Genomic DNA, 57671 nt, shown 5'->3' with positions numbered 1-57671 from the left:
GAACCGAAGATTCCGTCTATCATAATCTCCAGCACTTCCAGGTTAATGATGACGAAGCCCACATAGATAAAAAAATGCATTATGGCTGCTACCGGGCGCTTAACCATTTTTGTTTGCCCAAGCGCTACTTTGGCCATTATTTTCCAGCGGGTTGCCGACTCGTCGCTGCGGTCAACATCCTTGCCCAACAATATATTGCGCCTTATTTTGCCTGCGTTTTTGGCAAACAGGTAAATGGCGGCCCCTAAAATGATGATAAATATAGCCTGTGCAATCATTATGCGTGCATAGTATTTTTATTCAAAGTTAGCTGAATTGTTGAAACGGCAAAATGTTACTTGTTATTTAAGATCGGCGTCAATTTTTAATTTTAAATCCACCACTGCCTGTTTTGCGTTAGCTATCCTGTTATTTATTGGCGCGGTGCTGCCATCAACGTTAATGTCGGTCATTTTGCTCAAGGCATCGGTATACCATTTTGCCCATACATCAATTTTATGTGTTTCGGCATCGGCAGATAATCCTTCTTTAATAGCCTGCGCGCTTAAAGCATATTCGTCATTTATCCTGTCGGTCGCGTTTTTTTGCAGCTCGCCAATTAGCATTAACGTAGTTGGTTCATCTGCCGCGGTTAGTGTGTATGCTGTCGCTAACGCGCTTATACCCACATTTTTCATTTCCTGTGCCGAAACCATATTTAACCGGTCGGCATCAGTATGGTAAAATACATCGGTAAAATGCCACATTAATAAACCGGGAATTTTGGCCTGCAAAAATGGGGTATGATCGCTGCCGCCTTCAAAAGGATTGCTTTTTACTACCCAGCCATTATCCCGGCCTTGCTGCATGCAGCGGTTAAGCGTTAAATCATTAAAATAATGCGGAAATAAATCTGATTCCTGCAGGGCCCGGCCGCCCCACTCAGTATGTTTATCTTTACCGCGGGTCCAGATAGCCGATGGGTCGGGCATTTTTTCAATCAGGAAACTGCCGCCGGTTTTGCTTACATCCTCGCCCACCATATCCAGGCTCAATCCCCATTTGATGCCTTTTGCCCGCAGGGTATCTGCAGTTATATACCTGCCTGTCGACACAATTTCATCGCCCCATAAAAACGTGATGGTACGCTTAGGGCTGAACTTTTTCTGGGTGATTAGTGTTGCGGTTACCCTTGCCATTTCGGCCAGGGTGCCTACGCCTGTGGCATTATCATTGGCGCCCGGCTCCTGTACGTGGGCGCTAAACACAAAACGCTCATCGGGTTTAACCGAGCCGCGGGCATTAGCTATAATGGTGAGCTCTTTTGAGGGATATATTTGGGCTTCCACATCAACATGTACTTTAACCGGGCCTTTTTGTAATGCCGCTTTAAGCCTTTCTTTAGCTGCATATGACAGCAGGATCCCAAATTTCTGACTCAATGAATCCTGGTACCTGATGCCGCCAAACTGGATAGAATTTACATTTTTTTCGGGCTGCGTATAGGCCGGCATACTATAACCGATTGCGCCGATTGCACCGTTTTTTACCGCAGATGAGTAAAACATGCCCACATTAGCCTCGGCAAAAACAATTTTACCTTTTATTTTTTTACTGTCAATATTTTTCAGATCGGCCCTGTCCACAAAAATAACTTCAGCAGTAATACCACCAGGCGGGGTACTTGCCGAATAAATAGCCAGCATGTTGCGGTTGTTAGTAAAAGTAAGCAACGGCTTTTGCTCTCCCTCGATAGTTACCATGGCGTTTACAGGCTCCCATGCGGGGCGTTGCATTTCGCGGGTTTCAATACGATAGGTTAAGGGGCCATCAGCCTCACCTGTTGCTTCTTTTTTATAGCCGGCCTGCTGTAACGTTTTCTCCACTTCATATATGCTCTCGTTAAAACCCGTATTGCCCGGGAGCCTCCAGCGTTTTTCAACAAATGCTACTGTTTTGTAAGTATTGGCCTCAATAAATGTGCTTCGTAAAAGGGGGTAATAACCATCAATAGTATGTGAACTTTGCGCGTTTGCCACGCTGGCAGATAGTGCAAGCAGCGTTATTAATAACGGTTTAATCATAAGGGCAAGTTAGCGATTGAAGGGTATAAAGCAAAATAGTTGGAGGTTGCGGCAGGGCAAGTTATTTAAACGGACAGGGATAATTGCCCGGAACAAAGCCTTTCAGCTTACCTTTCTATCAATCGCCCGGTAGCTTTAAATGCCATCAATAATTTTATATCACCACTGGGGTCACTTAGATTTTTGTCAAAATAATCATAAGGTAGCCCTCTTTCAATTTTCAGTATTTTAGAATGGGAAGCAATTATGGTTAGCCACGTGCAGCCAAAGGAAGAAAATACATTCCAGAAATAACCTCCGTAAATCGGCGTTTCATCTACGGTTACAACAAACCGTTGTCCGCAACATAAGGGGATGTTTCTGTTCAGCTTTTCCACTTTGCTTTGTGCATTTGTGTCAAGATGTATGCGGTATATCTTACCCCTGTTATAACGCGTGGCAGTGTCGTTTATGATCTCGTACCCGGTAATTTCGTTATCCGTTATAAATGAATGGGTTATCAGTTTAGCTGTTTTGCAATCAAAATAACCGCCGCCGGTTTGCATAGCAGCAGGCTTTTCATCGACCAGGTAAATTTCAATTTTGGGTTTGTGTTGTGCGGATACTAATGATGGTATTAGCGGAAATAGGGTAAAAACTAAAATTCGCCAGGCTGTTGACATTGGTTTTCGGTTATATGCAGTGCTAAGTTACTTGATTTGAATAAGTTTTCAGACAATTTCCAGAATTCATTCTATAGCAGTAACCTCAATATAAATCTCATCCCAAGGCCTTTCACAGTATTCATAAAGTGATAGAGATCAGATTTGTTAATGATTTGCATTACAAGTTGCGCTTTTATTTAAGCTTATTTTTACTTAATAATTCAGGCGATATGAATAACATCCTCGTGCTTACCGATTTTTCTGAAAATGCAAACCACGCAGCCAAAGCAGCCCCGCCGCTTGCCGCGAAATTGCACAGCGACATAATCATTTTTAATTCCTACTACAACCATCCGGTAATACCAGCTTATGCCGGTGGTCCCTTAGCTGTTGATGAGCTTGTTTTTCGGAAGAAAGACAGTACCTCCGGGCTTCATCAGCTTGCCAGGCAATTGGGCCATTTGCACAACGGGCAGGCTAAAGAAGAATTTAAGCCCCAGATTCACACGCAATGTGGCGAAGGCCCGTTAGGAAACAATCTGGCGGCAATTATCAATGAAAAAAAAGTATCGTTCATAGTTATGGGGGGGAGTTTAAACAGCCCGGTTAATCATCTTTTTTTTGGAAGCGATACTATGGATGTAGTTGACCATGCATCATGCCCCGTTGTAATTATTCCCCCAAAAAACACATTGGAAAAGCTAAAGAAGATCACTTTGGCAACCGCATTTGAACCGTTTGATAATTTTGCTATCACCTACCTGTCCAATCTGAGCAAGAAGCTGGGTTTTGAGCTGGAAATTGTACATATATCGGTGTTTGAAAAATATGAGGATCCTGACAAGGAAAAAGCGTTGTTAAGGCATATCAAAAAACTCCAAGATTCGGGTATAGTTTATAAACAGATACGCGGGAAAGATGTGATTGAAAGGCTGAATCATCTTTGTAAAGAGAATGGGTCAGATATGCTGGCGCTGGTTCATTATGAGCATGGTTTTCTTTCTGGTATTTTCAAGAAATCTACAACCGAAAAAGCGCTTGGCCACCATCATATCCCACTGATGGTTATTCCTGCAGACATTCAATAAGTAGTTTGTTTGACGATTGTTTTACCAAAGCCGATTCAAAAGCCCCAAATGACATTAAATAACCTGGATATAAAAGGACTAAGCGGCAAGGAGGTTATAGAGGCACGGAAAAAATATGGCGTCAATAGCCTTACCTATAAAAAAGAAAACGGTTTTATTGATGCCCTAAAAAGTATTGCAAAGGAGCCAATGGTTATTTTATTATTGGTTACGGCGGCTATTTATTTTATCAGCGGTAAAAATGGCGACGGCTTTTTCCTGGCATCGGCCGTTATATTGGTATCGGGCATTTCGTTATACCAGGATTCGCGGAGCAGGAATGCTCTTGATAAGCTTAAAGATTTTTCGCAGCCAACCTGTAAGGTGATAAGAGACGGTGTTATAGTAGAAATAAAAAGCGAAGAGCTGGTTATTGGCGATTGTTTGATTGTCGAAGAGGGCACCTCTGTATCGGCTGATGGCATAATTATACAATCAAATGATTTTTCGGTAAATGAAAGCATCCTTACCGGCGAATCGCTGCCGGTTTATAAAGATAAATCGTCGACAGATAATACAATTTTGCGAGGTACTACGGTGGCTGGTGGGCTTGCCATAGCCAGGGTAACTGCTATTGGTAATAAAACCCGCCTTGGCGCTATTGGCAAAAGCCTGGAAGCAATTAATGAAGAGAAGACCCCGCTCGAAATTCAGATTAATAATTTTGTAAAAAAAATGGTGATTGCAGGCGCCATTGTTTTCGTTATAGTATGGGCCATTAACTACACGCATTCACGTAACCTTACTGATAGCCTGATCAAGGCGCTTACCCTGGCCATGAGCATCCTGCCCGAAGAGATACCTGTCGCCTTTACCTCGTTTATGGCCTTAGGTGCCTGGCGGCTGATGAAAATGGGCATAGTAGTTAAACAAATGAAAACTGTTGAAACGTTGGGCAGCGCATCTGTTATATGCACCGATAAAACCGGTACTATTACCGAAAATAAAATGAGCCTGGCTAAAGTTTTCGCACTCAAATCGGGCAAGGTTACTGATGCAGGGGGCGCATACGATGAAGCCGAACGGGCGCTCATCAGGCTGGCGATGTGGGCCAGCGAGCCTGTACCCTTTGATCCGATGGAAATTGCCTTGCATGAGGCGTATGCAAAAAACACCGCAGCCGATGAAAGGCCCCAATATAAAATGGTTCATGAATATCCGCTGGGTGGCAAGCCGCCCATGATGACGCATTTGTTTGAAAACGACAATAAGGAACGGATTATAGCAGCCAAAGGCGCGCCCGAGGCGATAATGAAGATAGCCGGCCTGGCTGAAACCCAAATACAGCTGTTACAAACTACTATTAACGCGCTTGCATCCGAAGGGTATCGTATCCTGGCTGTGGCAGAGGCCCATTTTGCCGGAAACGATTTTCCTGCTACGCAACAGGAGTTTGAATTTGGGTTTAAAGGTTTGGTGGCTTTTTATGATCCGCCTAAAAAAAATATAAAAGCGATACTTGAAACCTTTTATAAAGCAGGTATAACGGTGAAGATTGTAACCGGAGATAATGCCGCCACCACTGCAGCCATTGCCCGGCAAATAGATTTTAAAGGTGCAGATAAATGCATCAGCGGCGACGAACTGATGGACCTGGATAGCGAGCAGCTTGGGCATACTGTTCAAAAGCTAAACATTTTTACCCGGATGTATCCGGAGGCAAAACTCAGGATTATTAACGCATTAAAATCGCAGCGCGAGATAGTAGCGATGACAGGAGATGGCGTAAACGATGGCCCTGCACTTAAAGCCGCGCACATTGGCATAGCCATGGGCAAAAAGGGAACTGAAATTGCCAGGCAGGCCGCGTCGCTCATATTGCTGGAAGATGATTTATCAAAAATGACGGATGCGGTAGCCATGGGCCGCAGGATTTATACTAACCTTAAAAAAGCAATACAGTATATCATCTCTATCCACATACCCATTATACTAACAGTGTTTATCCCCCTGGCGCTCGGCTGGATATATCCTAACATATTTTCGCCTGTCCATATTATTTTTTTAGAACTGATTATGGGGCCTACCTGTTCAATCATCTACGAAAATGAACCCATGGAAAAAAACACCATGCTGCAGAAACCCCGGCCGTTTACTACTACTTTCTTTAATTGGAAGGAGTTGGCCACCAGCGTTGTGCAGGGGCTAATGATAACCGCCGGAACTTTAGCTACCTATCAATGGGCTGTAAAAGCCGGGTTAAATGAGCCGCAAACCCGAACCATGGTTTTTACCTGCCTTATAGCTGCCAATATATTACTCACGCTGGTAAACCGTTCTTTTTATTATTCGCTTTTTACAACTATAAAGTATAAAAATAATTTGGTGTTGCAGATAATAGGCATAACCATAATTATCACAGGCTTATTGCTTTACATAAAACCTTTATCCCTTTTCTTTGGGTTTGCGTCTTTGAACTTATATCAACTGGCAATTAGCTTTGGAGCCGGATTTTTATCGGTTATCTGGTATGAAATTATTAAGTGGAAAAAGCGGTGCAAAAAACCAATTCAAGTAATAAATCCTCCTCATAACGCATCATGAGCAAATGCGAAATACAGAATGCGAATGCACCCGAAAACAAAGTCTGCAAAAATTATTTTTTTTAGCAGTAGCCAACATCGACGGTATAACCGGCATGTGATTAAGCCGGTTTATCAGGTCAAAAAATACTCCTTGCTTTGGGCTTGCTGTTATGCCGATCATTGATTTTTACTGGCTTGTCGGGTAAATGTGCCCGGTTTATAGCATGAAACTTGTGGCAAAAAAAATACGTAAAAGTAGTTTCGGCACTGCACAAAATCAAAGTGTACGAACCTAATTACACTATTCGTGGTTACAGCCAAACAGATTATTCATTTATGGATTTGCGCCTTTTTAATTACAGGTGTGCCGCTGGCTTGTTTTGCGCAAAACCAAAGCCTGAAGTTTGACCACATCGGCACCGCCGAAGGGTTATCGCAGGTTGACGTGAGCAGCATTATCCAGGATAGCCGCGGGTTTATGTGGATTGGAACCGGGAATGGTCTTAACCGGTACGATGGTTATAAATTCATCAATTACCGTTTCGACCTGGCTAACAACAGTTCGCTAAGCAATAATGTTATCAGTGACCTGGCCGAAGATAAATCCGGAAATATATGGATAGCCACTAAAGGTGGATTGAATAAGTTTGACAGGGCATCCGGACGCTTTATCAGGTACCTGCATAATGACCATGCCCCGGCGAGTTTGGCTACTGATGTGGTTAACCGGCTAAGCTTTGATAGCGCCGGCAATTTGTGGGTAGCAACCCAAAACGGTGGTCTTGATTACCTCGACGTACATTCAAATAAGTTCAGGCATTACACACATTCCGACGTGGATAGTAATAGCCTGAGCAATAACAATGTATATACAGTTTTTACCGACTCGCACCACAACCTTTGGGTAGGAACGGCTGGCGGGTTAAACCTTTACCGGCCGGCAAGTAATAACTTTTCAAGATTTAAATATTCAAATACTGATGCAGGCACGTCAGGCGATCATATCTTCTGCATCTATGAAGATAGAACCGGCAACTTGTACCTTGGTACTATATCCGAAGGGGTTTTTGTATTTAACCCCGCAAAACATACCCTTAGGCATATAAAAAATAAAGATAGCCTGGGCAATAGCACTTCGATTAACACGGTCAATAGCCTGGGCCAGGATGATAACGGCAATATTTGGATAGGGGCCGAGCATGGTGGGCTTAGTTTGCTGGATGCTTCCGGTAATCTTTATAATTACCAGCATGACGATATTGACAATAACAGTATAAACGGTATCTCCATTAATGCCATCTGTAAAGATAAAAACGGCAATATGTGGCTGGGCGCTTTTGGTGGCGGAATAAATCTTTATAAAAAGGCAACTTCGAGCTTTGCACTTTACCATCACAATTCTTCACCATTAAGCCTCTCGAGCAATTTTGTGCTTGACTTGTTCGAAGATCGTGATAAAAATATATGGGTAGGTACCGATGGCGGCGGTCTTGACCTGTTTAACCGGTCAACCGGATCTTTCAGGCATTATAAACAGCCTCCGGCCGGTAAAAACGGTATTACCGGCAATTATGTGCTAACTACAACCCAACACCCCGATGGAAACCTATGGATTGGCACCTGGGGCGATGGATTCAGTATATTTAATCCCAAAACGGGCATATTCAAAAATTTTAAAGTAACCCCCGCTAAACCGGATGGGCCAGGCGGAAATAACATTTACGCCATACTACATACCAAAGATCAAAACACATGGCTGGGGACATTTAATGACGGGCTTGATTTTTATGACCGTAAAACCGGTAAGTTTAAACATTTCAGGTACGATGCGCATAACCCGCAAAGCATCAGCAGCAACCGCATTTATGATTTGTGCGAAGACCGTAACGGCAACTTATGGATTGGCACATATGATAACGGCCTTGATATGTTAGATAATAAAACAGGCGTTTTTACCCATTTCAGGCACCATGATGGCCAAAACAGCCTGAGCGGTAACACGGTCACGGATGTTTTTTTAGATAGCAAGGGTAAATTATGGCTTTGCACTATTAGCGGCCTTAATTTGTTTGACCCGGTTACTAAGCATTTTACGGTTTTTACCAAAAAAGATGGCCTGGCCAGCGATATTATTTATGCAATAAAAGAGGACGGCGCCGGTAATTTTTGGGTAAGTACCAATAACGGCATATCGATGTACAACCCGGTTGCCCGGTTGTTTAAAAATTATACTACCGAAGATGGCTTGCAGGGCGATGACTTTAAACCGCATTCGGCTTTAAAGACAAACAGTGGCGAGATTTTTTTCGGGGGTATCAACGGCTTTAATGCTTTTTACCCGGCACGGATAGCCCGGCCTGCACCATTTTCGCCGGTGGTAGTAACGTCATTGCTTATTTTTAATAAACCAATAAACACCGTAATAGGCGCTGATAATCTAAACGCGCTGAAGCAGGATATAGCTGATACCAGGAGTATTACCCTATCCTACCGGCAATCTGATATCTCGATGGAATATGCTGCCCTCGACTTTGCTTCTGCCGACAGGAAAAAATACGCCTTTATCCTGCAGAATTATGATACCCAGTGGAGTGAAGTCGGGAGCAGGAATACTGCCTCCTACACCAACCTGCCCGCCGGCGAATACTATTTTAAAATAAAGTACCAGAATAGCGCCGGGCAATGGTCGCCGGTGGCAACCGCACTTAAAATTACTATTGTACCGCCATTTTGGTTAACATGGTGGTTTAAATTGCTTGCCGTTATGTTTTTGGCTTCCGCCATTTACGGGCTTTTCAGGTACCGGTTAAGATCTATCAAACTACGGCAACTGGTGTTGGAGCGGCAGGTACAGGAACGTACCGAGCTGTTGGCCAAAATGACGATTGATGAGCATAAAGCACGCATGGAGGCCGAGCAGGCTAACGCTGCTAAAAGCCTTTTTATGGCTACCATGAGTCACGAAATACGCACTCCCATGAACGGTGTAGTAGGCATGGCCATGCTTTTATCTGGTACGCAACTTACCCCCGAGCAGGAAGAGTATACCGAAACCATTAAAAATTGTGGCGATGCGCTGTTATCCGTAATTAACGATATTCTGGATTTTTCGAAAATAGAATCCGGGAAAATGGAGCTGGATGAAAACGATTTCGACCTGAGGAACTGTATTGAGGGTACCCTGGATGTATTTGCAGGCGGTGCGCTTAAACCCAACCTTGAGTTGCTTTACCAGATTGCACCCGATGTTCCGGCAATTGTTTTTGGCGACGAACTGCGCCTGCGGCAAGTACTGCTAAACCTGGTGAGCAATGCCGTTAAGTTTACCGTACAGGGCGAGATTGTTATTAATGTAAGTATGCTGCCCGGGCACAACCAGGATTTTGCTTTATCGTTTAGCGTGCGCGATACCGGGATTGGAATACCAGCCGAAAAATTAGACAAGCTTTTTCAGGCTTTTTCGCAGGTCGACTCGGGTACAACCCGCAAATACGGTGGGAGCGGGCTGGGCCTTACCATTAGCAAACGGCTGATTGAATTGATGGGCGGCGAAATTAAAGTTGAAAGCGAATTTGGGAAAGGTACTACTTTTTGCTTCCATATTAAATCGGCAAAAGGGCATCAAAGCGGTATGGCCGAACATATGGAAAGCCACACCAGCTTGCAAGGAAAAAATATATTGATTGTTGATGATAATGAAGCAAGCCGCGGGGTATTGCAGGCGCAACTTGCACAATGGGAATTTGCTGCAACGGCGATAGCGTCGGGGAGCGAAGCCCTGGAAATATTGGCTGTGAATGATAAGATTGACCTGGTGTTGGCCGATTTTAATATGCCCGAAATGGATGGCTTTCAGATGGCAAGGCATATACGGGCCAGCTACCCCGCTGTGCGCGTGATTTTGCTTGGGCCTGCAAGTCACGAGCAAAATAAAAAAGAACCTGGTCTTTTTAACGCCGTAATAGCCAAACCTGTTAAATATCATGTGCTCTATAGCGCTATTATTAGCCAGTTAAAAAAGGTTGATGTGGCCCACGAACCCCATGTGCGCGGAAACCTGTTCACTGAAGAATTTGCCAGACAATATCCTATAGATATCCTGATAGCAGAAGATAACCTGATTAATCAGAAATTGGCCATGCGGGTCCTCACAAAAATGGGTTATGCGCCTGATGTGGCACCAAATGGGCTGGCAGCTTTGGATTCGCTTACCCGCAAAAAATATGGGCTGATTTTTATGGACGTTCAGATGCCCGAGATGGATGGGCTGGAGGCCACCAGGCGAATCAGGCTGAGAAATGTTCATCAACCTGTTATAGTGGCAATGACGGCCAATGCCATGCCCGAAGACCGTGGGGCATGCCTTGCCGCCGGCATGGATGATTACCTGAGTAAACCTATAAAAGTGGATGAGATACTATCGGCGATAGAAAAATGGTGGAAAAAAACACAGGATTATTAGGGTTAAGTTGAGCGAAGTGAATTAATAACGTGTCCTGATGATGAAAGTGCTTACGCCGCTCTGGTCAAACGTGTCTAAATAGTTGACGGCGAAAAGCTGTTAATTAATAATAGCTAAGGGAATAAGCTTATTGCGCGGGGAAGATATAAGCACCAAACGATACCTTGTTTTTATTGCCTGATACTGGTTAAATGATCCAGGTACCAAAGGGACTTTTATTGAGCCAACAACAGGCACAAATATTGGATGCGCCTAAATTTCGTGATTAGTTTAGTGTTAACCATGTTAAAATATAAAATATTGACTATTAAATATTTATAAAAAAAATATTTTTGAAATGTGTTAAGTTATGTTAACCCAATTAGTCACGTTTGCCCTGTTACGCTGCGGAGTACCTTAAATAGGTATCGTTTAAAGTTTGTTTACTAAGAGGTTTTGAAACAAAGGATTTGACGAACGGATAATTTTTTGATCTTGAAAAGTCCCTGGGATCAATTGACGATGATACGATGTACACATCAACCGTTTTGTTAAACAGTGGAATTAACTCCTTAAAGTGTTTCAGAAATTCCCATCCGTTAAAATCGGGCATATGAAGATCTAAAAATATCAAATCGGGAAGCTTATCGTTAAAACTGCTGTTTTCTCTAAGCGATTCAATTTGCACCCGGGCATCCGAGCTATGTGAAACATGTTGAAAGAGATTGCCGGAGTCAATCATCCGCTGTAAAATCAGGTGTTCAATCGGGTTATCATCAATTATCAAAAGCCGGCACATAATCTTTTCATTTAGCAGTTGGTATGCAATTTAGGTGCCAATTATAAATCGTTCACTTGTTCATTGGTCTTGTCTGGTGGTTATTCGTTGACACACTTGCCGAAAGACTTACGAAGTTTTCAAAACTTCGTAAGTCTGTTACAGTCGACTGCTTTTTGCCCGCTATGCCCGCGTTCCAATGAACCAATGAACCAATGAACCTTTCCACTTTAAATATTATTGTTGTAATTTCGGCGTTTCAGCATATTATATACGGCAGTGCTTAGCATCCTCAAAAAAGAAATAACATCATACCTCAGTTCGTTGGTGGCTTACGTTACCATTGGCGTTTTTTTACTGGTTTTGGGTTTGTTCCTTTGGGTATTTCCTGATTCCAGCATCCTGGATTACGGTTATGCCGGCCTCGACAGCCTGTTTAGTACCGCGCCCTACCTGTTCATGTTCCTGATACCGGCCATCACCATGCGCTCGCTGGCCGAGGAACGTAAAGAAGGAACATTTGAACTGCTTTTTACCCGCCCGTTAAAAGATTGGGAAATTGTGTTGGGTAAATACTTTGCCTGCCTGCTCATTGTACTGTTTGCACTACTGCCTACGCTCATTTATTACTACTCGGTAAGTATACTGGGTACGCCACAAGGCAATATTGATACCGGCGCAGTTATAGGCTCGTACATCGGGTTGTTCTTGTTGGGGGCAGCGTTCGCCGCTATAGGTTTGTTTGCATCGTCTATCACCAAAAATCAAATTATTGCTTTTACCATTGCAGTTTTCCTGTGTTTCTTTTTTTACAGCGGGTTTGATTCCCTGAGCCAGATGCTATCATTGCAAGATCTGGGCCTGCAAAGCCTGGGTATAACCCAGCACTACCAATCGGTAAGCCGTGGTGTGCTGGATACGCGCGATTTGGTTTACTTTTTATTGGTGGCCAGCGCTTTTATATGGCTTACCTTGTTTATACTGATAAAGCAGCGGCAAAAGCAGCTAAATACCACGGTTATGGTTGGTTTAATATCGGCTTTTATATTAATTGGTATTATAGCGCAGTTTGCCTTTACCCGGTTTGATTTTACTACCGAGAAACGCTTTACCATATCGCCCATCAGCAGGAAAATTATAAACGATTTATCAAAACCGGTAAAAATTACGGTTTACCTGCAGGGCAGTGGTTTGCCTGCCGGGATGAAACGCCTGCAAGGTGCCGCCCGCGATATGATAACCGATTTAAAGGCTTATAGCCATGGCAATATCCAATTTGAATTTGTCGATCTGTTATCAACTATCAAAAAACTGCCCGATGATAAGCAAAAAGAAGCTTATGAGGATTATGAATCTAAAGGGGTGGTAGGCCAAAACATCAGCTTTAAAACTGATGATGGCGTATCGCAAAAGTTAATATTCCCCGAGGCTGTTGTAAAATCGGGCGACAAAGAAGTGGTGGTTAACCTGGTACAAACCCGTATCGGATCGTCAGATGAGGAGCAGATCAATATCTCGGTTCAAAACCTGGAGTATGCCTTTACATCGGCCATAAAAAAAGCGGTAAGCGGCGGCAAACCGCAGATTGGTTTTACCGAAGGCCATCATGAGCTTACCGATGTGCAGCTGAATGATGCCATGAAATCGCTGTCGGATGGTTTCGAAGTGGGTAGGTTAAACCTGGCTACCATTCCGTTTAAGGCGTTACAAAACATTAAACTATTGGTTATCCCAAAACCCGACCGTAAATTTACCGAACTGGAGAAGTTTAAGCTCGACCAGTACATTATGCGCGGCGGCAAAGTGCTGTGGACGATTGACCAGGTAAGCGCCGAGCTGGATAGCCTGCGCGGCCACGGCGGCGAGCAAATGTCGTTCCCCAAGCAGCTTAACCTGGATGATCAGCTGTTTCGCTACGGAGTGCGCATCAATTATGATTTGATTGCCGATATGAGCTGTTCGCCCATCCCGGTAAGTACCGGCGAGGTTGGCGGCCAGGCGCAAATCCAGATGCTGCCCTGGTTATATTACCCGCTGTTTATGCCCTATTCTAAACACCCCATAGTAAAAAACCTGGATGCGATACACAGCGAATTTGCCAGCACTATTGATTTGCTGGATACCAAAAACGTTAAAAAAACTATCCTGCTGGCATCATCGCCCTACAATAAAAAGATAAGCGCGCCACATATCCTGTCGTTACAGGCGCTGGAGCAGGAGCCAAACCCTAAAGACTTCCAGGGCACGCCCAAAACGGTTGCCGTATTGCTGGAAGGGAAGTTTGCATCCGATTGGCGCAACCGTCCGTTGCCCGATAGTTTGGGCGAGGCCGTAGCCATTATGCCCGAAAGTGTGCCCACCAAAATGGTAGTGATAAGCGATGGAGACATTTTGAAAAATCAGATAGGCAGCGATGGTTCGCCGTATCCGTTAGGTTACGACCATTACACCCAGCAAAGTTACGGCAACAAAACCCTGCTGCTTAACATTGCCGATTACATGACCGACGATTCGGGCCTTATTGCCCTGCGTACCAAAGAGATTAAGATCCGCCTGCTTAACCGTGCCCGCATCCGCAACGAAAAATTATACTGGCAACTGGTAAATACGGTTGGCCCACTTGCTTTAGTGTTAATATGTGCTATTTTTCAACATTATATCCGCAAGCGGAAGTATGCCCATTAAATTTTATATTTTTGATAGATTAATTAGACCCATATGAGATTTATTGTTTCTACCACAACTTTACTCAAACAACTGCAGGCAGTAAGCGGTGCTTTAAGCAACAGCACTGTTTTGCCTATACTGGAAAACTTTTTGTTCGAGATAAAGGAAGGAAACTTAACCATTTCGGCAACAGACCTGCAAACCAGCATGACCACTTCCTTAACTGTTGAAGCTAAGGAGAATGGCCGTATTGCCATACCATCGCGTATTTTGTTAGAGACCTTAAAATCGTTACCGGAGCAGCCGGTGGCTTTTTCGGTTGATGACCAAACTTTTGCTATCGAAATAAACGCCGGTGATGGTAAATACAAACTAAGCGGCGAGAATGGTGAAGATTTTCCGAAGATCCCTGTTGTCGAAAACGCATCGTCAGTAAACCTGCCGGCATCTGTTTTGGCCGAGGCTATTAATAAAACCATCTTCGCGGTAAGTAACGATGAACTGCGCCCCGCCATGACGGGCGTTTACTGCCAGTTAAGCACACAGCACCTTACTTTTGTAGCTACCGATGCCCACAAGCTGGTACGTTACCGCCGTAAGGACGCCAAAGCTGCAAGCACTACCGCGTTTATATTGCCTAAAAAAGCGCTAACGCTACTAAAATCGGCATTGCCAAACGATGATGTAAACGTATCTGTGGAGTATAACTCAACCAGCGCGTTTTTTAAATTTAACCATATTAACCTTGTTTGTAGGTTAATAGATGAGCGTTATCCTGATTACGAGGCTGTTATTCCTCAGAATAATCCTAATAAATTAACTATCGACAGGCTTACCTTTCTGGGCTCGTTAAACCGTGTGGCTATTTATGCCAACAAAACAACCCACCAGGTAAGGCTTAAAATAAATGGCAGCGAGTTAAACATATCATCAGAAGATATTGACTTTGCAAACGAGGCTCACGAGCGTTTAACCTGCCAGTATGAAGGTGATGACATGGAAATTGGCTTTAACGCAAGATTTTTAATAGAAATGTTGAAGAATTTAAGTTGCGAAGAAGTATCTTTGGAGATGTCGACTCCAAACCGCGCCGGCTTACTGCTGCCACAGGGTGGTGATGAAAATGAAGATGTGCTGATGCTGGTTATGCCGGTGATGCTCAATAGCTATGCTTAAGTGTAAACTTAAATTATAAATCCAAAAACAGAGTCCGGCTTTAAAAACCGGACTTTTTTGTTCGGCACGGATAACAAATGTTTCGGGCGGGAGTTATTAGTGATGGGAATGTAAAAGGGGGGAGTATAGAGGCGAAGACTCACCCCGACGAGGCTCCGCCCGTCTGCCCCTCTCTCCGACTTCGTCGCATAGAGGGGCGAAAAAAAAGAAAATTGGGGTTTACTCTCTTTGCGGCTTTAGCCGGAGAGAGGGTCGGCCAGCGTAGCGTAGCCGGGGTGAGTTGTAGCCGGCGTTCAAACGAATATGTGTGTAAACTACAACACGTCATGACTCGATACGAGGTATCTGTGAACTTTTGTCATACATGACTGATAGATCCTTCGTACCTCAGGATGACGGGAAAATTGGATATATCATGTTACCCCGGCTCTTCCGGTTAAAAAAAGGCCGCAGGCACATGAAAAGAATATTGATAAAACTTAAGACTTACTACTTAAGACTTTTGACGTAACTATGAATACCAGGATAAAGGTTTTGTTTTTTATTGCGGCAGCAGGCGCCTGCTGGGCATCCTGTAAAAAGAGCAACGATGCTCCTGCCAGTACGTCAACGGTTACGGCTTTTGTTGACGTGGTAAATGTATCAAGCGCCAATGTTAATTTTTATATAAACGGTACGCGTTTTAACAATACAACAACTTTTTATCCGGGCGGTTCGCTCGGTTATCTTACTGTGCCTGCCGGTACTAAAAATTACTCATTTAAGGTTGATGGCGCTTCAACGCCGTTTTATAACAAACCTTTCCAGGCCGATTCGGCATCAGACCACACCATATACATAGCCGGCCAAAACAGCGATGATGTATTTAGTACCCTTGATACCCTGGTACTTGATACTGACAGCGCAAAGAAAGCCACATACGCCAGGGTAAGATTTGTGAATGCCTCGGCCAGCGCAGGCAATATGAGTTTTATATTAAGAGGAACTACCGGAACGGTGCCGATAGATACCCCCTGGAAGACAAATATCGCTTTTAAAACGTCGACTGAGTTTACCCGTATTAAACAGGGTGTTCATTACATTGGTATATATCGGGCGGCTTACCCCACTTTACCTAAAGTTGATACAGTAACTTTGACCGCAGGTAAAATTTATACCTTTTATGGGTATGGAACGGCTTTGCCGGCCGGAAACGCTGGTATTCTTGTAGGTTTATTTAATAGTGGCAGTGAATAATAAGATGAATAATAAACATAAAAACGGCTTAATACTATCACTATTTACCGGCGCACCATTGGTGCTGCTGCTTTGCTTTATAGCATCGTGCGGTAAATCAACAAACATAACAGGTACAAATACGCAGTTGCAGGTCATTAATTTAAGTCCGGATGTGCAGCCTTTAAATTTATATCAAAACTCGATTAGGCAAAGCGCAACTGCATATACCTATCCAACCAGCTCGGGTTATTTTACATTGTCTACAATTACACCGCCATTGCAATTCCGTACGGCTACTGCGGCGGCTGTAAATATCCCTTTTGAAATTGATACCGTTTTAAGGAGTAATGTTAAATATACCATTTTTTTAACCGGCTACCTGGCCGATGGTAGTATAAAAAATTCCATATTATCGCTGGATACCGCTACTTTACCGCCAATAGGCAGGGCCAAGGTACGGTTTGCAAATACCTCCCCGTCATCGCCTGGTTTAGATTTAAGGGCCAATGATACGCTGGTAACCAGTACGGCAGGTGTTAAATTTAACACGCTGACACCTTACGTAAACCTGCCCACGGGCAATTATAACTTTACTATAAATGTACACACCACCCCCACAAAAACGGAATACACACTGAGCAATGTTAGTCTGCTGGATGGGCGGGCATACACTATTTATACCCAGGGAATAGTAGGCCGTGCAGACTCAGTTGCCTTTGGCGCGGCGGTGTTAACCAATAACTTGTTGATTAAAACATCCCAGTAGGATAAGGTTACTATTGCGATTGGCTGCCAACTAAGCCCGCAAACGGTAATAAAAGCGGGTATACTATAACCAACGCCGGAAATAGTAGGGGCGTGTTGGTTTTAGAACCAGCCATGTGTTACAAAGCTGAGAAAAATGGAGGATAGACAGGAGCGGGAAATTCGGGATCCAGGCTGGCCATGATATGATAAGGTATCTTAGCTGATCAGCTTATAGTTCCAATAGCCTTCCAATTCTAACTTGTTAATTTCAGAAATAGCAAACTTTTTTAGGGTAGTACCGAACGATTATAAATTGACTATCAATTTATAGTCGTTTCATCTTGTTAGCGAATAATCATCAGGTAACGTTTTCGATAGGCAAGCCAATTAGGTTGCCATTTTTGTTTTATTGGCTATTTTTAAGCTTTATTAAGTTGATATGAAAAAATCTCTCCTCATAGCTTTAAGCTTTGTGTTTTTAACTTTTTGTGCTTATGCTCAGCCAAAAGGCCCCGATGCTGATTATATAAAAGCAAATTACACCAAGTACGAATACAATGTGCCCATGCGCGATGGTAAAAAGCTGTTTACATCGGTATACGTACCAAAAGATCAAACCAAAAAGTATCCCATTATGATGGATAGGACGCCATATAGCGTAGCTCCTTATGGTGTTGATGCCTACAGGGGCAGCCTTGGGCCTTCATCGTTATTTGTGCGCGATGGCTATATTTTTGTTTACCAGGACGCTCGTGGCCGTTGGATGAGCGAAGGCATTTTTGAAGAGATGACTCCCGAAAAGGAAGTGCACAAAACCAAAAATGATGTAGATGAAGGTACCGACACCTATGACACCATTGACTGGCTGCTGAAAAACATTAAAAACAACAATGGCAAAGTAGGAGTTTGGGGCATTTCGTACCCCGGGTTTTATACAACGGCTGCATTGTTAAGCCGTCATCCGGCATTGGTGGCTGCATCGCCGCAGGCGCCAATGGCCGATTTGTACCGCGATGATGCTTTTCATAATGGCGCGTTTATGCTTACCGCCAATTTTGGCTTCTACCCATTTTTTACCAACCGCCAGGATGATAAACCCACACAACGCCGTGGCAACGGATTTAACGCCGGCACAAATGATGGTTATGCCTTTTTTATGAGGATGGGATCGGTAAAAAACTCCAACGACAAATATTATAAAGATACCATTCGTTTATGGAACGAAATGCTCGATCATCCCAACTATGATCAGCATTGGAAAGATCGTAATGTACTTTACCACTTACACGATATTAAAACCGCGGTACTGGTTACCGGCGGATGGTATGATGCCGAAGACCTTTACGGCGCTATCAATACCTATAAAACACTGGTTAAAGAAAATCCTAAAACCCCGGTTTACTTTACCATGGGCCCCTGGGTGCATGGCGGTTGGGCCCGTGGCGACGGCGATCATTTAGGCGATATTGGTTTTGGCGGCCCTACAGGCCCGTTTTACCGGGAGAAAATTGAGTTTGCTTTTTTTAGCCATTATTTAAAAGGTACCGACCTTAACCTGGAACCTGTTTCGACGTTTGAAACGGGTGTTAACCAATGGAAAACTTATAAAACCTGGCCGCCGAAAGAAGCAGTTGATAAAAGCCTGTACCTGCTGCCCGGCGGCAAACTTTCATTTGATGCACCTGCGGCAGGTGATAGTTTTGACGAGTTTGTGTCTGATCCCAACAAACCGGTGCCATTTATCAGTACGATTGAAAACGATATGAAACGTGAGTATATGACCGCCGACCAGCGTTTTGCATCGCAACGCCCTGATGTGCTGACTTACGAAACCGATGTGCTTGACAAAGATGTAACCCTTGCAGGCAACATATGGGCCAACCTTAAAGTATCAACCACCGGTACAGATGCCGATTGGATAGTTAAAGTTATTGACGTATACCCCGACTCGACTAAGAACGACAAGTTTACCGGCAAGGATGTTTACCTGGGCGGCTATCAGCAAATGGTACGCAGCGAGGCCATGCGCGGTAAATTCCGCAATGGTTTTGATAAGCCCGAGCCTTTTGTACCCGGCAAAGTAACCCCTGTTAATTTTGAGTTACAGGATGTATTGCACACCTTTAAAAAAGGCCACCGCCTGATGGTGCAGGTACAAAGCAGTTGGTTTCCGCTTATTGACCGTAATACCCAGCAATTCCAGGATATTATGAAAGCTAAGGATACAGATTTTAAAAAGGCAACCCACAAGGTTTATACATCTAAAGATGAGCCAAGCCTTTTAAAGGTTAGGGTGATGGAATAATCTATTCGGGGTAATCAGATAAAATAGGGCACTTAACATATCGCATTTAACTCTAACCGAACAAAAATAAGCGGTTAAGCCTTGTGCCTATTGCTTTTAGCTTGCGCATAAGGTAAGGAAAGTGTACCACCCCGTACCAGGGTGTTTCACCCTGTTTCAGGGTGTCTCAGGGCGTTTCAAGGCGTCTCATCTGTACCGGTACACACACCTTGTTGGTTATGCATAATAGCTAAAATAAGTAAAGGCGCCCCGTCTTCAATTAGTATCCATTTGATATAGCCACCTGATTAGTTCGGTTATAAATCAGGGATTGACGGAGTTTAAACTTTAAACAAAAAATGTTCGGTAATTAGTTTTGCGGAAACTGCAAAATTTGTAGCACGTTAGTCCCAAAGGCCGTAATGATATAAAAACCAATATCATGATCAGGAGAATATTACTATTACTACTTGTGGCTTCCTTTACAGCGTGTAACAAAAACCGTCAGCAACCTGCCTGTGCTATTACCACTTGCACCCAGGAATTTGTTAGCGTTGGCGTTCGCTTTGTTGATAAAAATGGCGACGGGGTAACTGTAGAAGACTTTATAGCCAAAAATTTACGTTCCGACTCTGTTATTGTGGCTCCAGGCGTTATTGACCCGGGATTTTCGCCGGCATTTAAAACCATTGCTAACGATAATATTATCGATAAGTTTTCTACCGGTGGCGATAATGTACAAATTACTGCAACAAATCCGTCAAGTCATCAAACTAAAACAGCCATAGTTAAAATTGCAGGCGGATGTGCCTGCCACATCAGCAAGGTTTCGGGGCCCGATACAATAGTTTTCGATTAAGGATATTGGATAGCGGATAAATCCCCGATTGCTTTACCGGGTTTATAATTTTGTTATAATCGCAGGCGTACTGGCTTTAACCTGGTAAAGCACATAATCGCCCTTTTTATCTCGAATCAACCTAACATCAACAGTCTTGCCGCCTTGCGTTACCTTAGCACTTTTCCACCCGGCAGGTAAATAGGTTTTAAGCGTTAGCGGCATATTGTAAAACCGCTTATCAAGCGGGTGGCTTACTTTAATTACCAGCTTGCCATTTTGCATGCCTGTGGTAAGGTTTGCATTTTGGCGTTCACGCATATATTTGGTAACATCGCTAAAGGTGGCAATCCAAAGTTTGTCTTCATGGTTTTTGATGTAGGTAAAATACTCATCCAGCTCGGTAGCAGGTAAGGCCTCCCAGCCAATGCCCTGCACGCCGTGGTGGGTAAGTACCAGCCATGTATCCTGTCTGTTCATGGTGGTATCAACCCAGGCTTTCATCATAGGCAGCGGTGTTTTGGTGGTGGCGCCGCGCTGGTACTGTACATAAGGTTTATCGGTATTGCCGGGCATCTCTTTACTCCCCCTGCTAATCTCTTTCAGCCAGGGTTCGGGCATGCGGTTGCGCAGTGCGGGGTAAACCCTGCTTAGGTACGCTACAGCCCGCTCGTTTTCGGTGCCAAAAGGCCCTTCGGCGCTAAAAGTGTATTGCAGGCCAAGGTTATGCAAAATATCCAGCCGGCTTTTCTCCATCTCATAAAGCATATTGGGCTCGTCGAGCGCGGCCAGGCGCGGGTGGGTAACCATGTGACTGGCAAATTCGTGCCCCTGTGCAGCGTATCGTTTAATTTGCGCCCAGGTTGTGCCGTGAGCATCATTGTACTCGGTGTTATGCTCAATACCTGGTTTAAAATCACCATGGCGCACTTTACTGTATAGCTCATCAATTACCTTATAGGCCGCTTCGGGTTTGTTATCGTCAATTAGCGAACCAGCTTTATAATGATAGTCGAGCGTGCCAATAAGTCCCAGGTGCCCCGCTGCCGATGCACGCTCGTAAAAATTCTCTTTGTTAGTAGGAATTGTTGCGGTTTCGGCAATTATCTGTTTCAAAGGCCTCCCGATAAATTTTGCCTGGTACCGGGAACCGGGTATTTGCCCCGTGATAATAAAAAACGTGCTTTTAATTCCCAGCCTGTTCAAAATAGGCAGCGCCACTTTAAACTGGTTGATGGATCCATCATCCCAGGTGATAGATACCGCGCCATTGCGGCCGTATTGCCATTTGGTTATCTCGGTTTTGCCCGGCTGTGCCTTCAAACAGTTCATAAACAACAGTATGAACAACAAGGGCGCGAAAAGTTTTTTCATTTGGGGGAGGTTTGTATAAGCTAATATATGCAGATGGCGGCTGCCTTTGGTGTTGTAACGAAATCGTTATTCTTTCATTGACTCTTCTTATTTAAACTAATTCCAAATAAAAGTTGTGAATTAAAATTGAGTTGTTATTTTTGCGCTTAATTAGACTTAATCTAAATAGCATGTCAAATCATATACACAACTACCTGCAAAAATTTACCCTCCTCTTTCTTTTCGTATTTATAAATATTTTAACCCTTAAGGCCGATGACGATGGCAATAGCGGCAAAATTAACGGCTTTGTAAAAACGACCGATGGTAAACCTGCTGCATACGTTACTGTAGCTATAAAAGGCTTAAACAAAAGTACCACTACCATTGATGATGGTTCGTTTACCTTTGTTAACATTAAGCCGGGAGTATATACTTTAGTTACCAGCTTTATGGGCACTAAAGCCGAGCAGCAAACGGTTACCGTGGTGGCCAATCAAACTACCCAGGTAAATTTTACATTAAATGAAACTTCGGCGCAGCTGGATGAGGTGCTTATTTCATCTACAAAAACCATTAACCGTAAAAAGCTTACTATCGGTAAAATGAACGTAGCGCCTATGGATTTGCCGCAAAGCGTTATGGTTATCAGCAGCAATACGCTTGCCCAGCAGCAATCTATCAGGCTAAGTGATGTAATCAGGAATGTTAATGGCGTTTACCTGTATAGCGCCCGCGGCAATACCCAGGAAACTTTTGGTGCACGTGGCTACAATTTTTCGAGCACCAATATGTTTAAAAATGGTTTCCGGGTAAACTCCGGTGTTGTACCTGAAGTGAGTTCGCTTGACAGGATTGAGGTATTAAAGGGCAGCGCGGCTTTATTATATGGCAACGTGGCACCCGGCGGTATTTTAAATATGGTAACTAAAAAACCATTGTTTGAGGCAGGCGGTAAAGTATCTATGACGTATGGCAGCTATGATTTGTACCGCCCCTCGTTTGATGTTTATGGCCCTATCACCTCAAAACTGGCTTACCGCTTAAACGGTACTTACGAAAAAGCAAACAGTTTTCGCGATAATGTAAAATCCGAAAGGGAGTATATTAACCCATCATTCCTGTATAAAATAAGCGACAAAACAACTGTTATTGTAGAGGGCGATTACCTGAACTACGATTTTACGCCTGATTTTGGAACTGGACAAATAAATAATGTAATAGCCAATGTGCCGCGCAACCGCTACCTGGGTGCTTCATGGTCGACAGGTAATACCAAACAGTCAACCGGTACTGTAACCATTAACCATCAAATTAACAGTTTGTGGCAAATAAGCGGCGGCTTAAATTACCAGCATTTTAACAGGCAGTACCAAACAACCGAGCGTGTACTGCCCGATGCAACCGGCGATTGGGGCCGTACCCTTAACCGCGCAAAAACGATGGAAGATTATTACACCGGCCAGTTTAATGTTACCGGCCAGTTTAATACAGGCGCCATAAAACATAATATTTTAGTTGGTATTGATGCCGACAGGTACAACAACACGGCTTATACCTACGTGGCCGCCATTAATAAGGTATCAAGCTATTGGGATAATGGCACGTCAATAAAACCTGCCGTTTACGATACCATCAATATTTTTAATGTAAATAAATATACCCTGCGCACCGATAAGCCGCAGATGAACCCTTTATACCGTATCCTTACAAAAACAAACCGCTTTGGGGCTTACTTTAATGATTTGATAAGCATATCAGATAAAGTTAAAGTGTTAGCCGGTATCCGCTGGTCGTATCAGTATGTAGCGCCGACATCGGTTACCAACTATTATATTTCAAGCCCTGCTTTAGCTGTACAAGCGGCAGGTAAAGAGGATAAGGCATTTTCGCCCCGCGTCGGTATAGTTTATAAGCCTGTTGACAATACGGCTTTATTTGCAAGTTACTCCAACTCGTTTATCACTAATACGGGTGTAGATGTTAATAATAAACCACTTTCGCCATCATTGGTAGATCAGTACGAGGCCGGTGTTAAAAATGATTTTCTGAATGGTAATTTATCAGTAAATGTAACCGCATACCGTATTATTAATAATAATCTGGCCCAAACAGCGCCATTTTTGGCCGATGGTACTACGGTGAACATTAACACCAATATTAAAGAGCTTGTTGGCCAAACCAAAAGCGACGGTGTTGAACTTGATATTGCGGGACACCCGGTAAAAGAGCTTGATTTAATGGCCGGTTACAGCTACACCAACGCGCGTTATTCAAAAACATCAACATCAGTTGGCAGCAATATAGCCGGCCAGCCTTTAATTAACGTACCTAAGCACACCGCCAATGCCAGCGCATTCTACAACTTTTATAACGGCGATTTGAAAGGCTTTAAAGTAGGGGCATCCGTGTATTACCTGGGCAACCGTACAGCGGGTAATGCCAACACGGTTGGGCAAACGCAAACCATATCAAGGCTGGTTAATGTACCGGGCTTTACTACGGTTGATGCCTCGGTTGGTTACGCTTATAAAAAGGTTTCCATTATTGGTAAAATCTCCAATATAGGCAATGTACTTAATTACAATGTGCACGAAAATTACAGCATTAACCCAATAGCGCCAAGACAGTTTTTAACTACCGTGAGCTATAGTTTTTAATACACTAACACATATTAATAAACAAACCGGGATATGCCTTAGCATGCCCGGTTTTGTAATGAAAGCCATGAAAGTATTTTTCCGTACCATACATCTTTATTTGAGCCTCGCGGCAGGCATTGTTATTTTTTGCTCGTGCCTCACGGGTACTATGCTGGTTTTTGAAAAAGAAATTGAGCATACCCTGCACCCCAAACTTTATTACGTGCAGGCCGCAGCTACACGGGTACCGCTGGAGCAAATGATTAAGGCAGCCCTTAAGCAGGTTCCCAAAGCAAAGCTGGCCTCGGCAATGGTTTATAATGATGCCACCAGAACGGTTGAGGTTGGCTTAATTGTACCCGAAAAGAAAGATAAAAAAGGTAATGCTGTTCAGGCCGAAAAGGGCAAGCCCGCAAAGGTACAGGGCGATAAGGATAAAAAAGCTAAAGAGGCCGACCGGGCAAATTTAAGCGTGTTTGTAAACCCCTACACCGGCCAGGTGACAGGGCAATACAGCCGCAGGCAATCGTTCCTGTACTCGGCCGAAATGTTTCACCGTTTTTTGTTGGCAGGTAAAGATAGCCTGGGCGATTGGGTGGTGTCAATCTCGACATTGCTTTTCCTGTTTATATTAATAACCGGGGTAATACTGTGGTGGCCTAAAACCAAAAACGTTATGAAGCAGCGTTTAAAAATAAAGTGGGGCGGCAGCACCAAACGGCTGGTACATGATTTGCACCTGGTTACCGGCTTCTACACTTCGATATTTTTAATTGTGATTGCGTTAACGGGTTTAATTATGACGTTTAAGCTGGCTAACCAGGCATTATTTGCTATAACCGGTTCAAAGCTGGTAAAAGAGCAGCCCAAAGCTCCGCAATCAAAGTACCAGGCCGGGGCCCAAGCTTTAAAGGTAGATGCCGCATTGCAGGCGGTAACAGCACAAACCGCATTGGCAGATTATTATACAGTAAGGGTGCCTAAAGATTCGCTGGCCGTTTACAGCATAAACATTTTACCTAAGGGTGCAGTTGAAACCACCGCCAATACCTATTACGTTGACCAATATAGCGGCGGCATAGCAGGGGCGCAATTGTTTGCCGCCAAAAGTTTAGGCCAGCGGGCAAGGGCTTACGTAAAACCAATACATACCGGCTCGGTTTACGGCTTGCCTACCAAAATAATTAGTTTTATTGTATGTCTTTTATCGCTCATATTCCCGGTAACAGGGGTAATGATGTGGCTTAACCGTACACGTAAAAAAACTAAAACCTATAGGAAGATGGAATTGGTTTAAATTATTTGATAGTTTGTATGTTTACAACTTAGCAAAATAATAAAATATGCCTGCCAGGATTCTCGAAGTATGCGCCTTTACTATTCAAACTTGTATTATAGCCGAGCGCGCCGGTGCTGCGCGGGTTGAATTATGTGATAACCCTATTGAAGGCGGTACTACTCCGAGCTATGGCACCATAAAACAGGTGCGCGATAAAATAGGTATCGCTTTGTTCCCCATCATCAGGCCGCGGTCTGGAAATTATTTTTACAACGAGGATGAATACGCCATTATTAAGCACGACATACAAATTTGCCGTGAGTTGGGCTGCAATGGCATTTCGGTAGGCACACAAACCATAGATGCCGAAATTGATACCGAATGGCTGAAACGCATTGTTGAATGGGCTGGCCCAATGAGCGTTACCTGCAACCGTGCGTTCGATGGTACGCCCGATCCTTTAAAATCGTTAGAAGAACTGATAGCCTGCGGATGCCGGCGGGTACTCACCTCCGGGCAAAAAAGCGCGGCGCCCGATGCCGGCCAGTTGTTGGGTGAGCTGGTTAAACAAGCCGCCGGCCGTATTACCATTATGCCCGGTGCCGGTGTTAAATCAACCAACCTGCAAAAACTGGTAGCCGAAAGTAATGCAACAGAATACCATTCATCGGCACGCGCTGTAGCGCCAAATCCTTTAACTTATATTAATAAAGAGGTGAGCGATTATGGAAATGTTTATATTGCCGATGAAGATGAAGTAAGGGCGATGGTGGCTGTTTTGAAGGGGGAAAATTATTAATCGTTTCTTTAAATAAGGGGCAAAAAATAAATCGTTTACCGCAATATTTTTAGGCCATCGATGCGCTTGAAATGCTTTTTATTCAAAGTGACGATCGGCATTTCATTAACTATGCAATTTGCGGCAATAAAAATATCCCGGAATTCAATCATTTGATTACTCTGGCGCAATTGATGATAAATCTGCGCGGCTTTCTGGGCAACAGTGTCTGTAAAGGGTAATACAGAAAGATCCCCTGTTATATTCTTTACATCGTTTTCCTTCTCCTTATTGGTCGCCCCCCATATATAGTTCATAAAGAGATACCGAAGAAATGAAGAGCTCGGTATTGTCAGAAATCTTGTATAAAGTAGTGCCAAGTTTGTCCTTAGCACGTAAATGTTCAATAAATATACCGGTATCTATTACCATTGTTGTGGTTTCAAGCTTTCGAAAGCATTTTTACCTTCTTCTAAAAACTTCAAATCATCATCAGACCATATCGAAATTTTAGCCAGTTTTTCTCTGTAGGCAATGGTATTAGTAGAGGAATCCTGTTGTATAGTAACACCGAGCCCGATAAGGATTTGTTTTACCAGCGAACTTTTTTTGTCGGGGATATTGATTGTCAGCTTTTCCATTATGAATCAAATTTACAAAATTTTCGATAAAAACTTGCGCGGAAGGTTTGCTAAAATAGCCTTAGCGTTTATTGTTGAGCCCACTCTATTAAGTGTTGATTCTGATTTTAAATGGCCGCTCAACGCTCTTTTGAAATTTGCCGTATAGCCCAAAAGCCACCAAAAATGTTGAAAACTTTTTGGTGGTAAAAAGTGGTAATTTGTGGTAAAAGAAAATTACTTTTACCTATTAAATTAAGCCATAGTCTTATAATGCCGCATTTAACCGGAGAATTTGAATGTAAACTGGATGCCAAAGGGCGAATGATGATCCCTGCGGGCCTCAAAAAGCAGCTTCCTGAAGCTGACGGCGAGGGCCTTATGATCAATCGCGGCCTGGAGAAGTATCTGGTTATTTACACAAAATCCGAATGGGACAAAAGACTTGACGAATTGAGCAAACTTAACGAATATGACCGGCAAAACCTGCGTTTTATTCGGTATTTCACTGGCGGCGCCACGGCTTTGATGCCTGATTCGGCCGGCCGGGTGCTTTTGCCAAAGAGTTTGCTTGATTTTGCCGGCATTGGTAATGATGTTGTTTTAACCTGTGTGTTAAACAAAATTGAAGTGTGGGATAAGGCTGCCCATACCGAAATGATAAATAACGAGCCTGATAATTTTGCCGAATTGGCCGAAGCGGTAATGGGTAGTAAAGCAAGGAGGATAGATGAGTGAGTACCATACACCGGTTATGCTGCAGGAATGCATTGATGGCCTGGCTATAAAAAAGGATGGCACCTATGTGGATGTAACCTTTGGCGGCGGCGGGCATTCGCGCGAGATTATGAAACATTTGGGCCCCGAAGGTACTTTGCTGGCGTTTGACCAGGATACCGATGCTCAGCAAAATATAATTGACGATGAACGCTTTGTTTTTATAGATCAGAATTTCAGGTACCTGAAAAACTTTTGCCGTTTGCACGGTGCTATCCCCGTTGATGGCATACTGGCCGATTTAGGCGTATCATCATACCAGTTTGACCAGGCCGAGCGTGGTTTTTCAATCCGCTTTGATGCCGAGCTGGATATGAGGATGAACCAGGGCGGCGAGCTAACGGCCAAGGATGTGGTAAATAATTATACCGGTGCTGAACTGCACCGCATTTTTGGAGTTTACGGCGAGATTCAGAATGCCAAATCGCTGGCCGAAACTATTGTTACCGCCAGGCTTAATGCTCCAATAGTAACCATAGCCGATTTGAAGAACGCGATTATTAACCGCATCCCAAAAGGGAAAGAAAATAAGTATCTGGCACAGGTTTTCCAGGCGCTGCGGATCGAAGTTAACCAGGAGCTGGAAGCTTTGAAGGAATTTTTGGTACAAAGTGCAGACGTGCTGGCCGTTGGTGGCAGGTTGGTAGTAATGAGCTATCACTCGCTGGAAGACAGGCTGGTAAAAAACTTCATCGCAAAAGGTAAGTTTAGCGGCGAAGTAGAAAAGGATTTATACGGCAATAACCAAAGGCCGCTTGATGCTGTAAGTCGTGGGGCTATAACCGCATCGGCAGATGAAATAAGTAAAAATAACAGGGCAAGGAGCGCTAAATTAAGGATAGCTGTAAAAATATGAGCAATCGTTTCCGTACAGAAATTCAGGAGGAGGAAGAAGAGGCAGAAGAGCTTATTGTTGAGGATAAACCCAAAAAAAGGGAGATCCCCGATAATTTCTTTACGCAATTTTTTACCAAGCGCTTTATTACAAGCGAGAAGGCCACCAGCGCCCTGCCTTTTGTACTGTTCATTGCTTTTTTGGGTATGGTGTATATAGGTAATATGCACCTGGCCGAAAAAACCATCCGCGATATTGATGACCTTACTAAGGAGGTGAAAGAACGCAGCTGGGATTTTAAAACTACAAAAGCCGATATGGCTTTTAAAAGTACATTAATTGAAGTGGCCAAACGTGCCGATACCCTTGGGGTGAGGCAAAGCGTTGAGCCGCCAAAAAAGATAAGGGTGAAGGAGGATAATGATGAAAATTAGGACTAACATATTGCTTAGGGTGTATATTGCCTTTGGCCTTGTTGTGCTTTTTTCGTTCGCGGTTGTGGTACAGCTTTGCCGGGTACAATTTATACAGGGCGCAAAATGGAAAGCCAAAGCAGTAAACATGACAGCCCAGTTCAGGGATGTAGAGGCTGCGCGTGGTAATATTTTTTCGGTAGATGGCAGCCTGTTGGCAACATCGGTACCCGAGTATGAGTTGCACATGGATATGTTGGGTGCAGGCCTTGCCATTGATAGTGTATTTAATGATAATGTAGAGGTGCTGGCGACAGATTTATCGCAATTATATGGCGATAGAACGCCGCGCGAATATGCCAGGTTGCTGCGCGATGCCCGTAAAGATGGCTCGCGTTACCAGCTTTTACGCCGCAGGGTAAGCTATCAGGAGTTAAAAAAGATTCGTGAGTTCCCGGTGTTTAAAAATAGGAAAACTAAAAACTGCCTGATTGTTTTGCAGCAAAACAAGCGCATTTTGCCTTTTCATGCTTTGGCTGCTCGTACCATTGGTTATAAAAACGAAAACATTAAAAACCCGGTAGGGCTGGAGGGGGCTTACTCGTCATACATCAATGGCGAAAATGGCAGGCGCTTAATGCAGCGTATTCCCGGCGGAACGTGGATGCCTGTAAATAATGATGAAGACGAGATACCGGCAAAAGATGGCGCCGATATCATGTCGACCATTAATGTTAACTTCCAGGAGATAGCACAGGCGGCTTTATTAAGGCAGCTGGATTCAAGCGCAGCCGATCATGGCTGTGTGGTGCTGATGGAAGTTGCTACCGGCGAAGTGCGTGCCATAGCCAATTTTACCCGTTCAAAAGAAAATACTTTTAAGGAGAGTTTTAATTATGCCATCAGTAACGCTATTGATCCGGGTTCTACCTTCAAGCTGGTGTCATATATGACCCTGCTTGATCAGCATAAACTGGATACCAATACTATAGTAAATGCTGAGGGCGGTAAATACAAGTTCCCCAAGGGGCCAACCATTACCGATACCGAGCATGACAACTATGAAATGACGGTTAAAAAAGCTTTTGAAGAATCATCAAACGTGGCGGCAGCAAAGTTGGTATATGGTCATTATAAAGATAACCCATGGCAGTTTATCAATAAGCTGTACAGCTATCATTTAAATGATAAGCTGCAGCTGCAAATTCCCGGCGAAGGAAGGCCTGTTATAAAAAACCCGGGCAACCGCAGCTGGAACAAGTATTATACCCTACCCGAAATGGCCTATGGTTATGAAATGAACCTTACCCCGTTGCAAATGCTGGCGTTTTATAATTCGGTAGCCAACAATGGTAAAATGATAGCGCCGATTTTTGTGCGCGAGATCAGGAGGATGGGTAGCACCATTGAGCAGTTTAACGCCAGGGTAATTAATGAAAAAGTATGCTCGGATGCTACGCTTGGTAAAGTAAAAAGCATGCTTGAAGGCGTTGTACAGGAAGGTAATTGTAAGCGCGTAATTAAAAACCCCCGTTATACGGTGGCTGGTAAAACAGGTACAGCCCAGGTAGCCGATGGTACAAAAGGTTATAAGGTAAAAAAATATCAGGCATCGTTTTGCGGTTATTTTCCGGCCGATCATCCTAAATATTCGATGATCGTGGTGGTAAATAATCCCACCCGCGGATCATACCTGGCGGCTAAGGTTGCCGGGCCTATTTTCAGGGAAATTGCCGATAAGGTTTATGCCAATGATATGGAAATAAACCAGCCATCGCCGGTAAGCCTTGTTGGCAATACATCAATGCCTAAGGTAAAGCAGGGCAATTTAAAGGCACTAAAACATGTATATACCAAATTGGGGGTTAAGCCACTATACGCATCGGCAGATGCAGCAGGCAACGGAGTTGATACCAGCAATGGTATACCATTTGAGGATACACGATATAAAGAAGGCACTGTTCCTACAGTAACAGGAATGGGCCTGAGCGACGCCCTGTATGTTTTGGGCAATGCAGGTTATAAAGTAACGGTACGCGGCAGCGGCATGGTAACCACACAATCGGTTACTGGCGGCAGCCTAATACCAAAAGGATCACGCATAACAATTGAACTGCAATGAGGTATTTAAGTGATTTAATAGATGGGTTAGCATTTACCGAGTTACAAGGCAGCGCCGATGTAGAAATTACGTCTGTAGCTTTTGATTCGCGCCAGGTAATTCCGGGGTCGATGTTTGTTGCCGTAAAAGGCACACAGGTTGACGGGCACGATTATATTGACCAGGCTATTAAACAGGGCGCCATCGCTGTTATATGCGAAGATTTACCTGCCCACACCGCGGCCGAAGTTGATTTTTTAATGGTAGCCGATTCGGCTAAGGCATTGAGTTTGGTGGCTGCCAATTTTTACGGTAATCCATCGGCACAGTTAAAGCTGGTTGGCGTTACCGGTACCAATGGCAAAACCACCATCGCTACGCTGCTTTATCAATTGTTTCGCGATCTGGGCTATAAAGCCGGTTTGCTATCAACTGTCGAAAATCAGATTAATGGCCAGGTAATACCATCAACCCATACCACGCCTGATCCTATTGAACTTAACCGTTTGCTGGAAGAGATGGTGACACAAGGCTGCGATTATTGCTTTATGGAAGTTAGCTCGCATGCGGTTGCACAGCACCGGGTAGCCAATTTGCATTTTTCGGGCGGGGTATTTACCAACCTCACGCACGATCATTTGGATTATCATAAAACCTTTGACAGTTATCTGAAGGCCAAGAAAGCCTTCTTTGATGGATTGCCGAAAAGCGCCTTTGCTTTAACCAACAGCGATGATAAGAATGGTAACATCATGCTGCAAAACTCGCAGGCGCACCGCAAAACCTACGGGCTAAAAAGCATGGCCGATTATAAGGCTCGCATCCTGGAAAACCAGTTTGGCGGCCTGTTATTGCATATTGATAATGAAGAGGTATGGTTTAAAATGGTGGGCACCTTTAATGCCTACAACCTGTTGGCGGTTTACGCCACAGCTATGTTGTTAGAGCAGGATAAAGCCAAAACGCTAACCAGCCTGAGCAAACTAACCGGTGCCGAAGGCCGCTTTGAATACATAGTGGCGCCAAATAAAGTAATAGGTATAGTTGATTACGCCCATACACCGGATGCTGTGCAAAATGTGCTGAGCACCATTCACGATATCCGCAAAGGCAACGAGAAGGTAATAACTGTAATAGGTTGTGGCGGAGATCGCGACAAAACCAAACGCCCTATTATGGCCCGTGTAGCCAGCGAATGGAGCGACAAAGTAATCCTGACATCAGACAATCCACGCTCGGAAGACCCTGCCCAGATCATCAAAGACATGATCGAGGGCGTTGACCCGGCGTTTAAACGTCACACAGTGAGCATAGTTGACAGGAGAGAGGCAATTAAAACAGCCTGCATGCTGGCCAATCCGGGAGATATAATTTTAGTAGCTGGTAAAGGGCACGAAAAATACCAGGAATCGCATGGAGTGAAGAACCACTTCGACGATATGGAGGAGTTGGAAGAGCAGTTTAAATTATTGGTGTAGGTGGATGTGCAGATTTCAGATGTGCAGATATGCAGATGAGGGAATTAGATATGCAGATTTCAGATATGCAAATGTGTAGATGAGAGAATTAGATGTGCAGATTTCAGATATGCAAATGTGCAGATGAGGATTCAGATGTGCAGATTTCAGATATGCAAATATGCAGATGAGGAATAGATGTTTGGATTGGGAATTAGTGATTGATGAATTGATAAAATAATGAGTGATAGACCTAACCTGATTGTTGATTTGACTTTCGAGTTTTCTTTAAAGATCATCAGCTTCTCCGAGAAGCTGGAAGCGTTAAGGAAATTCAATATGGCTAATCAACTGTTCAGGAGCGGTACATCAATAGGGGCAAATGTTTGCGAAGCGCAGGGAGCGCAAAGCAAGAGCGATTTTAAACATAAATGTAAGGTAGCTTATAAGGAAGCTGAAGAAACCAGGTACTGGTTGTTGTTATGTCAGAAAGCAGAGAGTTACCCATTTGAACAATCGATGCTTGATGATGTGCAATCAATAGTAAAGGTTTTAGGAAAGATAATTTCCTCGATAAAAGAGTAAAACGTAATTAAATAGAAATAAGAAATTAAAACATAAATCGCAAATCTGCTTATCTCGAATCTGCAAATTATTAATCTGCACATTTGAAATCTGCACATCTGCACATCGCAAAGCCAATGTTATATTATTTGTTTACTTACTTAAATAAAAACTACAACATACCGGGACTCGGGGTATTTCAGTATATCACGTTTCGTACGGCATTGGCTGTAATAACATCGTTGCTGGTTACAACCGTTTATGGTCGTAGGCTGATTGATTACCTGCGTTTTAAACAGGTGGGCGAAACGGTTAGGAATTTAGGTTTGGAAGGCCAGATGCAAAAATCGGGTACACCAACTATGGGTGGGTTAATCATTTTGCTGGGTATCCTGGTGCCTACTTTGTTGTTTGCTAAATTAGGTAACGTGTACATCATATTGATGATAGTTACCACCGTTTGGTTGGGCGCCATTGGTTTCCTTGACGATTATATTAAAGTATTTAAAAAAAATAAGGAGGGCCTGGCAGGCCGTTTTAAAATTGTAGGCCAGGTGGGTTTATCGCTGATAGTAGGCTGGACAATGTATTTCAATACCAATATTGTTATTCGCCAGGAAGTAAAATTGCCGGTAATGGTCAACGCCCCGGTCGATTTTCACCTGAAAAAGAATGTACCGGTATATACTCAGGATATACACTCTACCAAAACTACTATGCCTTTTTACAAAAATAACGAGTTGGATTACGGCAAGGTATTAAAGTTCATCGGCCCAGGATATGAGTATTATGCTTTGGTGGTGTTCCTGTTTTTTGTGATACTCATTGTCACCTTTATATCCAACGGGGCAAACATCACGGATGGTATAGACGGCCTGGCGACGGGTACCTCGGCAATTATTGGTATCACACTGGCCATACTGGCCTATGTATCCGGTAATATCGAAATAGCCGATTACCTGAACATCATGTTCATTCCTAACTCGGGCGAGCTGGTGATCTTCGCCGGTGCTTTTGTTGGTGCGTGTGTTGGTTTTTTGTGGTACAACTCCTACCCTGCGCAGGTATTTATGGGCGATACGGGCAGTTTGGCCATAGGCGGTATCATAGCTGTTTTTGCTATCATGATCCGTAAAGAATTATTGCTGCCGGTGTTATGCGGTGTATTTGTGATCGAGAATATGTCGGTAATTATGCAGGTGGGCTGGTTTAAATACACCAAAAAGAAATTTGGCGAAGGTCGCAGGGTGTTTTTAATGGCGCCGTTGCATCACCACTATCAAAAGAAAGGTTTCCACGAAGCCAAAATCGTAACCCGGTTCTGGATCATCGGGATACTGCTGGCGATAATAACGATAATAACGTTGAAACTGAGATAAAGCCCCCCGACCCCCTAAAGGGGGAGAGAAAAAGCATAGTTTGATAAAAAAAAATAAAAATAGAATGAGCATTAATAACAACATACCCAATCAAAAGCACCCCCTTCAGGGGGTGGGGGGGGCTATTGTTGTGCTTGGCGCCGGCGAAAGTGGTGTTGGTGCGGCATACCTGGCGCAAAAGCAGGGGTATGATGTGTTTGTGTCGGATTTTGGGGCCATTGCGGATAAGTACAAAAAACAACTGGAAGACTGGAATATCAGCTTCGAGGAAAAACAACATACAGAGGATTTAATCCTGAACGCGGTTGAGGTGATCAAAAGCCCCGGAATTCCGGATAAAGCGCCGATTATCAAAAAACTTAAAGAAAAAGGAATTCCGGTAATATCCGAAATTGAATTTGCAGGCAGGTATTGCAACGCGAAGATCATCGGCATAACCGGATCAAATGGAAAAACTACTACCAGCAGCTTAACCTATCATATTTTAAAAAATGGTGGTTTAAATGTTGGGCTGGCCGGCAACATAGGTAAAAGCTTTGCTTACCAGGTGGCTACCGAAAACTTTGATTTGTACGTGCTTGAACTAAGCAGCTTTATGTTGGATGATATGTTTAAGTTTAAGGTAGATATAGCAGTATTGCTAAACATCACACCCGACCATTTAGACAGGTACGATTACAAGCTGGAAAACTACGCGGCATCCAAATTCAGGGTTACGCAAAACCAAACGGCGGCCGACTATTTCATTTACTGCGCAGATGACCCCGAAACCATTAAAGGTATGGCCAACCGGAAATTCGACGCGCAGCTATTGCCTTTTTCTATTGAAAAAAAGATTGAACCGGGAGCATATCTCGATAACGACAATATTGTCATTAACACAAATCAAGAACATTTTACAATGTCAATTCAAGAACTGGCCTTACAGGGCAAGCACAACATTTACAACTCCATGGCATCAGGTATTGTAGCAAGGGTGCTGGAGTTGCGCGAGGGAACGATCAAAGAGAGCATGGGCAACTTTAAAGCCATTGAACACCGGCTTGAATTTGTAGCCAATATATCGGGCATTCGGTTTATCAACGATTCAAAGGCCACCAATGTTAACTCAACCTGGTACGCATTGGAGAGCATGAGCAGTGATATAGTACTGATACTTGGCGGCGTTGATAAGGGCAACGATTACGGAATGCTCAAGGATTTGGTAAAGCAGAAGGTTAGATCGATAGTTTGCCTGGGGAAAGACAACAAGCGTATACACGACGCTTTTGAAGATGATGTGCATGTTATAGTAAATACATTCTCGGCCCAGGAAGCGGCGCAGGTAGCATTTCACCTTGCCGAAAAAGGAGATACTGTATTGTTATCGCCAGCCTGTGCCAGTTTCGATTTGTTTAAAAATTACGAAGACCGGGGAAACCAGTTTAAAGCAGCGGTGAGAGAGCTGTAAGCAGATGTGCAGATTTCAAATTTCAGATGTGCAGATGATAAATAATTAAGATGTTTTGTCCATGGTCCATGGACTATAAACCATGGACAAATAGTAAAGAATTAAACTAAAATGCATAGGATATTAAACAACACAAAAGGCGACCGGTGGATATGGCTGATAGTGATATTGCTTTCTGTTATATCCTTGTTGGCTGTATACAGCTCAACAGGTACGCTTGCTTATAAACGTGGTGTTGGTGTCGAGTCGATATTGATGAAGCACCTGGCTATGGTTGTGGGTGGTATTATGCTGATGTATATTTCGCATAAGCTGGATTACCGGTATTATGCAGGCTTGTCCAAAATCATGATGATCGTGACTATTCCGTTGCTCATCTATACCCTGGTATTTGGTAGCCACATCAACAATGCAAGCCGCTGGATAAATATCCCGCTTGTTGGTTTGAGCTTCCAGACATCGGATTTGGCCAAGTTAGCCCTGATTACTTACCTGGCACGCACCTTATCGCGCAAGCAGGAAAATATCAAGGATGTAAAAGAATCGTTTTTGCCCATTATGGGTTCGGTTTGTTTGGTTTTTATATTGATCGCTTTAGCCAACTTATCAACCGCGCTGATGCTGTTTGGGGTAAGTATATTGCTATTGATCATAGGCCGCATCAGCATAAAACAGATAGCTATTGTATGCGGTGCAGGATTTATATTGTTATTGGGTGTAATATTTTTGGGGCCAAGGCGGCATACGTATGTTTCGCGCGTACAAACCTTCCTGCATCCCGATTCAACCAAAACAGATAAATCATTCCAGGCCGACCATGCCAAAATAGCCATTGCCAGCGGAGGCCTTTTTGGTAAAGGCCCCGGTAACAGCACCGAGCGGAATTACCTGCCCGAATCGTACTCGGACGAAATTTATGCCATCATCGTTGAAGAGTATGGCCTGGTAGGCGGTTTTGCGCTGGTAGGCATTTACCTGTTTTTGTTGTACAGGTGTATAAAAATTATTACCAAGGCGCCCAAGGCGTTTGGCGCATTGCTGGCATGTGGCTTAAGTTTTAGCCTGGCTATACAGGCCTTCGCCAATATGGCTGTGGCAGTAGGCTTGGGCCCGGTAACGGGTGTGCCGTTGCCCTTTGTAAGTATGGGTGGTACGTCGCTGTTGTTCACCAGTGTGGCCTTCGGCATCATACTATCAGTAAGCAGGGATATAGAGGAACCGAAGAAAGTTGTGGTTGGGGAGATAAGTGTGGCTTAGGTCCCTAACCCCCCAAAAGGGGCAACGAAAGTTAAAGAAGTTAACAGGAATGAAAAACGATAGCAAAAACATGAAAGATGCCAATCAAAAGCACCCCTTTCAGGGGGCGGGGGGGGCTTCGCCGCGCATTATCATAAGCGGTGGCGGAACAGGAGGACACATCTTCCCTGCTATTGCTATTGCCAATGCTTTGAAGGCTATCGACCCTAAAACCGAGATCCTGTTTGTGGGAGCCCTTGGGCGGATGGAGATGGAAAAGGTGCCTGCTGCAGGGTATAAAATTATCGGGTTAGATATCCGCGGCATTCAGCGCGATTCTATCTGGAAAAATGTGATGTTCCCGGTTAAACTGGTAGGCAGCGTGCGCAAGGCATTGCAAATTATAAAGGATTTTAAACCAGATGCCGCGGTTGGTGTTGGTGGCTATGCCTCCGGCCCGTTGTTGTACGCGGCGTCGATGAAAAAAATACCATACCTGATACAGGAACAAAATTCCTACGCGGGTATCACCAATAAATGGCTTGGCAAGGGAGCGCAAAAAATTTGTGTGGCTTTTGATAATATGGAGCAGTTTTTCCCTGCCGGTAAAATCATCAAAACCGGTAACCCTATCCGTAAGGATTCGGTAAATATAGCCGGTAAGCACATGCAGGCCTTGGAGTTGTACAAGTTATCAACCTTTAAAAAAACTATACTGATAACCGGTGGCAGCCTTGGCGCACGTACATTAAATAACAGCATTATGGCTGGTTTGGATAAGCTGATAGCTGCCGATGTGCAGATCATTTGGCAAACCGGTAAGTTTTATTATAAAACGATCATCGAAAAACTGGGCGAAGATTATCACCCGGATATTAAGATAAGGGAGTTTTTAACCCGGATGGATTTGGCTTATGCCGCTGCCGATGTTATTATATCAAGAGCAGGGGCGGGCACCATTGCCGAATTATGTGTGGTGAAAAAGCCCGTTATCCTGGTGCCATCGCCAAATGTGGCCGAAGACCACCAGACAAAAAACGCGCTGGCACTGGTGCAGGAAGACGCTGCCATTTTTGTAGCCGACAGGGATGCCGAAGCGAAACTGGTGGATAGAGCGATTGAATTATTGAACGACAAATCATTGCAAAAAAAGTTAAGTACTAACATTGGCAAAATGGCTATGCCAAATGCCGATGAAGTGATAGCTAAAGAGCTTTTACAAATAATAAAATAACAATTAAAGTTATGGTCCTCCTTCTCCCAAAAAGGGGAGGACCTTTTTTAAAAAAACATTAAAATGGAATTACGCGACATACAAAGGGTTTACCTGGTGGGCATAGGCGGCATCGGGATGAGCGGCCTGGCCCGCTATTTCCAGCATTTGGGTTGTATTGTTTGCGGTTACGATAAAACAGTTACCGACCTAACCAACGATTTACACAATGAGGGTATCCAGATTTGTTTTGAGGATAATGCCGATTGTATCCCAATCAGCTTCCAGGAACCATCTGCAGATACACTGGTTATTTATACGCCGGCCATCCCTAAGGATTCGGCTGTGCTTAACTATTTTAAAAATAAAGGGTTCGAGCTTTTTAAACGCTCGCAGGTTTTAGGTCTCATCAGCAAAAGCTCATTCACCATAGCAGTTGCCGGTACGCACGGCAAAACCACTACGTCAACCATGGTGGCGCATTTGCTAAAGGCATCGGGTAATGATTGTTCGGCATTTTTGGGCGGCATATCATCCAACTATCAAACCAATGTGCTGTATGGCAAAAACAATGTAATGGTGGTAGAGGCTGATGAGTACGACCGTTCGTTTTTAACACTGTTCCCGGATGTGGCCATCATCACATCCATGGATGCCGATCATTTAGATATTTATGGCGATCACGAACATTTAACAGAATCGTTTAAGCTATTTGCATCGCAGATAAAAAGCGGAGGTACACTGGTACACAAAAAAGGTTTGCCTTTAGATACCGGCTATACTTATGCCCTGGAAGATGCGACTGCCGATGCGCATGCTGCAAACATCCGTATTGAGGGCGGCGATTTTTATTTTGATTTTATCAATGCCGATATCAGTATCCCCGGCATAAAAATGGGCATTGCAGGTACGCACAATATCGAAAACGCCGTAGCCGCTATCGAAGCTGTTTTGAGACTGGATATCCCGGCCGAATCCATTAAAGATGCGCTGGGATCATTCCGCGGTGTTAAACGCCGGTTTGAATACATAGTGAAAACACCAGGGCATATTTATATTGATGATTACGCGCATCATCCCGAAGAATTGCGGGCCTGTATATCATCAGTAAAAAGGTTATACCCTGATAAAAAGCTGACCGCCATTTTTCAGCCTCACCTGTACACCCGCACCCGCGATTTTGCCGATGGTTTTGCAGAGGTGCTGAGCATGGTTGATGAGCTGATACTGCTGGATATTTACCCGGCCCGCGAGTTGCCTATTGAAGGGGTTACTTCAAATATGCTGCTTAACAAAATGTCGCTGGTCAACAAACGTATACTGAGCAAGCAAGGTGCATTAGATGCGGTTAAAAATGAAAAACCCGAACTGCTGCTAACAGTAGGCGCAGGTGATATAGATACACTGGTACATCCATTAAAAGAGATAATGCAGCATGGATAAAAAACTCATTTGGAAGCGCCTTTTAATAGGATTTGCCTGGGTAATTTGCCTGGGTGGCCTTGTGGTGCTTATGGGTTTTATCGAATCGAAAAAAGCATCGGTGGTTTGCACCGCGGTAAAAGTAAACATTCCGGGCAACCAGTATTTTATAGATAAACAGGAGGTTGACCAGATATTGCAAGCCAACAGCCATACGCTGGTAGGGCAAAAGCTGGAAAATATTAATATCCAGGACCTGGAAAACAAACTAAGGGCAAATCCATTTATTGAGTTTGCAAAAGTATACACCGAAATGGATGGGGTGCTGATGGTTGAGGTGAGCCAGCGCCAGCCAATTTTAAGGGTAATGAACCATTATGATATGGATTTTTATATCGATCAGCATGGCTTAAAAATTCCGCTGTCGTCAAACTTTACCGCAAGGGTATTGGTTGCCAATGGTTATATCGATGAGTTGTTTACCAATCACGTTGATTCATTGCATACCCAGCTGGCGAAGGATTTATATAAAACGGCCGATTTTATTCGCCGGGATTCATTATGGGATGCCCAGGTAGCGCAGATATATGTGAATACCGACCGCGAGATTGAATTGATACCAAGGGTAGGGAGCCAGCGGATTTTAATAGGTAATGCCGACTCGCTAAATGTAAAACTAAGGAACCTGCAAGCCTTTTATAAACAGGTGTTGCCGCACGTGGGCTGGGATAAGTACCGCACCATTAATATTAAATACACCAACCAGGTAATTGGTGTAAAAAACCAACTGACAAAAGCAGATTCGGCCAAAATGAAGGCATTAAAGCTGGATTCGCTTAAAATGAAAAAGGATACATCTCAAATAAAAATGTAATATGGACAAAAGCTCAACACAAGAAAAAAGTTCACCAATTGTAGTAGGATTGGATATCGGGACTACTAAAATATGCGTCATCGTTGGTCGCAGGAGCAAGAATGGAAAGATTGAGGTATTAGGAATTGGTAAAGCAGAATCTGCGGGCGTAACCCGTGGGATGGTTTCAAATATAGATAAAACCGTACAGGGTATTACCCAGGCGGTTGATATTGCCGGTGCGCAATCAAATGTTGATATCAAGGTGGTATTTGTAGGTATTGCCGGTCAGCATATTAAAAGCTTGCAGCACCGCGGCTTAATAACCCGCCGCGATTTGCAGTCGGAGATAAGCCGCAAGGATATCGATAAACTGATTGAGGACATGTACAACCTGGTAATGCCTCCGGGCGAGGATATTATTCATGTGTTGCCGCAGGAGTTTACGGTTGATAACGAGCCTGGGATTAAAGACCCTATTGGCATGGCAGGCGTACGTTTGGAAGCCAACTTCCACATCATATCCGGCCAGGTTACGGCTATTAAAAATATTGTAAAATGCGTTAACAAGGCCAACCTGGATAGCCAGGACCTGATACTGGAGCCATTGGCATCTTCTGAATCTGTTTTGAGCGAAGAGGAAAAAGAAGCCGGTGTTGTTTTGGTTGATATTGGCGGTGGTACTACCGATGTGGCCATTTTTCATGAAGGCATAATCCGCCATACTGCCGTTATCCCTTTTGGGGGTAACAGTGTAACCGAAGATATACGCGAAGGCTGCTCTGTAATGCGCAACATAGCCGAGCAGTTGAAGGTAAGGTTTGGATCGGCCCTGGCTGATGAGAACAAAGAAAACGAGATTGTTTGTGTACCCGGTTTACGCGGCCGCGAGCCCAAGGAGATAAGCGTTAAAAACCTGGCTTACGTAATACAGGCCCGCATGGAAGAAATTGTGGAGCACGTATACTACGAAATAAAATCATCTGGCTACGAGAAAAAGCTGATTGCCGGCATAGTAATTACAGGTGGTGGCGCGCAGCTTAAACACCTGCGCCAATTGGTAGAGTTTGTTACCGGTTTAGATTGCCGCGTGGGTTACCCAACCGAGCATTTGGCCAAGAATGAAGTGCTGCCAAAAAACATTTACGAAGAGCTGCAAAGCCCAACGTTTGCAACCGGTATAGGCCTTTTGATAAAAGGTATCCAGAAAACGGAGTACATGAGTGTAGATGTGCCGGTTGAAAAAGCCCAAAAAACCAAGTTTGAGGGTAAAGGAAAAGAGGGTGGTTTATTTGACAGGTTGTTAAAGAAAAGCATCACCTTTATTAAGGATGATATAAACGATGAAGACTTTTTGAAATAATTATACACAATAGTTAAGATTTTCCACATTGTAGACATTTGTGGAAAACTCTTGTGGAAAAAGTACTATTATTACGATGGTTAAATCTAAATGTTGGTAAAATCACATATAGCTGAAAACGAAGATTATGCAGTTTGAGATGTTAAAAGAAAAATCGTCAATCATCAAAGTAATTGGTGTTGGCGGTGGCGGTGGTAACGCCGTAAACCATATGTACAGGCAGGGAATTACCGGTGTCGACTTTATAATTTGTAACACCGATGCCCAGGCGCTGGAGCTTAGCCCTATACCAAACAAGGTACAATTGGGCGCCAGCCTTACCGAAGGTATGGGTGCCGGTTCGATACCTGAGGTGGGAAAAAACTCTGCAATAGAAAATATCGACGATATAAAACAAATGCTGGGCGTTAACACCAAAATGTTGTTTATTACCGCAGGTATGGGTGGTGGTACCGGTACCGGTGCAAGCCCTATTATAGCCAAAGCCGCCCGCGAAATGGACATATTAACCGTGGGCATTATAACTACGCCGTTCTCTTTTGAAGGTAAACGCCGCAAAATGCAGGCCGATGCCGGGATGGAAGAGCTGCGTAAATATGTCGATTCGTTCCTGGTGATCTCGAACGACAGGTTGCGCCAGATTTTTGGTAACCTTACCATGAGCTCGGCTTTTGGGCAGGCCGATGATATATTAACCACAGCTGCCAAAGGCATCGCCGAGATTATAACCTTACCAGGCTATATCAACGTCGACTTTAAAGATGTGCGCACCGTAATGAAAGATAGTGGCGTATGTATCATGGGCAGCAGCAGCGCCGAAGGCGAAGGCCGTGCCTTAAAGGCTGTTGAAGGCGCGTTAGCTTCGCCATTATTAAAAGACAACGAGATAGAAGGTGCCCGTTACATTTTGCTTAACATCAGCTCGGGCCTTAAAGAGGTTACCATGGATGAAGTGAGCATTATTACTGATTACATACAGGAAGAGGCCGGTTTGGCTGCCGACCTGATTTGGGGTAACTGCGTTGACGAAAACCTGGAAGATAAACTATCAGTGACTATAATAGCAACCGGTTTCCAAACCAAAGACGAGCGTGAAAAAGAGATCAGCAACAAAAAAATAGTATCGATGCTGGTACCCGAAAACGCACCGTTGGTGAAACCTGTAAATGAATTTATAAACCCGGTTAAAGCCAACACACCTGCTCAGCCATATATTAAACACAAAGAGGAGCCTAAGCAAACCGGTTTGTTTGATATGTTTGGAGCCACTGAGAAAAGGGACGACGATGTAGTTAAGTTTAACCTGCACGAAGAGGAGCAGGAAGAAGAAAACGAGCAGGATATGGCTGGCTTCACGTTTAAAATGAGTGAGCCCGAAACGTACAGTGCGCCAGTACAGGAAGCCCGCAAGCCCGAGCCTGTGCCAACTCCCGTCCCTGAGCCGGAACCGGTAGCCCTTGCAGGTGCTGATGACAATAAAACAAACGAATCGATAGAGGAACAGCTGAAAAAATCGCGCGAGCGTATCATGCGCCTTAAAGATTTGAGCATGAAACTACGTACAGGCAACATCCAGGAGCTGGAAAATGTACCTGCTTACAAACGCAAAGAAGTTGCGCTGCAGGATACCCCAAAATCTGACGAAAGCGCCATCTCCCGTTTTAGCCTGATGCCCGATAACGAAGGCAACACCGAGATAAGGAGAAATAACTCGTTTTTGCATGATAATGCTGATTAGTATCAAGTAGTAAGTATCAAGTAGCAAGATAAAAAAGCGCAAAGCCGTTATAAGTAATTAATCATTCTTATAGCGGCTTTTGTGTTAGAGTAGGACAGGGTTCGTACTGCCATCAAAAGTCTTGCTACTTGATACTTACTACTTGATACTCTTCCGCGGGTTATAAGCTATTCTAAAAAGTTATAGCTATTGTGGCAAGGCTTCTTTACAGCTATATTTGCATATTATTCACGATTAACGGTAAATTATTTTGGATTTATTTGATAAAATAACAAAAAGCTTGGGCGGGCCGCTGGGCCAGCACCAAAAATGGTCACATGGTTATTTTTCATTTCCCAAACTGGAGGGGGAAATTGGGCCGCATATGCAGTTCAATGGGAAAGAGCATTTGGTTTGGAGCCTTAATAACTACCTTGGCCTGGCCAACCATCCCGAAGTAAGGGAAGCCGACGCCAAAGCAGCTGCCGATTATGGTATGGCCTACCCAATGGGGGCCCGTATGATGTCGGGAAACTCCATTCATCACGAAGAACTGGAGAATAACCTGGCCGCGTTTGTAGGTAAAGAAGCCGCTTTTTTATTAAACTATGGTTATCAGGGAATGGTATCCATAATAGATACCCTGGTTGACAGGAACGATGTTATTGTTTATGATGCCGAATCGCATGCCTGCATTATTGATGGCGTTCGTTTGCACATGGGCAAACGTTTTGTTTACCAGCATAATGATATTGAAAGTTGCAGAAAACAACTGGAGCGCGCTACCAAATTAACCGAGCAAACCGGTGGTGGTATATTACTGATTACCGAAGGTGTTTTTGGTATGTCGGGTGCGCAGGGTAAACTGAAAGAGATTGTAGATCTTAAAAAAGATTTCAATTTCCGTTTATTAGTTGATGATGCACACGGTTTTGGTACCATGGGCAAAACCGGCGCAGGCACACATGAGGAGCAGGATGTTGTTGAAGGTGTAGATGTATACTTTGCTACGTTTGCCAAATCAATGGCGGGTATAGGCGCTTTTGTTGCCGCTGATGAGCAGATAGTACACTTTTTACGTTACAATATGCGTTCGCAAACATTTGCCAAGGCTTTGCCGATGCCGATGGTATTGGGTTTAAAAAAACGCTTTGAACTGTTAGTGTCGCAACCGGAATTGCGTGAAAAACTGTGGCTCATCTCGTCAACCTTACAAAAGGGTTTAAAAGAGCGCGGCTTTAACCTGGGCGTTACCAATACTATGGTTACTCCGGTATTTTTAGAGGGAAACCTTTACGAGGCCACCAGCCTAACCCGCGACCTGCGCGAAAACTACGGCATCTTCTGCTCTATAGTGATCTACCCGGTTATCCCTAAAGGATTAATATTATTAAGGCTTATCCCAACTGCCGCACACTCGCTCGAAGATGTGGAGCGCACCCTAAACGCTTACAGCGAAATGGGCGAAAAACTAAAAGCAGGACATTATAAAGAGAATAAGCTGGAGATAGCGTAATTTGTAGATGTGCAGATATGCAGATTTCAGATGTGCAGATTTTTAAGTATTAAAGTGAAGGGCCTCGATTTGAGGCCTTTTGCTTTAATATCCTCGTCATCGCGGGCTTAAAATCCGCTGATTCTGAAGGGAAATAATATTCAAAAATAAAAAACTGTCATGCTGAGTTGTAAAATTTCGCGAAATTCTGAAGGGAGAATGACAATCAAAAAATAAACGACTGTCATGCTGAGGTACGAAGTATCTATTAACAAACTTTGCTGGCGGTATGCATGGCGTACAATAGATCCTTCGCTATCGCTCTGGAAGACAGAAAATGAAACTTGTCATGGGTAGGAACGAAGCATCTATTGGCGAACTTTTATATCGGTCATGCACAAGCTAATAGATGACAGGAAAATCGGAGGTATCGTGGGCGAATACAACTCTCCAACGATGTCGGCCGAATTTAAAAATCCCCATTAGCGATTTGAAATTGTATCGGCGCAGTTGCTTTGCCGGGACTAATAAATCAAACAATCATCTGCACACCTGGAATCTGCATATCTGCACATCAGGTAGCTTAGTGCTTAAAAAAAGTCAGATAAACCTGTTTCACAATATGATATGCAGCAAATGCGAAAAATAGTATGGCTATGCCAGTATTGATTAACCGGTTGCTAAGGGCAAATTTGCTTTGCATGTACCTGGCAAACTCTGCATATAAAAAGAGGCATAAAAAAGCACCGGCTGCCGAGCCAATACTAAATATCACCAAAGCAACTTTACCGGTTAGGATCCATTCGTGCGTAATAAGGTAGGTGCCGGTTATCATCCAAAACGGCACCTGCACGGGGTTTAAAAAACCCAGTAAAATGCCGTACTTAATACTATCATGTTCTGACTTGCGGGGTTCTGGCGGTTTTTTGCGATTGGCCCAGGTAATTGTCCCCATCACGGTAAATAAAACAACCATTACCCAATCTATAATTACGCTTAAATGCATCTGGCTTGATAACCAGTCGGCAGCGTGCATAATAAAGTAAGTAAAGAAAAATTCTACACACGAAAAAGCTATAATAAAACGCATGGCTTCTTTCATGCCGCGGTTTATAGTAAGTTGCAAAAGTGCCAGGTTGATGTTACCGGGCGGGATGTAACCAATAAAATTGGCTATAAGCCCGATAAAAAAGGTAAGGAATATCATTGGCGCAAAGATAAATTTAAAAATTTGAGAATTTGAAGATTTGAGAATTTGAAAATGACTGTCTTTGCTTTTAATTTTCAAATTCTCAAATTTTTAAATCTTCAAATCAATCTTCCGTACATTTGCACATCTATAATTTGCACATCCGAAATAATGCCAACTGATAAAATAGTATCCCTGCTTCCGTCTGCTACCGAAATAATATGTGCCCTGGGGCTTCAGGATAACCTGGTAGGCAGATCGCATGAGTGCGATTATCCCGAATTTGTAAAACAGCTGCCGGTTTGTACCGAAGCTAATTTTCCTGATGGGTTAAGCAGTGCCGCTATTGATGTAAAGGTGAAGGAACTGTTGGCCGATGCTTTATCTGTTTACACCGTTAAACGCGAAGTGATTAAACAATTGACCCCTGATGTAGTAATTACGCAGGATCAGTGCGAGGTTTGTGCGGTATCATTGGCCGATGTTGAACTGGCATTGGATAATTACCTTGATAAAAAAGCCAGGATAGTTTCTTTACGCCCCAATAGCCTTGATGATATTTTTAACGATATCGCCACTATAGCCGATACCATGGGCGTGCCACAAGCCGGTGCCGAACTGTTGGAGCTGTTGAACGAGCGGGTTGACATTGTTAAACACAAATTGAAATTTGCCGAAAGCAAACCTACTGTGGCCTGTATCGAATGGCTTGAACCCATGATGGTATCGGGCAACTGGGTGCCCGGACTTGTTAGCATTGCCGGCGGTACACCTGTACTGGCACAGAACGGTAAACATTCGCCCTACGTAAGCTGGGACGATATCCGGCTACAGAACCCCGAAATTATAGTAGTGATGCCTTGCGGTTTTTCGATAGAGCGTACGTTAAAGGAGATTGACGTTTTGATGCAGTTGCCCGGCTTTGCCGAGTTAAAGGCTGTAAAAAACAATCAGTTGTACATAGCAGATGGTAACCAGTACTTTAACCGCCCCGGCCCACGTATAGTTGACTCTATAGAAATCCTGGCCGAAATCATCCGTCCTAAACAATTTGCTTTTGGGTATGAGGGTGAGGGATGGATTAAGTTTAGCCTATAACCCGCGGGATTTAATTTAAAGTTGTTGCGCTTTTTTAATGAATGGTTTGGTATCAAGGCGTACCGTCCCAGGGTGTTTCAGGGTGTTCCAGGGCGTTTCACCCTGTACCAGGGTGTTTCAGGCCGTACCAGGGTGTTTCACCCCGTGCCAGGGCGTTTCACCTCGTACCAGGGTGTACCACCTCGTACCGGTACACACAGCACACAGTTTGCGAAGATTTTGAAAAATACAGCGATAATAATATCCCAACTTATTAAAATTATTTAAAAAGTTCCTTATATTTAGCTGCCCATTATTATCTAACATAACCCAACTATGCGCAAAATCTTTATCCTGACGCTGTTTGCAGCATTTTTTATAAGTACAGCCTTCAAAACTACCGATGCTGTAAAATTTAATGCCGCCGATCTGCGCATCAGCTGGGAGGTTATGGATAACAATTATCAGAATAAAAATGAAGCGTTAACCGCACTGGTAATTACCAATAACGGTAAAAATGTTTTGCCGGCGGGCGGGTGGAAGTTTTACTTTAACTCGGGCCGTGGTTTTACCGAGAATGCGGTAAGCGGCAACGCTAAAATAAACCAGGTAAACGGCGATTTATACAGTATTACCCCAACCGGGAGCTTTAAAGATTTGAAACCAGGCGAATCGGCCCGGATAGAATACGTAAACGACGACCCCGTAGTAAACATTACCGATGCTCCTGAAGGCATATACATGGTTTGGGATGAACAGCCCGAAAAAGGCTACAGCATCGGTTCTTTTGATATCAAGCCGTACAAACCAAGCTACGCCGGCCTGGTAACCCCCGAAATTGTTTACGACAGGAACAAAACGGTTACCGATATTCCCGCCGATCAATTGCCTAAAATATTGCCTACGCCGGTAAGTTATACCGAAACCGGTGGTACGTTTATAATCGACGGAAAAACGCCGGTTGCTGCCGATGGAGCCTTTGCCAGGGAAGCAGCTTACCTGGCAAACGGCTTTAGCAAGGTATTGGGCAGGCCATTAGCTATTTTGGCCAGCACATCGGGTGCTGGTATCACATTAAAAAAAGTTGAGGGTATTGCTCCTGAAGGATACGAACTTAAGGTAAATGTGAAGGGTGTTGTCATTAACGCTTCTACGGCTGCCGGTGCTTTTTATGGCATCCAATCCTTAACAAACCTGGTTTCGCCCGCTGCATGGGCTAAAGCCGAAAAGAGCATCAAAATTCCTTGTGTAGATGTAAAGGATGCTCCCCGCTTTGCCCACCGCGCGGTAATGCTGGATGTAGCCCGTAATTTCCAGACTCAGAAACAAGTTATTAAACTGATTGAGACCATGAGCCTTTATAAGCTTAATGTTTTGCACCTTCACTTAACGGATGACGAGGGCTGGAGAATTGAAATCCCATCGTTACCTGAACTTACTTCAGTTGGTTCAAAACGTGGGCATACGCTGGATAGCAAAAATCATCTGCCTGCATCCCACGGTTCGGGACCCGATGTAAATAATCCATACGGCTCGGGTTTTTATACTAAGGCGGAGTACATTGAAATATTAAAATACGCCACCGACAGGCGCATCATTGTAATCCCCGAGATTGAAACGCCTGGCCATGCCCGTGCATCTATCAAAGCCATGGATGCCCGGTATGACCGGTTGATTACCGAAGGGAAAAAAGACGAGGCAGCTAAATATTTACTGCGCGATTTGGACGATAAATCTGAATACAGGTCTGTACAATATTGGAATGATAATGTGATTAACGTATCGCTGCCGTCAACATATACTTTTGTTGAAAGGGTTGTTGATGATTTGATAGCCATTTACAAAGAAGCCGGTGCGCCATTGCCTGGTATTCACTTTGGCGGCGATGAAGTGCCGCCTCATGTTTGGGAAAAATCGCCGGCCTACCTAACTTTAAAGGCCAGCCACCCCGAAATTCAAAATACCGGCGATTTATGGTATTATTTTTACGGCCGGGTAAACCAGATATTAAAAGCTAAAGGAATTCACCTGGCGGGATGGGAAGAAATGGCCCTGCGCAAAACAAAGATAGACGGTAACGACACCTATGTGCCCAATCCCGATTTTACCGGCGAGCACCTGCAGGCCGACGTATGGAACAACGTTTTAGGCGGCGGACAGGAAGACCTGGCCTACAAGCTGGCCAATGGTGGCTACAAGGTTGTGCTTACCTGTGTTACCAACTTGTACTTTGATATGGCCAACTACAAATCATTTGATGAGCCGGGCTATTACTGGGGTGCTTTTTTGGGAATCGATAAATTTTACTCCTTTATCCCATATGACTACTTTAAAAATGCCGATGTTGACAAAAACGGAACGCCCATAAACCAAAACATATTTTTAGGTAAGCAGCGCCTTACCGATTATGGTAAAGCCAATATCATTGGTTTGCAAGGCGCACTATGGGCCGAAACTGTTAAAGGTCCGGAGCGCATGGATTACATGATATTCCCCCGCCTGTTTGGCCTTGCCGAACGTGCCTGGGCGGCAGACCCGACCTGGGCTACCGAAAAAGACCCCATAAAAGCAAAACAGGAATATGAATTAGCCTGGTCGACATTTTTAAATGTGTTAGGCAAACGGGAGCTACCTCGCTTAAGTTACTACAATGGGGGCTATAATTACCGGGTACCTAAGCCAGGCATTAGCCTGCAGGATGGTAAATATTCAAGCAATATCGAATTTCCAGGCTTAACTATCCGGTACACCACCAACGGTAAAGACCCCGATGCCAACAGCAAAATATACACAGGTCCTGTTGATTATAAAGGAGGCGAAATTAAATTCCGCGCCTTTGACCCTAAGGGTAGGGGAGGCAATGTAGCTACAGGGGGCGAAGCCGCAGAAGGAAAGAAACAGGGATCGACTTTATAAGTCTGAAGTCCGGGGTCTAAAGTCTTAAGTAAAAAAGATCCGCAGATCAAACAATTGACTGCGATTTTTTTTGCATCAATGACCAATTACAGCGCAGCGAAATGACTAAATCTTATGCGTAAATCCGTTATATATCATTTGCGACGCTAAAAAGGTTACTACTACCGCAAATACCCAACGTAGCCAGCCGGATGAGTTGGTATGTACCAGTATTTTTGAGCCGCTTAGCGCACCTAATAAAACGCCTATGGCGACAGGCATGGATAATCCGGGGTCAATATATCCGCGTTGCAGGTAAACCACCGCGCTTGCTGCAGCGGTAACCCCTATCATAAAATTACTTGTTGTGGTTGATACTTTAAAGGGGATACGCATAATGGTATCCATAGCCAGTACTTTTAACGCACCCGAACCTATGCCTAACAGCCCCGAAATTGTGCCTGCAAACATCATCATAAAAAACCCACCGCCTACATTTTTTACTTTATAGGCTACCGAACCACCGGCAGTTGGGTAGGTACTGTTCAGCTTCAGTTTTTCGGCCAGTACGCTGGGCTCCTGGTTTATGGATTCCACCTTTTTCTTTAACGACATGATGGCCGATAGGATAAGGATAACCCCAAACAAAATGGCGATGAAATGGGTAGGAATATAAACCGCTATAAGTGCGCCTACCATGGCGCCGGCAGTTGTAGCTATCTCCAAAAACATGCCCAGCCTGATGTTGGTAATGCCCTCTTTAACATAAGCAGCTGCCGAACCCGACGATGTTGCAATTACAGATACCAGCGATGCGCCGATAGCGTAATGAATATCTACCTTCAAAAGCAAGGTAAGCAATGGAATAATAACCACTCCTCCACCCAAACCGGTTAATGAGCCCAGCAATCCCGCAAAATACGAGCCGATAAGTATAATAAGCGTTAGTACAATTACCGACATAGTTTGCAGCGATATTGGACTACGAAAGTAATAATAACTTTTTTAGATAAGATGCTTCTTTTTGGTTCATTGGTTCACTTGTTCATTGATCTTTTGCATCGGCTACTCCTTTGCAATTGAACTGAATAAGCCAACTTGAAAATTGAAGCGACACTAATGAACCAGTGAACCAATGAACTATATTATATTTTGATAAATAACATAGATAATACAATCCCGATTAATTTGTTTTGCTATTTTAAGCCCTTTAAAATTAAATACATGAACAAAAAAGCCTGCCTGTTTACAATTTTATCTGCGCTGTTCCCAATGCTGCTTGTTGCCCAAATAAAACTACCGGCCAACATGTTTTTAAAAAAACTCCCCAATGGATTGGATGTATTGGTTGTTGAAGATAATAGCGTGCCCCTGGCCACCATCATGATAACTACTAAAAATGGTTCCTATACCGAAACGCCAAAATTTAACGGGCTAAGCCATTTATATGAGCACATGTTTTTTAAAGCCAATAAGGATTATAAAAACCAGGAAGATTTTTTAGACCGTGTAAGCGAACTGGGCATGCAGTTTAACGGATCGACAACGTATGAAAACGTAAACTATTATTTTACCCTGCCTAAGTTTAACCTGAACCAGGGGTTGGATTTTATGAATTCGGCCATCCGTTATCCCTCTTTTAACGCCGAAGAGATGGCGAGGGAAAATATTGTTGTTGATGGCGAGTTTCAACGCCAGGAATCGAGCCCGACATTTGCTTTGAGCGATGCTATGGACCACCACATGTGGGGCAATTTGTACAGCCGTAAAAATGCTATTGGCAACCATGATGTCATCCGTTCGGCTACGCCCGATTTGATGGACTCTATCAAAAATAAATATTATTATCCAAACAATTCCCTATTGACCGTTGCCGGCGATGTGGAGCACCAGGATGTTTTTAAAAAGGTGGAAGCCATTTATGGCAGCTGGAAACCATCAAAGTTTGATCCCTTTAAAAAGTGGCCCATACCGGAGTTTAAACCATTGGTAAAACCCGATTATTTTGTGGTAGAATCGGCGCTGAGCAACGTGCCCTTTATTATGATTGACTGGCAGGGGCCAGATACCCGCAACGATGTACAGTCAACCTACGCGGCAGATGTATTCAGTTATATTTTAAACCAAAACTCGTCAACGCTCAAAAAGGCGCTGGTACAATCGGGGCTGGCGCTTGATGTAAGCATCAGTTATTTAACATTAAGCCATGTTGGGCCTATCACCTTGTTTGTGGTACCCAATCCTGATAAAATTAGGGAGTGCATGGCCGAAATAAAACGACAACTGGAATTGATGGATAAAGCTGATTATGTAACCGATGAGCAAATTACCACATCTAAACAAAAACTGGGCATCTTAAAGGTGCAGGAAGAAGAAGTCGCGTCGGACTTTGTACAGGTTTTATCGTTCTGGTGGTCATCAGCATCCCTGGACTATTATACCACTTACAACACCAGGTTAAACCAGGTAACCCGGGCCGATTTGCAAAGCTATGTGCGCAAGTACATTAAAAACAAGCCCTACTGTGCCGGCATGCTCATCAACCCTCAACTGGCTGCACAGGTAAACCCTAAAACTTTTTTCAACGCATCAAACTGATTTAGGTCCGAAGTTTAAAGTCTGAAGTCCTAAGTATTTCAATTGCTTTCGATGATGACAATTTACAAATGATATAAAACATATATTCTAATGAAGAAAATATTTGTAACGCTTTTTTTTATCTGTGGAAGCCTGTCTGTTATGGCCCAGTCAGAAACAACGTCGTTTGATGTGGACGGGATAAAGGTAATTTTTAAGCCTACACTAAAAGATATTATCAACGTGCGCATGTTTTACCGGGGCGGCGTAACCAATTACCCGGCCAGCCAGGCAGGTATCGAAAAATTTGCACTGGAGGCTACTACCGAGTGCGGCACCAAAAAATATACGGGCAACGTATATCGCGACAGGGCCGATGTTTACGGCATTGACGTAGCGTCGGAAGGCGAATACGATTATGGTAATATCCAGATGCAGTGCATCACCAAATATTTTAACGAGGGCTGGGACTTATTTACCGAATCGGTTGTAAACCCTGTTTTTGAAGCAGGCGAAGTGGAATTATTGCGGAGTAAAATAGTAGCCAAAATGCGCGAAGATCAATCAAACCCGGATAAGCGTGCAGAGCAACTGGTTTTGCAAAATGCCTTCGAAGGCACGCCTTATGCCACCGACCCTGATGGCACCGAGGAGATCCTGAGCAAATTAACAGCGTCCGATCTTAAAAACTATTACGGCTCCATCTTCAATAAAAACAGGATGTTTATTGTAGTGGCCGGTAAAATCAGCAAAGAGGTGCTCATTGCCAAAATAAAGGCATCATTTGCCAACATCCCATCTGCACCATACACACCTGTTGCCTTACACGAACCGGCCTGGAACGATTACAAGGTGGTTAAGGAAGACCGCAACCTGCAAACCAACTACATAGATGCTATCATGAATGGCCCAACATTTAATAGCCCCGAATATGTGGCTTATCGTGTAGGTATTTCGGCGCTGGGTGGATCGTTATTCAGCGAGTTACGTACCAAGCTTAATCTGTCATATGATCCCGGTACGTATTCTGTAATGCAGCATATGCCTTATGCTTTAATGTACGTGAGTACAACCAGCCCAAAAGAAGCCGTAACAGCCATGAACGAGCAACTGAATAAAGTATTAAGCTACGGCTTAAGCCCGGAGGGACTTAAGCGCATAAAAAGCAGCTTTATTACCACCAACTATATCAAGCAACAAAGCACCGCCTCCATAACCGGCAGCCTGGGCATTGCCGAAATTTTGGGCGGTTGGCAAATTGCCGAGGACCTGCCCAAAGCCATCGAAAACGTAACGGTTGACCAAATAAACCAAGCTATGCAAAAATACATCGTCGGCCTGCGCTGGAGCTACTTAGGCGACCTGAAAAAAGCAGACGAAGCTGATGCTGCGTTTAAGATGACTGTTGGTCATTAGTCATTGGTCATTAGTCATTATGGTAACTTGAATTTATGGGTAATCGTTTAGAAGATTTAGAAATTTATAATTTATCTCAAATATTTGGCGAACAAATATGGGAGCTGGTTATAAAATGGGATTATTTGGCGAAAGACACTATTGGTAAACAGTTGGTAAGGTCAGCTGATTCTATTGCCGCCAATATTTCTGAGGGATTCGGGCGATTTCACTACAAGGAAAACAAAAACTTCTGCTATTTCAGTCGTGGGTCTATCCTGGAAACCAAAACATGGCTACAGAAGGCTAAAAGCAGAAAATTGATTGAGGAAGAGCACTATCAATTACTAATGAAACAATTAGAACTTATCCACCTAAAACTAAACGCCTACATCAAATTCATTGGCAAAAATATCCTCAATGACCAATGACAATCTGCAAAAATATAGGCACCAATGACTAATGACCAATGACTAATGACTAATTTCGCCCCATGGGTTATAAGAGTTTACAGGCTTGTATTGCCGACCTGGAAAAACATGGTCATTTGGTGCGGATTAAAGAGGAAGTGGATCCTCATTTACAGATGGCTGCCATCCACTTGCGGGTGTTTGAAAACCAGGGGCCGGCCATACTTTTCGAAAATGTAAAGGGCAGCAAGTTCCCGGCAGTGTCTAACCTGTTTGGTACGTTGGAGCGGTCTAAATTTATCTTCCGGGATACGCTGGAGAAGATCAAAACACTCGTCGAACTAAAAAACGATCCTATTAAGGCTATTAAAAATCCTTTTAAATATGCCAATGTAGCGCTTACAGCCTTATCGGCATTGCCCATGAAAGGTAGTGGAAGGGGCGCCCCCGTAAACTTTGGAAAATGTAACATCAGCGATATCCCGCAGATAGTAAATTGGCCTATGGATGGCGGGCCTTTTGTAACCATGCCACAGGTATACACCGAAGATGCCGATAAACCCGGCATCATGAATGCAAACCTGGGCATGTACCGCATACAATTGGCCGGTAACGATTATATTTTGAATAAAGAGATAGGCTTACACTACCAGCTACATCGTGGTATTGGGGTACATCAAACCAAAGCCAATGCAAAAGGCCAGCCTTTAAAAGTGAGCATTTTTGTTGGCGGCCCGCCAAGCCACCCGGTGGCTGCCGTTATGCCGCTGCCCGAAGGCTTATCTGAAATGACCTTTGCAGGCGCCCTGGGTAACCGTCGTTTCCGCTATTTTTATGATGATGAGGGTTTTTGCATTTCCTCGGATGCCGATTTTGTGATAACCGGCACTGTGATGCCAATGGAAAATAAACCAGAAGGCCCTTTTGGCGATCACCTGGGTTATTACAGCCTCGCCCATGATTTTCCTTTGTTAAAAGTGCATAACGTATATCATCGCAAGGATGCCATCTGGTCGTTCACGGTGGTAGGGCGGCCGCCGCAGGAGGATACCAGTTTCGGCGCATTGATCCACGAGATAAGCGGGGCAGCCATCCCGAAGGAAATACCGGGCCTGCACGCCGTTAACGCCGTTGATGCGGCTGGTGTTCACCCATTATTATTTGCAACCGGCAGCGAGCGCTATACGCCCTACATTAAAGAACGAAAACCACAGGAGATATTAACCATCGCCAACCACATTTTAGGTAAAAGCCAGCTAAGCCTTGCAAAATATTTGCTAATAGCTGCTCAGGAAGATGACCCGAGCCTGGATGTAAATAATATTGCAGCATTTTTACATCATATACTGCAACGCGTTGATTTTACCCGCGACCTGCACTTTTATACCCGCACCACCATTGATACCCTTGACTACAGTGGCGACGGACTGAACACCGGTAGTAAAGTAGCCATAACCGTAGCCGGCGATATTAAGCGCGAACTTTGGACAGAGCTACCATCCTGGTTTGATTTGCCCCGCCCGGTGACCCATATTAAAATGGCCATGCCCGGCGTATTGATGGTTGAAGTGCCTAAGCATGTGAATCATAAGGATATCGATAATGTTATCAGCGTTATTGAATACCGGCTGAAAGAGGAAGAAGATGAACTGGGCGGACTGGCGCTCATGGTACTATGCGATGACGCAGCCTTTGCAGCAGCCAATATCAACAACTTTGTATGGGTAACCTTTACACGCAGTAACCCATCGCACGATATTTATGGTATAGGCAGCTTCACCGAGCACAAACACTGGGGCTGCAGCGGCCCGCTTATTATAGATGCACGCATTAAATCCCACCACGCACCGGTATTGGAGCGCGACCCTGAAGTTGAAAAGCTGGTTGATAAAATGGGCGAAAAAGGGGGGGCTTTGTACGGATTGATTTAGGTTAGAATTGATGCAAGGGGCGCATATTAATGCTAATTGAAAAAAGTACGTTAACCGGCTTGCCTGGAGTGTTTTTTGCAGGCAATATTCTAACCGGCGTACCGGTTCAACATTTGGAGGTTGTTTAAGGCATTGCCCATGGTGTTGTTAAAATAAGCATAAACCGTTTTACCATCTGCTAGCCATTCTTTTACATATTGTGCATATTCATATAAAAAGTCATCGGCATAGCTGCCGCGGTATCCCCCATCGGGGCCATGAAACCGCAGGTAAACTACATCATCATGAACAGTTATCAACGGGCTGGCAGATGCCGGCATATCATGCAATACCATGCCCATATTATACCGCGCCAGCAGTTCATATACATCGTCACGATACCAACTCCGGTGTCTGAATTCAACTGCTACCTTCCATTCACAGCCCGGGTCGTTTAGCCGGATTATGCTGATTAACCGCTCAAGCGCATGCAGGTTATTTACCTGTATACTGGCCGGGAACTGTACCAGCAGGCAACCTTTTTTATCACCTGCCTGGCCAACTGCCTGCATAAAACGTTCCACATCTTCGGGGTTAAAAGCCAGGTTTTTGTTATGCGTTATCTCGCGCCACAATTTATAGGTAAACTTAAAGTGATGGGGCACTTCGGCAGCCCATTTGGCAACGGTTTTACCAATAGGTAGTTTATAAAACGAACTGTTAATCTCTATAGAGTTGAACAAAGTAGCATAAAATCCTAACC

General features: G+C 43.9%; 43 protein-coding genes (2 of these 43 cut by a window edge). 33 read left to right on the top strand and 10 right to left on the bottom strand.

Annotation, left to right across the window (positions count from 1 at the left end):
* The 3 genes from PQ469_RS22860 to PQ469_RS22850 form a co-directional block, all read right to left on the bottom strand.
* Positions 1-278, bottom strand: the 5' end (the start) of a protein-coding gene (locus tag PQ469_RS22860; protein ID WP_274209734.1) for a 4Fe-4S dicluster domain-containing protein. 1024 nt of this gene lie to the left of the window's left edge; the window shows 278 of its 1302 coding nt (coding positions 1-278); it begins with the start codon at positions 276-278; its stop codon lies off the left edge, out of view.
* Between the two features lie 63 nt (positions 279-341).
* Positions 342-2063, bottom strand: coding sequence for a M28 family peptidase (locus PQ469_RS22855; RefSeq protein WP_274209733.1), 1722 nt, complete (start codon positions 2061-2063; stop codon positions 342-344).
* Positions 2064-2170: 107 nt separating this feature from the next.
* Complete coding sequence (locus PQ469_RS22850) at positions 2171-2725, bottom strand: hypothetical protein (protein ID WP_274209732.1); 555 nt, start codon at positions 2723-2725, stop codon at positions 2171-2173.
* A gap of 212 nt (positions 2726-2937) precedes the next feature.
* Between PQ469_RS22850 and PQ469_RS22845 the strand changes: the two genes are divergently transcribed.
* The 3 genes from PQ469_RS22845 to PQ469_RS22835 all read left to right on the top strand — a co-directional run bounded on the left by PQ469_RS22845 (position 2938) and on the right by PQ469_RS22835 (position 10821).
* Positions 2938-3795 carry a universal stress protein gene (locus PQ469_RS22845; RefSeq protein ID WP_274209731.1) on the top strand — a complete coding sequence of 286 codons (858 nt, stop codon included), beginning with the start codon at positions 2938-2940 and terminating at the stop codon, positions 3793-3795.
* Positions 3796-3843: 48 nt separating this feature from the next.
* A complete protein-coding gene (locus PQ469_RS22840) occupies positions 3844-6378 on the top strand; it encodes a cation-translocating P-type ATPase (RefSeq protein ID WP_274209730.1) in 2535 nt (844 codons plus the stop codon).
* A 288-nt stretch (positions 6379-6666) separates the two neighbouring features.
* On the top strand, positions 6667-10821 hold the full coding sequence (locus PQ469_RS22835) for a hybrid sensor histidine kinase/response regulator (RefSeq protein ID WP_274209729.1): 4155 nt from the start codon (positions 6667-6669) through the stop codon (positions 10819-10821).
* A gap of 379 nt (positions 10822-11200) precedes the next feature.
* Here the strand turns inward: PQ469_RS22835 and PQ469_RS22830 are convergent, their stop codons facing one another.
* Positions 11201-11599, bottom strand: coding sequence for a response regulator (locus PQ469_RS22830; RefSeq protein WP_274209728.1), 399 nt, complete (start codon positions 11597-11599; stop codon positions 11201-11203).
* Positions 11600-11857: 258 nt separating this feature from the next.
* Between PQ469_RS22830 and gldG the strand changes: the two genes are divergently transcribed.
* The 6 genes from gldG (at position 11858) to PQ469_RS22800 (ending at position 20529) form a co-directional block, all read left to right on the top strand.
* On the top strand, positions 11858-14263 hold the full coding sequence (gene gldG, locus PQ469_RS22825; protein ID WP_274209727.1) for a gliding motility-associated ABC transporter substrate-binding protein GldG: 2406 nt from the start codon (positions 11858-11860) through the stop codon (positions 14261-14263).
* A gap of 33 nt (positions 14264-14296) precedes the next feature.
* Positions 14297-15421 carry a DNA polymerase III subunit beta gene (gene dnaN, locus PQ469_RS22820; protein WP_090652439.1) on the top strand — a complete coding sequence of 375 codons (1125 nt, stop codon included), beginning with the start codon at positions 14297-14299 and terminating at the stop codon, positions 15419-15421.
* Positions 15422-15934: 513 nt separating this feature from the next.
* Positions 15935-16657, top strand: coding sequence for a DUF4397 domain-containing protein (locus PQ469_RS22815; protein WP_274209726.1), 723 nt, complete (start codon positions 15935-15937; stop codon positions 16655-16657).
* A 4-nt stretch (positions 16658-16661) separates the two neighbouring features.
* A complete protein-coding gene (locus tag PQ469_RS22810) occupies positions 16662-17405 on the top strand; it encodes a DUF4397 domain-containing protein (RefSeq protein WP_274209725.1) in 744 nt (247 codons plus the stop codon).
* A gap of 420 nt (positions 17406-17825) precedes the next feature.
* Positions 17826-19691 carry a CocE/NonD family hydrolase gene (locus PQ469_RS22805; RefSeq protein ID WP_274209724.1) on the top strand — a complete coding sequence of 622 codons (1866 nt, stop codon included), beginning with the start codon at positions 17826-17828 and terminating at the stop codon, positions 19689-19691.
* A gap of 421 nt (positions 19692-20112) precedes the next feature.
* Positions 20113-20529: a hypothetical protein gene (locus PQ469_RS22800; protein WP_143065526.1), complete on the top strand. Its 417-nt coding sequence runs from the start codon at positions 20113-20115 to the stop codon at positions 20527-20529.
* 42 nt (positions 20530-20571) lie between these two features.
* Here the strand turns inward: PQ469_RS22800 and PQ469_RS22795 are convergent, their stop codons facing one another.
* On the bottom strand, positions 20572-21882 hold the full coding sequence (locus tag PQ469_RS22795; protein WP_274209723.1) for a polysaccharide deacetylase family protein: 1311 nt from the start codon (positions 21880-21882) through the stop codon (positions 20572-20574).
* Between the two features lie 170 nt (positions 21883-22052).
* Between PQ469_RS22795 and PQ469_RS22790 the strand changes: the two genes are divergently transcribed.
* From PQ469_RS22790 to PQ469_RS22780, 3 genes are read left to right on the top strand one after another with little or no spacing between them, the layout of a single operon-like run.
* Complete coding sequence (locus PQ469_RS22790) at positions 22053-24521, top strand: TonB-dependent receptor (protein ID WP_274209722.1); 2469 nt, start codon at positions 22053-22055, stop codon at positions 24519-24521.
* 43 nt (positions 24522-24564) lie between these two features.
* Complete coding sequence (locus PQ469_RS22785) at positions 24565-25800, top strand: PepSY-associated TM helix domain-containing protein (protein ID WP_274209721.1); 1236 nt, start codon at positions 24565-24567, stop codon at positions 25798-25800.
* 46 nt (positions 25801-25846) lie between these two features.
* Positions 25847-26581 carry a copper homeostasis protein CutC gene (locus PQ469_RS22780; RefSeq protein WP_274209720.1) on the top strand — a complete coding sequence of 245 codons (735 nt, stop codon included), beginning with the start codon at positions 25847-25849 and terminating at the stop codon, positions 26579-26581.
* Positions 26582-26616: 35 nt separating this feature from the next.
* Here PQ469_RS22780 and PQ469_RS22775 read toward each other — a convergent pair whose 3' ends face one another.
* Together PQ469_RS22775 and PQ469_RS22770 are read right to left on the bottom strand one after the other, a co-directional pair.
* On the bottom strand, positions 26617-26877 hold the full coding sequence (locus PQ469_RS22775; protein WP_274209719.1) for a type II toxin-antitoxin system VapC family toxin: 261 nt from the start codon (positions 26875-26877) through the stop codon (positions 26617-26619).
* A gap of 108 nt (positions 26878-26985) precedes the next feature.
* Entirely contained in the window at positions 26986-27201 is a 216-nt protein-coding gene (locus PQ469_RS22770) for a hypothetical protein (RefSeq protein WP_090652429.1), read from the bottom strand.
* Between the two features lie 252 nt (positions 27202-27453).
* On the opposite strand from PQ469_RS22770, the gene mraZ reads away from it, so the two are divergent.
* The 15 genes from mraZ (at position 27454) to PQ469_RS22695 (ending at position 45476) form a co-directional block, all read left to right on the top strand.
* Positions 27454-27918 carry a division/cell wall cluster transcriptional repressor MraZ gene (mraZ, locus tag PQ469_RS22765; RefSeq protein WP_090652428.1) on the top strand — a complete coding sequence of 155 codons (465 nt, stop codon included), beginning with the start codon at positions 27454-27456 and terminating at the stop codon, positions 27916-27918.
* Positions 27911-28813, top strand: a complete 903-nt coding sequence (gene rsmH / locus PQ469_RS22760; RefSeq protein ID WP_274209718.1) for a 16S rRNA (cytosine(1402)-N(4))-methyltransferase RsmH — start codon at positions 27911-27913, stop codon at positions 28811-28813. Before mraZ ends, rsmH begins: the two co-directional genes overlap by 8 nt.
* Complete coding sequence (locus PQ469_RS22755; RefSeq protein ID WP_274209717.1) at positions 28810-29226, top strand: FtsL-like putative cell division protein; 417 nt, start codon at positions 28810-28812, stop codon at positions 29224-29226. The genes rsmH and PQ469_RS22755 overlap by 4 nt, the downstream gene beginning before the upstream one ends.
* A complete protein-coding gene (locus PQ469_RS22750) occupies positions 29213-31327 on the top strand; it encodes a penicillin-binding protein (RefSeq protein ID WP_337993745.1) in 2115 nt (704 codons plus the stop codon). Before PQ469_RS22755 ends, PQ469_RS22750 begins: the two co-directional genes overlap by 14 nt.
* Positions 31324-32784, top strand: a complete 1461-nt coding sequence (locus PQ469_RS22745; RefSeq protein ID WP_090652424.1) for a UDP-N-acetylmuramoyl-L-alanyl-D-glutamate--2,6-diaminopimelate ligase — start codon at positions 31324-31326, stop codon at positions 32782-32784. Before PQ469_RS22750 ends, PQ469_RS22745 begins: the two co-directional genes overlap by 4 nt.
* A gap of 219 nt (positions 32785-33003) precedes the next feature.
* The gene (locus PQ469_RS22740) at positions 33004-33348 is read left to right on the top strand and encodes a four helix bundle protein (RefSeq protein ID WP_274209716.1); all 345 of its coding nucleotides are present in this window, start codon (positions 33004-33006) and stop codon (positions 33346-33348) included.
* Between the two features lie 116 nt (positions 33349-33464).
* A complete protein-coding gene (gene mraY / locus PQ469_RS22735; RefSeq protein ID WP_274209715.1) occupies positions 33465-34706 on the top strand; it encodes a phospho-N-acetylmuramoyl-pentapeptide-transferase in 1242 nt (413 codons plus the stop codon).
* Positions 34707-34770: 64 nt separating this feature from the next.
* Positions 34771-36156 (top strand): UDP-N-acetylmuramoyl-L-alanine--D-glutamate ligase, encoded by a 1386-nt coding sequence (murD, locus tag PQ469_RS22730; protein ID WP_274209714.1) that lies wholly within the window; start codon positions 34771-34773, stop codon positions 36154-36156.
* A 111-nt stretch (positions 36157-36267) separates the two neighbouring features.
* Positions 36268-37413, top strand: a complete 1146-nt coding sequence (locus PQ469_RS22725; RefSeq protein WP_274209713.1) for an FtsW/RodA/SpoVE family cell cycle protein — start codon at positions 36268-36270, stop codon at positions 37411-37413.
* Between the two features lie 70 nt (positions 37414-37483).
* Positions 37484-38626, top strand: coding sequence for an undecaprenyldiphospho-muramoylpentapeptide beta-N-acetylglucosaminyltransferase (gene murG, locus PQ469_RS22720; protein ID WP_274213841.1), 1143 nt, complete (start codon positions 37484-37486; stop codon positions 38624-38626).
* A gap of 63 nt (positions 38627-38689) precedes the next feature.
* Positions 38690-40048, top strand: coding sequence for a UDP-N-acetylmuramate--L-alanine ligase (gene murC / locus PQ469_RS22715; RefSeq protein WP_274209712.1), 1359 nt, complete (start codon positions 38690-38692; stop codon positions 40046-40048).
* The gene (locus PQ469_RS22710; RefSeq protein WP_274209711.1) at positions 40041-40901 is read left to right on the top strand and encodes a cell division protein FtsQ/DivIB; all 861 of its coding nucleotides are present in this window, start codon (positions 40041-40043) and stop codon (positions 40899-40901) included. Before murC ends, PQ469_RS22710 begins: the two co-directional genes overlap by 8 nt.
* 1 nt (position 40902) lies before the next feature.
* The gene (ftsA, locus tag PQ469_RS22705) at positions 40903-42243 is read left to right on the top strand and encodes a cell division protein FtsA (RefSeq protein ID WP_090652416.1); all 1341 of its coding nucleotides are present in this window, start codon (positions 40903-40905) and stop codon (positions 42241-42243) included.
* 127 nt (positions 42244-42370) lie between these two features.
* Positions 42371-43981 (top strand): cell division protein FtsZ, encoded by a 1611-nt coding sequence (gene ftsZ, locus PQ469_RS22700; protein ID WP_090652415.1) that lies wholly within the window; start codon positions 42371-42373, stop codon positions 43979-43981.
* A gap of 250 nt (positions 43982-44231) precedes the next feature.
* Positions 44232-45476 (top strand): aminotransferase class I/II-fold pyridoxal phosphate-dependent enzyme, encoded by a 1245-nt coding sequence (locus PQ469_RS22695; protein ID WP_090652414.1) that lies wholly within the window; start codon positions 44232-44234, stop codon positions 45474-45476.
* Between the two features lie 562 nt (positions 45477-46038).
* On the opposite strand, the gene PQ469_RS22690 is transcribed toward PQ469_RS22695, so the two are convergent.
* Positions 46039-46662 (bottom strand): LysE family transporter, encoded by a 624-nt coding sequence (locus tag PQ469_RS22690; RefSeq protein WP_090652413.1) that lies wholly within the window; start codon positions 46660-46662, stop codon positions 46039-46041.
* 153 nt (positions 46663-46815) lie between these two features.
* Between PQ469_RS22690 and PQ469_RS22685 the strand changes: the two genes are divergently transcribed.
* Together PQ469_RS22685 and PQ469_RS22680 are read left to right on the top strand one after the other, a co-directional pair.
* Positions 46816-47742, top strand: coding sequence for a cobalamin-binding protein (locus tag PQ469_RS22685; RefSeq protein WP_274209710.1), 927 nt, complete (start codon positions 46816-46818; stop codon positions 47740-47742).
* A 315-nt stretch (positions 47743-48057) separates the two neighbouring features.
* The gene (locus tag PQ469_RS22680; protein WP_274209709.1) at positions 48058-50637 is read left to right on the top strand and encodes a family 20 glycosylhydrolase; all 2580 of its coding nucleotides are present in this window, start codon (positions 48058-48060) and stop codon (positions 50635-50637) included.
* A 105-nt stretch (positions 50638-50742) separates the two neighbouring features.
* Here PQ469_RS22680 and PQ469_RS22675 read toward each other — a convergent pair whose 3' ends face one another.
* Positions 50743-51579 carry a sulfite exporter TauE/SafE family protein gene (locus PQ469_RS22675; protein ID WP_274209708.1) on the bottom strand — a complete coding sequence of 279 codons (837 nt, stop codon included), beginning with the start codon at positions 51577-51579 and terminating at the stop codon, positions 50743-50745.
* A 261-nt stretch (positions 51580-51840) separates the two neighbouring features.
* Between PQ469_RS22675 and PQ469_RS22670 the strand changes: the two genes are divergently transcribed.
* From PQ469_RS22670 to PQ469_RS22655, 4 genes are all read left to right on the top strand, one after another.
* Positions 51841-53214, top strand: coding sequence for a M16 family metallopeptidase (locus PQ469_RS22670; RefSeq protein WP_274209707.1), 1374 nt, complete (start codon positions 51841-51843; stop codon positions 53212-53214).
* Between the two features lie 90 nt (positions 53215-53304).
* Positions 53305-54609 (top strand): M16 family metallopeptidase, encoded by a 1305-nt coding sequence (locus PQ469_RS22665; RefSeq protein WP_274209706.1) that lies wholly within the window; start codon positions 53305-53307, stop codon positions 54607-54609.
* 35 nt (positions 54610-54644) lie between these two features.
* Positions 54645-55019: a four helix bundle protein gene (locus tag PQ469_RS22660; RefSeq protein ID WP_274209705.1), complete on the top strand. Its 375-nt coding sequence runs from the start codon at positions 54645-54647 to the stop codon at positions 55017-55019.
* A gap of 62 nt (positions 55020-55081) precedes the next feature.
* The gene (locus PQ469_RS22655; RefSeq protein WP_274209704.1) at positions 55082-56929 is read left to right on the top strand and encodes a UbiD family decarboxylase; all 1848 of its coding nucleotides are present in this window, start codon (positions 55082-55084) and stop codon (positions 56927-56929) included.
* A gap of 89 nt (positions 56930-57018) precedes the next feature.
* Here PQ469_RS22655 and PQ469_RS22650 read toward each other — a convergent pair whose 3' ends face one another.
* On the bottom strand, positions 57019-57671 hold the 3' portion of the coding sequence (locus PQ469_RS22650; RefSeq protein ID WP_274209703.1) for a DUF72 domain-containing protein. Its footprint extends 94 nt past the window's final position; 653 of the gene's 747 nt are visible here — the last part of the coding sequence; the start codon falls outside the window, past its right edge; the stop codon is at positions 57019-57021.

Source organism: Mucilaginibacter sp. KACC 22773 (assembly GCF_028736215.1).
In the GTDB taxonomy this organism is placed as follows: Bacteria; Bacteroidota; Bacteroidia; order Sphingobacteriales; family Sphingobacteriaceae; genus Mucilaginibacter.
The sequence above is the reverse complement of the archived record's forward strand: the minus strand, read 5'-3'. Positions and strand labels throughout refer to the sequence as shown.

Coding starts and splice junctions, on each gene's coding strand:
- PQ469_RS22855 (WP_274209733.1), bottom strand. CDS start 2,063: ATGATTAAACCGTTATTAATAACGCTGCTTGCACTATCTGCCAGCGTG.
- PQ469_RS22850 (WP_274209732.1), bottom strand. CDS start 2,725: ATGTCAACAGCCTGGCGAATTTTAGTTTTTACCCTATTTCCGCTAATA.
- PQ469_RS22845 (WP_274209731.1), top strand. CDS start 2,938: ATGAATAACATCCTCGTGCTTACCGATTTTTCTGAAAATGCAAACCAC.
- PQ469_RS22840 (WP_274209730.1), top strand. CDS start 3,844: ATGACATTAAATAACCTGGATATAAAAGGACTAAGCGGCAAGGAGGTT.
- PQ469_RS22830 (WP_274209728.1), bottom strand. CDS start 11,599: ATGTGCCGGCTTTTGATAATTGATGATAACCCGATTGAACACCTGATT.
- dnaN (WP_090652439.1), top strand. CDS start 14,297: ATGAGATTTATTGTTTCTACCACAACTTTACTCAAACAACTGCAGGCA.
- PQ469_RS22815 (WP_274209726.1), top strand. CDS start 15,935: ATGAATACCAGGATAAAGGTTTTGTTTTTTATTGCGGCAGCAGGCGCC.
- PQ469_RS22810 (WP_274209725.1), top strand. CDS start 16,662: ATGAATAATAAACATAAAAACGGCTTAATACTATCACTATTTACCGGC.
- PQ469_RS22805 (WP_274209724.1), top strand. CDS start 17,826: ATGAAAAAATCTCTCCTCATAGCTTTAAGCTTTGTGTTTTTAACTTTT.
- PQ469_RS22800 (WP_143065526.1), top strand. CDS start 20,113: ATGATCAGGAGAATATTACTATTACTACTTGTGGCTTCCTTTACAGCG.
- PQ469_RS22795 (WP_274209723.1), bottom strand. CDS start 21,882: ATGAAAAAACTTTTCGCGCCCTTGTTGTTCATACTGTTGTTTATGAAC.
- PQ469_RS22790 (WP_274209722.1), top strand. CDS start 22,053: ATGTCAAATCATATACACAACTACCTGCAAAAATTTACCCTCCTCTTT.
- PQ469_RS22785 (WP_274209721.1), top strand. CDS start 24,565: ATGCCCGGTTTTGTAATGAAAGCCATGAAAGTATTTTTCCGTACCATA.
- PQ469_RS22780 (WP_274209720.1), top strand. CDS start 25,847: ATGCCTGCCAGGATTCTCGAAGTATGCGCCTTTACTATTCAAACTTGT.
- PQ469_RS22775 (WP_274209719.1), bottom strand. CDS start 26,877: ATGAACTATATATGGGGGGCGACCAATAAGGAGAAGGAAAACGATGTA.
- PQ469_RS22770 (WP_090652429.1), bottom strand. CDS start 27,201: ATGGAAAAGCTGACAATCAATATCCCCGACAAAAAAAGTTCGCTGGTA.
- mraZ (WP_090652428.1), top strand. CDS start 27,454: ATGCCGCATTTAACCGGAGAATTTGAATGTAAACTGGATGCCAAAGGG.
- rsmH (WP_274209718.1), top strand. CDS start 27,911: ATGAGTGAGTACCATACACCGGTTATGCTGCAGGAATGCATTGATGGC.
- PQ469_RS22755 (WP_274209717.1), top strand. CDS start 28,810: ATGAGCAATCGTTTCCGTACAGAAATTCAGGAGGAGGAAGAAGAGGCA.
- PQ469_RS22750 (WP_337993745.1), top strand. CDS start 29,213: ATGATGAAAATTAGGACTAACATATTGCTTAGGGTGTATATTGCCTTT.
- PQ469_RS22745 (WP_090652424.1), top strand. CDS start 31,324: ATGAGGTATTTAAGTGATTTAATAGATGGGTTAGCATTTACCGAGTTA.
- PQ469_RS22740 (WP_274209716.1), top strand. CDS start 33,004: ATGAGTGATAGACCTAACCTGATTGTTGATTTGACTTTCGAGTTTTCT.
- mraY (WP_274209715.1), top strand. CDS start 33,465: ATGTTATATTATTTGTTTACTTACTTAAATAAAAACTACAACATACCG.
- murD (WP_274209714.1), top strand. CDS start 34,771: ATGAGCATTAATAACAACATACCCAATCAAAAGCACCCCCTTCAGGGG.
- PQ469_RS22725 (WP_274209713.1), top strand. CDS start 36,268: ATGCATAGGATATTAAACAACACAAAAGGCGACCGGTGGATATGGCTG.
- murG (WP_274213841.1), top strand. CDS start 37,484: ATGAAAGATGCCAATCAAAAGCACCCCTTTCAGGGGGCGGGGGGGGCT.
- murC (WP_274209712.1), top strand. CDS start 38,690: ATGGAATTACGCGACATACAAAGGGTTTACCTGGTGGGCATAGGCGGC.
- PQ469_RS22710 (WP_274209711.1), top strand. CDS start 40,041: ATGGATAAAAAACTCATTTGGAAGCGCCTTTTAATAGGATTTGCCTGG.
- ftsA (WP_090652416.1), top strand. CDS start 40,903: ATGGACAAAAGCTCAACACAAGAAAAAAGTTCACCAATTGTAGTAGGA.
- ftsZ (WP_090652415.1), top strand. CDS start 42,371: ATGCAGTTTGAGATGTTAAAAGAAAAATCGTCAATCATCAAAGTAATT.
- PQ469_RS22690 (WP_090652413.1), bottom strand. CDS start 46,662: ATGATATTCCTTACCTTTTTTATCGGGCTTATAGCCAATTTTATTGGT.
- PQ469_RS22685 (WP_274209710.1), top strand. CDS start 46,816: ATGCCAACTGATAAAATAGTATCCCTGCTTCCGTCTGCTACCGAAATA.
- PQ469_RS22680 (WP_274209709.1), top strand. CDS start 48,058: ATGCGCAAAATCTTTATCCTGACGCTGTTTGCAGCATTTTTTATAAGT.
- PQ469_RS22675 (WP_274209708.1), bottom strand. CDS start 51,579: ATGTCGGTAATTGTACTAACGCTTATTATACTTATCGGCTCGTATTTT.
- PQ469_RS22670 (WP_274209707.1), top strand. CDS start 51,841: ATGAACAAAAAAGCCTGCCTGTTTACAATTTTATCTGCGCTGTTCCCA.
- PQ469_RS22665 (WP_274209706.1), top strand. CDS start 53,305: ATGAAGAAAATATTTGTAACGCTTTTTTTTATCTGTGGAAGCCTGTCT.
- PQ469_RS22660 (WP_274209705.1), top strand. CDS start 54,645: ATGGGTAATCGTTTAGAAGATTTAGAAATTTATAATTTATCTCAAATA.
- PQ469_RS22655 (WP_274209704.1), top strand. CDS start 55,082: ATGGGTTATAAGAGTTTACAGGCTTGTATTGCCGACCTGGAAAAACAT.